Consider the following 57671-nt stretch of genomic DNA (forward strand, 5'->3'; position numbering starts at 1 on the left):
TTAAAAGGCACTCCAAGACTCGCTAGCAAGTGAATATCTGCTTTTCGCTCGGTCAATGTAAAGTTCAATGACTTTTGGCTGCTGTCAAAAGCGACCATTCATTTCGTGGGCCCCAAAAGTCGGCCAAGCGCCATTAGAGATTAGTAATGCTCTGCGCCGCGCTGCAACTTGCTGTCGCATTTGAGCCGTTAATTAGCCATGAGCTTTGGGTTTTTCCAACTTCGCCGAAACACAAATAGCGGGTTAATTGGAGGCATATTTTTGCTCTATCCAATGTATTGCAATAGCGAGAGGCTCTGCTTTGTTCGTATTGTGCCCAAGCGATGGAAATAAGACATAGTCAAAAGGCTTGCCTTGAGCTTTTAGTTCATTCAATTGCTCCACACACATTTTGACTGGGACCTGTATATCTTGCTCTCCAAAGAGCCAAAGCCCTGGTATTGATAGAGAGTCTAGATAAACTTTCGGATCCGTTGCGTTAAACTCATATTTATCAGGGTCGTTTAGGGTATGTTCACGGGCATCTTCATAGCTCTGTGTTTGCCAAAAATCTTCTCTTCCATTTGTGTAGAACTGGAACCTCAGTTGCTCCAAAGTCGTGATAGTTGGGCTACTAAAGAGAACCATAAACTCTACCGATTGATTATTGAGTGCGGCAATTGGAATAATCCAGCCAGCTTGGCTGGCACCTAGCAGGCCAATGGATAAACTATTGTCATATTCACGAACCACATCTACCGCAGCACTGGCATCTTTGGCAAGCAACGTTAAATTATCAACACTGATATTATTAGTTCCAACTTGAGGCCCAACGTAAACCCCACCAGACTCACCCACCCCACGCTTGTCATAGGTCAAAACCAACAAGTTATGCTTGGCCAATGACTCAGCTAGCTTTGACATACGTGGAACAGGGTCTGAGCCGTGTACTAGAACGACCGCTGCTTGTGGGTTTTTAGGAATAAATATGCTCCCTGATAGTGGCACCCCTTCGCTGTCAAACACGATCTCTTCAACAGTGATAAGGTCACGCGAGTGCGCGCTTTCTTCGCCAAGAGCATGGCTTAGATTTCTGCTGTTTGTTGCACAACCTGACGCAAAAATGAGTAAAACTACAAGATATCCAACGTTTTTCACTTTTTATCCTTAATGGAATTGAATCAATCTTTACAGAGCAAACTTGGTGCCAAATAAAAGTGATTTAATTTCAGATGGTTAAAAACTCTGTTCCCAGATGGATTAGTCTAAATGATCGCTAATTGGATGTTTTAACCATTTATTGACTACCCTCATGGATTACTCAATGCTGGAAAGTTCACCCGTTTTGAGTGTTTCTTTTCGCTGTGAGACTAGAAATGCGCGACGACACCTCAGTAAAGGCCTAAAAAAGGGCGCCATTTAGTAGCGCCCTTACTCACTCTTTATTCACTTATTCCACTTTAAATTTGGCAGTGGCGTCCAACAGGTTGTCAGATAGATAGTGTAGGTTTTTAGCGACATCGCGCACTTCACTGAGCGCTTGCATCGTATCTTCAAAGGAGCGGTGCATTGAGGTGACATTATCAACGACCATAGTGGCCACTGAGGTCTGCTCCTCGGTGGCGGCGGCAATTTGCCCATTCATGGTGTTAATAGATAAAATCTGTTCGGAGATTTGCTCAATCGATTGCCCTGTTTGCTCGGCGGCTTGAGCATTATTACTGGCCATATCCCGTGCTGAGGTCATTGCTTTAACGGCATCATTGGCTGCTTCAGTTAACACGGTAAGCAATTCGCGAATTTCATTGGTGGATTTGGCGGTACGTGAGGCCAGCTCTCGAACCTCATCGGCGACCACCGCAAAGCCTCGACCTTGCTCGCCAGCACGAGCGGCCTCGATTGCTGCGTTCAATGCCAATAAGTTAGTTTGCTCTGCAATTGAGGTAATCACATTGAGAATCTGGGTCACGTTTTGAGTATCATCCGCCAACTTGTTAATAGTGCCTGCGGCGCGATTGATTTCCTCACTCAAGGTTTGTGATTCACTCACGGATACGCGGATTTGGTCTTTGCTCTGTGCCACCTCTTGCTCGGCAAGTTGCGCTGCGTCGGATGCTTGCGAAGCAGAATGAGAAATATCGCCCACACTCTGGCGCATCTCTTCCATCGACTGGCGGACAATTTCTGCATCACTGGTTTGCTGGTTGGTCGCAGACTCTGCTTTTTCCATGCCTTGCACCAAGCGTGTAGAATTCTCCATCAGCGGTTCAACCACATTCATCACTTCAACCACCGCTTTTTTTAGCAGAGCTATAAACTCATTAAAATTGATGGAGACTTGGCCAATTTCATCATGAGAACGCACATTGAGCGTGGTCGACAACGACCCCTGCCCCTGTGCCAACAAATGCAAATTTTGCGCGGCATCTTTTGCCGAGTTACCTATACCTCGGGCGATCACCACCGCAAGTAGCACCACAAAAATCACAGAGACCACAGCGACAATTAACATGGTTGTCATTGCCGTGCCTGAGCGGCTTTCAGTTTCGTTTATCAGCTGTAAAAAGCGCGCATTGGCACGCTCTTCGGCGTTGTTAAAGTCAGTCGTGAGGGAATTGAAAATGTCGGTTTTCTGCTTTGCGTTTTGTTGAATTTTACTAAAGTCCGCCGTGCCATCGATCATCCCCTTGGCGATGCTAGCGGCTATGTTTTTATAATCTTGTAGCCGCTTAGTGGTGTTCGCAGGCATAAAACCGCTTTGGATGTTATTTAGCTTTTCTAAATTATCCGTGATGGTTTGATAGACTTCTTCGGCTTTATCCAGCAACTCTGCATCACCAAAGGTAACTGCCTGGGTATAAAGCTCATCAACGCTGTTCAGCGCAGTGGCATTTTCTGCGGTGATGTTGAGCAAGTTGTAGGTGGAAGTCTCAAGCTCGTTGAGTGACTGCTGATTTGAGCTCATGGCGGAATAGTTGACTAACACAATCACCACAAAAGCCACCACCGCAACGCAAGTAATCGCGTGGATTTTTTTAGTAATGCTTAGGTTTGCGAACGAGAAACCCGTATTCATAGTGTACACCTCAGAAAGTAATGCTTATTAGGTATCGGCCAGCTACCTCTAAGTGTTAACCAAATTTAAGAAAATTCTAACTTTTTTTGCTTTTTCTCTCATTTTTATTGGTTCATGCAAAAAACGCCACGGCGGTGGTTGCCTGCTGAATATACAACAAAAAATTTACAAACCTTATATTTGTCTATACTCAAGGAGCACTAAGCACACAACTTAGGAAACAGGTATGAAACTCAAACTATCGTTAATTGCAGTGGCGTTGTCGTTCAGCTCGCAAAGTTTTGCGGATGTCAACGTATCGGGCTTTGTCAGCATAAATGCTGGTAAAGTGCTCAGTGGTGATGGTGTTCCACAATATGGTGTAGAGCCGACTTTCTTAGCCGACTACCCCATTGTTAGTGCTTACACCGATGAAATATCTTTCGAACCCGAGTCGCTATTCGGCCTTCAAGTGAGCGCCGACTTGATGGATGGTCTTAGCGCAACAGGGCAAATAGTGGCTCGCGGTGCTAATGATTTTGACGCTGAGTTCGAGTGGGCCTACTTGTCTTATGAGCTCAATGAGAATTGGACTTTGCAAGGAGGTAAGAAACGCCTACCGCTATTCTACTACTCGGATTTCTATGATGTTGGCTATGCCTATGTTTGGATGCGCCCCCCCGCCGACAATTACACTTGGCAAATATTCAATTACAACGGCCTTAACTTGCTATACAACGGCTATGTTGGCGACTGGTCCATCAGCGGTAATATTTATGGCGGCCGTGAAGACGATGAGAGCAACAAGCTGCTCAGCGAATTTTTCTTCCAAGAGCCAACCAGAGAAATATGGAAAGATATCATTGGCGGCGTAATTCAAGCGAGTAACGACTGGTTTGAAATACGGGCTACACACATGCGTTATACCAATGAGCGTTATCGCAGTGGCAATATCGTTGTTTGGGAAGATGGGGATACCGAACGCGACGGTAAGTTCTATGGTCTCGCCTTGAACCTCGACTTTGGCGACGCCTTTGTATTAACAGAGCTTAACCGCCTCGATCTCGATGGCAACCTCGATACCTACATGGTCAGCGCGGGCTATCGCTTTGATGGCATCACACCCTATGTGAGTTACTCTGAATTTGATCAAGAAGGCGATGGCGATACCGAGCAGCACAACACCACATCGGTGGGTGTAAGGTGGGACTTCCACCCGTCCGCTGCATTTAAAGTGCAATTCGATAAAGTTGAAGATGATTCTTTTGACTTAGCGGTTGCGGGTGACAGTGAGTCGATCACCATCGGTGTTGACGCGGTATTCTAAATGAGGAGCACAATTATGTATAAGATCGCATTTTTGTTCACGCTATTGAGCTCATCAGTCGCTCTGGCTGATGTGGCCGTTATCGTTCACCCCAGTAATGGCAGTGATATCAATAAAGACACGGTGGAGCGTATCTTTATTGGCAAAGAGAAATCGTTCTCCAATGGCAATAAAGCAATTCCCATTAGCCAAGCCAGCGGAGCCACCGCCGATGAATTTAACCAAAAAGCACTGAATAAGTCCTCAGGACAACTCAAGGCTTATTGGTCAAAGCTCGTGTTTACAGGAAAGGGCACACCGCCTAAAGAGGTGGATAACGATGCTGAAGTGATTCAGTTAGTCAGCTCAAACCCCGATACCATCGGCTTTGTTGATGCTGGCAGCGTCACAGATGCTGTTAAAGTGGTCACCACTTTCTAACGAATATTCTAAGCGGTAGATATAACAACGGGGCGTTTTTCGCCCCGTTTTCATTGCTCATATTGTTACTTAGTCGTCTTCTATTTTATCCAACCCTTTGGTATCTTCTCGCGCTTTTAAATCGTGGTGAATAGCCGATTTGATAAGCATATAACCTGTGATGGGGGCGGTGATCAGCAAAAATATAGAAATAAGAATCTCTTTGATGTTTACTTCACCGTTGGTAACACTAAAGTAAACATTGGCGGCAATAAGTAGCGATGCCATCCCTAAGGTGGTGGCCTTCGTTGGGCCATGTAAACGCATAAAGAAATCCGGCATTTTTACCAGACCAATAGAACCAATTAAAATAAACGCGCCGCCTGCAAGTAAGAACGCGGCAATTATCCACTCAAACATACCCTCTCCTACTCAATGATATCGCCACGTAGTAAATATTTACATACTGCGACAGTGCTGACAAAACCAAGCATGGCAATAAGCAGCGCAGCTTCAAAGTAAATCTGTGTTTGCATACCGATACCATACAAAATAATCAACGCGATGGTATTAATGTACATAGTATCGAGTGCCAAGATACGATCTGGGATAGAAGGGCCGACAATTAAGCGCCACAAATTGAGCACCAGTGACACGCCAATCATCGCAAACACGATAAGTAAAACATGTTCTAACATTGAAAAATCTCCTTCAACGGCGCTTCGTAACGGCTTTTAATGGAGTTAATCAGCTCCTGTTCGTCTCCCATATCAAGCACATGGATCAGCAAGAAGCGTTGTTCAGGCTCTTGTCCTTGTGGCAGAGACTCTGGAATCGGATACACCTCAGCACTGACCGTGCCGGGAGTTAATGACACAGTGCTCGCAAGCATGGTGATAGGTAAATCATGTTTCAAATCTAACGGCACTTTAATAAACCCAGGACGCAAACGCTTGCTTGGCCCCAGTATTTTTATCGCTACTTCAACATTCGCAGTGATAATGTCCCACAGCACGATAAGCAGCTGCTTAAATGCCAAGCCGGGGCGCAATATTAACGGCTGAGGCTTGCGAAATGGCGCGATAGACAACGGAATAACAATAGCCAGTACCGCCCCTAAAATTAAATGGCCCGGCGATACGCTGTTGTTAAGCAACAGCCAAACCGCAAACAATAATATGGTGCGAAACGGGGTGGGTAACCACTTATATTTTGCTTGTAAACGCATTTATTGCCCCTTAGCCAACGCAAAAACAGTATCAACTGCGACTTGAGTATTATGCAATGTTGCTGCTGCATGCTGGCTCACTTCGGTCAGTGGTGCAGCGAACACTGTCATTAATACTGGCACTGCAAGCATCAATAGCACCGCGAAGCTTCGGCGTTTGCCAGCGTATACGGCATCTTCAAATTGTTCATCTTGCTGTGGGTTGTCATGCCAAAATAGGCTCGTTCCAGCTCGCGACAAAGCCACAAGGGTTGCCAAACTGACAATCAGGTATATGGGCCAGAACACCCAGGCAACTTTGCTTTCCCAAGCCGCATCCAGTAACCATAATTTAGCGATAAAGCCAGAAAGTGGTGGCAAACCGGCCAAGGCAATGGCGCACAGCACAAAGCAGATACCGAGTAGCTTAGGCTCGGCAACACTGCGGCTATTCACCAGCCTATCTTGCACTTTACCACGCTGTAAGCCAATCAAGTCCGCGACTAAGAACATTGCCGCACAGCCTACTGTTGAGTGCAATAAATAATAGATTGCCACAGCTGTGGCCTGCTCATTATTCAGAGCCACCATAGCCACTAAGGTGCCCACCGAAACAATGACTAAATTTGCCGTTAGCCGACGTAAATCTTCCGAAGCTAAAACGCCAACAGCCCCAACCACTAAGGTGACCAGCGCTAGAGGCCATAACCAAGTGGTGGCCATACCGCTGAGCTCGCCGGCATTATCACCGAAGATCATAGTAAACACGCGCATCATGGCGTAAATACCAACCTTGGTCATAACCGCAAATTGCGCTGCTACCGCAGGCATTGCACGGCTATAAGTTGCCGCTAACCACAAATGTAATGGCAATAAGGCGGCCTTTAGAGCGAAGACAATAAGCAGCAACAAACCACCTATTTTAGCCAAGTAAATATCATCGCCCTGTAGCTGAGCTACTTTAGTGGCTAGATCCGCCATATTCAGCGTACCGAGTACCCCATAAAGAATCCCTAAGGCAATGAGGAAGATACTCGAGCCCACCAAGTTAAGCACCACGTAGTGAAGCGCGGCTTTGGTGGTCTGTTTATCCGTTTTATGCATTAGCAATGCATAGGAAGCAATCAGTAGCACTTCAAAAAAGACGAACAGGTTAAATAAATCCCCGGTTAAGAAGGCACCATTCACACCCATAAGCAAGAAGTGTGTAAGGGGATGATAGAAGCTGCCTTTTTTGTCATCACCGCGACTGGCGTAAATGGTGGTAACCAAGGTTAGGAAGCTTGTTAGGATAGTCAGTAGCACCGCCAACGGATCGGCGTATAAAACGATACCAAAGGGTGGCTGCCAAGTACCAATAGCATACACAATCGGGCCGCCTTGCAGCAGTTGCTGCAATAACACCGTGCTCGCTATTAACGTAAGCAGTGCCATAAACATCGCCGTCCAGCGGCGAATAATGAGGTTTTTACCACAAGGCGGGAGCAGTAAAATGATCCCCGCAAGTAAAGGCAGTAGGATAGGTAAAGTGATCAAATGCTGCATCAACTATGACCCCTTTTTCGAGCGTGGTTGACCATCCACGTGGTCATTACCTAAATCCGCGCGACCACGAATAGCCAAGATCACCACAAACGCGGTCATCGCAAAACCAATCACTATGGCGGTCAATACTAACGCTTGGGGTAGCGGATCGGCATACCCTGCAGACTGACCCAACACCGGCGCCTTATTGATTTGTAGACGCCCTGAGGAGAACAAAAATAGGTTCACCGCGTAAGAGAGCATGGTAAGCCCGAGCACCACTGGGAAAGTGCGCGCTCGTAAAATAAGATACACTCCGCAGGCCACTAATAGACCTACACAGCTTGCATATAAGAGTTCCATTAGAGGTTGACCTTTTCTTTCGGTGTTTCTGCTGTCAATTTACCTAGGCTTGCCAAAATCATCAAAGTGGCACCTACCACAGTGAGATAGACCCCTAGGTCGAAAATCATTGCGCTGGCAAGCTCAGTTTTGCCCACCAACGGAATATCAAAATAATCAAACCAGCTAGTTAGGAAGTTACGCCCAAACAGCCAGCTTCCCATGCCTGTCAGTGTGGCAATGGCTAACCCGGAGGCAATCACCTTGCGGTAATTGATATCCATGCGCGCACGTATCCAATTCGAACCATTGGCCATGTACTGCAAGATAAAGGCGATAGAAGTGACCAAGCCGGCGATGAAGCCACCACCCGGTAAGTTGTGACCACGCAAGAAAATATACACGGACACCATAATGGCCAGCGGCAGCAAACTTTGCGAGATACTCGCCAGCAATAGCGGGTGACGTTCGCGAGCCCAAGGGCGCCCTTCACTGTCTGATGCCGGCATAAACAGTGGCAGATTAAGTAATAACTTGTAGATACCCAACGCTGCGATACCCAGTACAGTAATTTCACCAAGAGTATCAAAGCCACGGAAGTCTACGAGAATAACGTTTACAACGTTGGTACCGCCGCCACCGGTTTTGGCATTGGCAACAAAGAATTGCGAGATGCTCTCGTGGGGGCGTGTGAGCACCGCATAACAAATACTGCCGATAACGATACCAATGGCACTACTGATCCCTAAATCTCGCAAGATTCGAATTGAGCTTGATTCCTTTGGCGTACGTTGCGGTAAGAAAAATAGCGCTAACATCAATAGCATCACCGTGACTACTTCCACAGTAAGCTGAGTGAGCGCCAAGTCAGGCGCAGAAAAACGACTGAAGGCCACTGAGGTCATCAACCCCACCACCGAAATCATGATGAGGGCCACCATACGCGAGCGGTGCCATACCAAGGTGGCAAGCGCGCCAATCATGAGTAAGGCTGCGCCAATGGCATTATGAGCATCAATATCGCTCAGGCCTTTAGACCCAGCCAGCGTATGCATTTCAAATAATGGCAGACCGGCAAGAACCAGTGCCGAGAGCAATAAAATAAAGACATAGCGCTGCAAAGAGCCATTCTCTATACGCAGAACTTGCTCACGTGACCACGTCATCACCTGTTGGATACCGGCGTCGAATGCCCTTTTTGCATTAACACTGGGTAGCGAGGCTTGGAACTGGAATAAATATTTGCGTTGAGAATAGATAAACAAACCACCGGCTACTGCTACCGCACTCATAAATAGCGGTAGGTTGAAACCGTGCCAAATAGCCAGTTTGTAATCCGGTGCATCACCGGCTAAAACTGCATTGGAAGCGACCGATAAAATAGGGTCCACTACAAAGGCTGGGAACAAACCGACGAGCACACACATCGCAACCAACACTTCAATGGGCACGCGCATATAACGCGGCGCTTCATGGGGATCCTTTGGTAGGTCTTTGGGCTCACCATTGAAAAATACATCGTGAATAAAACGCGCCGAATAAGCCACTGACAACGCCCCGGCTACCGTCGCCAACACTGGAATTAACCATGACATAGACCCCAGCATTTGCTGGTGTAAGGTCTCAGCAAAGAACATCTCTTTTGATAAGAAGCCGTTCAGAAGCGGCACACCGGCCATGGACGCCGCCGCCACCATCGCTAAGGTCGCAGTATAGGGCATATAGCGCCACATACCGTTTAGTTTACGCATATCTCGGGTGCCGGTTTCATGATCGATAATCCCGGTGGCCATAAACAGTGATGCTTTAAAAATAGCATGATTAATAATGTGGAAAATCGCCGCAACTGTCGCCAGCTGCGTATCCAGGCCTAGGAGCAAGGTAATAAGGCCCAAATGACTGATGGTCGAGTATGCCAACAAGCCCTTCAAATCGTGTTTGAATAAAGCGATGTAAGCACCGACTAACAAGGTTGTCAGGCCGGTTACGCCAACAATAATGAACCATAGCTCGGTGCCTGCCAGTGCGGGATAAAAGCGGGCTAACAGGAAAATTCCGGCTTTAACCATCGTTGCCGAATGTAAGTAGGCGCTGACTGGCGTAGGTGCCGCCATCGCATGCGGCAACCAAAAGTGAAAGGGAAACTGCGCAGATTTGGTGAACGCCCCTAGCAACACCAACACCAAAATAACCGGATACCAAGACGATGACTTGATCACCTCGGCACTTTGTAGAATAACGTCAAGCTCGTAGCTGCCCACTAACTGGCCGATGAGCACTAAGCCCGCCAACAGGGCCAGACCGCCAGCGCCGGTAATAGCCAATGCCATACGTGCGCCTTTACGTGCTTCAGGTTTATGGGACCAGTAGCTGATCAATAAAAATGAGCTAATACTGGTGAGCTCCCAGAAGAACCACATTTGAATAATATTATTCGCCGTGACAATGCCTAGCATGGCTGTCATAAACAGCATTAAGTAGGCATAAAGCTTAGGCATGGAGTCATTCTCACTAAGGTAATAGCGAGCATAAAGAATAACCAGCAAACCGATACACAGGATCAGTAAGCAAAATAGCAGGGCTAACCCGTCCAGACGGAAAGACAAGTTCACGCCTAATTCAGGTATCCAGGGTAGGCTGGAATAGAGGGTCTCACCCGCCAGCACATCGGGGGCTAAACTCAGTACTAGGGCTAAGCCTAAAATGGGCATTATTGCGGTGATAATCGCACTTTGATTGCGCGATAATTTACCAGTAAAACTCGCAAGTAAACTGCCTATAAGGGATAACAGGGGTATCCACAGCAAAGTCATAGTTTGTGAACCTTTATTATGGTCGCTGAACCTTCAAACAACCTTCTTATAATCAACTCCAGCATCGGGTTTGCTTCCGTGTGCTAAGTTCCTCAACTAGGGTTAGTATAGCGCCAATTAAACATTAATAATTAGTCAGTTATACTGTTGTGCTCACTCTTTGTCTAGCCTAGATGCGGCTATTCGCCTAAAACTTGGGCTGAGATTAACACCTCACTAACCTTGCTTACAAATCTAGTTGTTAGCTTGGTCAATAGTTGTACGGCCTTCACCTGCTCCATGTGTAGCAAGTGGGTGGCGTTGTAGCCAGATTGGTAGCGCACTTAGGCGATGAAAGTAATCGTGATAGCGCAGTAATTCATCGCTGTGTTGGCGCAATTGTTTTACCCAAAGGCGACGATACAAAGGCGATAAGCCAACCTCTGAGTGTTGCATAATGCTGATTTGCTCAGTGGGTTTATAGCCACGCCCATTGTTGCAAAAATCGCTTTTATACCAACCAGAAGGCCTTGTATCATCGACATAAAGGTTAGCATAGATTTGCCCTTTGTCTGTGCATGCGTGTTGTTGTGCTTTAGGCCCCGGATATTCGTCCGTGAACCCGGCAAAGTGCATGAGTTCGTGTAAAAACACATGATAAGGTGCCTCTGTGCTTAATTGCATGACTCCTGCTTGGACATTGGCGCGCCCCTGCTTGGTCATCATAACAATGAAGTCAAACCCCGGGGGCAGTCGTGATGGCTGCTCTGCCAAAGGCTGCCAATTGCAGCGCGCATACTCCCCCCGACTCGACGTGCAAGCAAGCTGACTACCCATATAAACAGGCTTAGATAAACACATCAGTCCCGATTGTGGCTCTGCTTTTGCGAGGTATCGTTCACGCAATTGTTTTAACCTCTCGATGCCTTGCGCGTGATCTGCCAATAATAAAATATTGTAATCACATTGGCGTGCCTCAATTGCTCCTAAGCGCACTTCAAAATCATGATACAGCGCATAGTCAGTGGTAATTCGACTTGGCGGCACACCTTGGTGCATCAGTAGAGGCTGAGCAACCTCTTCACTAAGCGCACGGTGTTGTGAGATGGTCGTGAGCGAGTGCCATTGCTTATTAAGGAGTAGCCGCTTGGTAAGTTGCTGCCACTGCACAGCTTGGGTGTCGTTTTGATGTGATAACGCCGCCTGCCAATACGGCGTAGCATCCTCTATACGGTGGTCATTGAGTAACTTGACGGCTAGGGCCAGTTGCGCTGGCGCCACACTCTGCCCTGCCAACACTCGCAGCTGTGCCTGATTAAGTGATTGATAATCGATACTGTGTGGCTGATAGCGATGCCAATAACCAAGGTAACTGGCAGAGTTTGCCGCTAGATGGGAAGCTAAATGAGGGGAGAAACTGCTGCTGGCACAAAGTAGTAGTGCCAGCAGTATAATTACACTAGTGCGCACCCTCGCCTGCCATTAAGCTCAGCTCCAAACGGGCGTACTTATATTCAACAAACTCGTACACATTAGTCGATAACGCCAATTTAAAGTAGTCACTGGCCAAGGCTGTATTGCCTTCAGCTTGGTGACGCTTGGCGATATAGAAATACGCCTCACACAATCGCTCAGCATACTCTTGGTGCGACTCGACGCCCTCGCTCAAGGTGTTTAACAGAGCCTTTTCATCAATATCGCCATTGTAATAAGCGACCAACTGATAGGCCCAATTCTGTGGGTCTAACGCCTGCGCCATCTTAGCTAAATTGGCTTTTGCTTGTTGAGCGTCGTTGGCACTTTGCGCTAAATAAAGCCATAGCACACGGTAGGGATCGTCCGGTGCAAAATCTAAAAAGGCTTGTAAGTCGTCACTGGCCAGTTTAGGGCGCTCCCCATAATAAAGAGCGATGCCTCGGTTTAAGTATGCATATTCATGCTCAGCGTTAAGCTCCAACACCGAGTCGAACATTTCGTAAGCTTTGCCGTATTGCTGCATTAGGGTGTGATGAATGCCTAAAAAGTTATAGACCTCGGCTAAATCAGGCTTGAGTTTTACCGCGCGGTTAAAGTCAATGCGCGCCAAGGTACTAAGCCCTAAGCTATCAAACAGTACGCCTCGGTCATAATAAAGCTGCGCTTGTTGCTCATTAGGAAGTTCAGCTTGCTCAATGAGCTCGGTATAACGAGCAATGGCAATTTCGCTGCGAAAATCACTGGGCAGAGGCGCTGTAAATGGCACTGCAACTAAATACTGAGGCTCTTGGGAAGTGGATTGGCAACCAGCCAACACAGCGGCTAGTGCGCCTGCAATAATGAGCGAAATGGGTTTTCTCAACGTCCTGCACCTATATTCAACGGCTATAGATTTTCATTAAACCACAAAAAAGGGGGCTAAACAGCCCCCTTTTACATCAGATTAATGCTTATTCAGCGCTTTTTGACTCTTCTGCGTTTGCAGCTGGTTTTTCTTGCGCTTCTTTGATACTCAAGCGAACGCGGCCTTGGCGGTCTACTTCTAGTACCTTAACTTTAACTTCTTGACCAACGCTAAGGTGATCAGTCACGTTATTCACACGCTCTTCGCTGATTTGTGAAATGTGTACTAAACCATCTTTGCCTGGCAATACATTAACAAACGCACCGAAGTCTACGATACGAACTACTTTACCTTCGTAGATAGTGCCTACTTCAAGCTCTGCAGTTAACTGCTCTACGCGAGCGATTGCAGCGCGTGCGCTTTCGCCATCGGTGGCAGCGATCTTAACCGTACCGTCATCATCGATTTCGATAGTAGTGCCAGTTTCTTCAGTTAACGCACGGATTGTCGCACCGCCTTTACCAATTACGTCAGCAATTTTCTTCGGTGGAATGTTCACCGTGTAAATGCGTGGTGCGTAATCTGAAAGCTCAGCCGCTGGTGAAGAGATGGCTTCATCCATCACGCCAAGAATATGCAAACGGGCAGCTTGTGCTTGGTTAAGCGCAATTTGCATGATTTCTTTAGTGATACCTTCAATCTTGATATCCATTTGCAGCGCAGTGATACCTTCAGAAGTACCGGCTACTTTAAAGTCCATGTCGCCTAGGTGGTCTTCGTCACCTAAGATGTCAGAAAGAACAACAAAGTTGTCGCCTTCTTTAACAAGACCCATAGCAATACCCGCTACAGATGCCTTAGTTGGTACACCGGCATTCATCAGCGCCAGCGAAGTACCACATACCGAGGCCATTGAAGATGAACCGTTCGATTCAGTGATCTCTGATACCACACGGATTGAGTAAGGGAATTCTTCAAGCGTAGGAAGAACAGCCGCAATACCACGCTTAGCAAGGTTACCATGACCAATTTCACGACGCTTAGGTGAGCCTACAAAGCCTGTTTCGCCTACACAGAATGGAGGGAAGTTGTAGTGCAACATGAAGCGGTTAGTTGAGGTACCCGTAATGGCATCAATCATCTGTGCGTCACGTTCTGTACCCAGCGTTGCAGTAACAAGTGCCTGAGTTTCACCACGGGTGAAGATAGCACTACCGTGCGTACGTGCAAGCACACCGGTTTTAACATCTAGGGCACGGATCATCTCAGGAGTACGGCCATCAATACGTTTTTCACCGGCAATGATGCGACCACGTACAATTTTCTTCTCAAGTGAACCGAATACACCCGATACTTCTTGCTCATCTAAGCTTTCGTCTTCACCCAGCTCAGCGCTTAGCTTCTCGATTACTTGTGCTTTCGCTGCGCTTAGCGCATCTTTACGCGCTACCTTGTCAGTGATGTGATACGCTTCACCAATTTTCGCTTCCGCGATGGCAGCCACTTTTTCCGCTAGCGACTCGTCTTTCGCTGGTGCGGTCCAATCCCATACAGGCTTGCCTGCTTCGCTAGCAAATTCGTTAATTGCAGTAATAATGGCTTGTGACTGCTCATGACCGTAAACAACGGCGCCTAGCATCACGTCTTCTGGCAATGTTTCAGCTTCCGACTCAACCATCAGTACCGCATTGTCAGTACCAGCAACAACAAGGTCTAGCTTACTTTCGTTTAGCTCAGTAAGTGTTGGGTTAAGGACATATTGACCGTCGATAAAGCCTACACGAGACGCACCGATTGGACCATTGAATGGAATACCCGAAAGCGCAAGCGCCGCTGAAGTACCAATCAGCGCTACGATATCTGGTTGAATTTCAGGGTCTACTGACACAACGGTTGCGATAACTTGCACTTCGTTTACGAAGCCATCAGGGAACAGTGGACGGATTGGACGGTCAATCAAGCGCGCGATCAGTGTCTCGCCGTCTGATGGACGACCTTCACGCTTCAAGAAACCACCAGGGATACGACCCGCTGCGTACATTTTTTCAATGTAGTTAACAGTCAGAGGAAAGAAGTCTTGACCTGGGTTTGCTTCACGCTTACCAACCACAGTCACGAGTACCGAGGTATCGCCAATGCTAGCAAGTACGGCACCGTCTGCTTGACGTGCAATAGCACCCGTTTCTAGCGTTACAGTGTGTTCACCGTATTGAAATTCTTTAATAATTGGTTGCACTTAATTATTTCCTTTAAGTTGCATTTAGCCCTACTTAATCGTACTAAGCAGACTAAAGTTTGGTTTTCTCAAGCACCTTACCAATTACAGTAAATAACCACACTCACGCTGGAATGCCTTTATTTACTACAATTGGCAATATGGTGCCATCTTAGCCGACGGCCATACATTGCCCTACCGACTTAGACAGGGCCTAGTATACTCGCCAAAAGCACACAAAAAAAGGGGCTAGATAGCCCCTTTTTGTAAACTGATTTCAAAGAATTAGCGACGTAGGCCAAGTTCTTGAATTAGTGCAGTGTAACGCTCGATGCTTTTACCTTTTAGGTAGTTAAGCAAGTTACGGCGTTGGCTTACTTTACGCAGTAGACCACGACGTGAGTGGTTGTCTTGCTTGTGGTTAGCAAAGTGGCCTTGAAGCTTGTTGATATCGTGAGTTAGCAAAGCTACTTGTACTTCAGGTGAACCTGTGTCGCCTTCAGCGCGTGCGAATTTTGCGATGATATCTGCTTTTTCTTGGTTGCTTAGTGACATAAATAACTCCAAAAAATGAGTGTTTTAATACGGTAAGAGCCGATCACTAATCCAGCCCCACCAAATGAGCGCGCTATTTTAACAATTTACGCGAGAACTACAAGCGCTTTATAGGGTGCGCCGCTTCCCTAGCTGGTAATTGCCACAGCACGTTTGGCCTTTAAGTGGCCGTGTTGGTTACGCTCACCAACGCCTAGAAAGCGTGTTTTGCAGCGCACCGCACATACCGGCGCAACCTGCTCGCCGACAACCACAGTTTGCCCGTGGGCAAAGGCAGTGGCTTGTTGTTCGTCAAGCTCGATGCTTGGTAAATCTTGCACTGCAGTATCCATCGGCAACAGCAAGGGGTCGAGTACCTCTGCTGGGGCGATGTCTTTGGCTTTGGCATCATCGAGTAGCTGCTGCAACGTCTCTAACGTCACCATTTTTTCTGCCGGATAGTGACCTACTTTAGAACGGTGAAGCATAATCACATGGGCACCACATCCCAGTAGCTCACCTAAGTCATCAACAATCGTACGTATATAAGTGCCTTTGGATACGTGCGCGGTCATTTGTATCTCGTTGCGCTCGCTGTCGAACTCATCTAAGGTCAAACTGTAGACATGAATACGGCGGCATTTACGCGGTACTTCAATGCCTTCACGGGCATATTTATACAGGGGTTGGCCTTGGTATTTCAGTGCCGAGTACATCGACGGATACTGATCCGACTCCCCAATAAAGCTGGCAACCTGTTCACGTAAATCCGCTTCACAGACATCCACTGCTCGGGTTTGCACAATTTCACCATCGGCGTCAGAGGTGGTCGTGCGCTCGCCTAGTTTAGCCCGAACCACATAGGTTTTGTCGGTGTCGAGTAAAAACTGTGAAAACTTGGTCGCTTCACCGAAGCACACCGGTAACATCCCCGTAGCAAGAGGGTCTAACGCGCCGGTGTGGCCCGCCTTTTGCGCAAAGAAAATACCTTTTGCTTGTTGTAACGCACGGTTACTGGAGATCCCTTGCGGCTTATTAACCAATAGTACGCCATCGACCGGGCGGCCTTTTGTCCGTCTGGCCATCGCGCTTACTCTTCTTCGTCGCTGTTGTTGCGCTTATCCTGATCTTCACGCATTACGGTGTCGACCAAGTTAGAAATACGCATCCCCTCGAGCAGCGAGTTATCAATCACGAAACGCAACTCAGGGATAATGCGAGCACGAATACGCTTGCCTAATAAGGAGCGAATGTAGCCGCTGGCATCATTCAAAATACGCATGCTTTGTTTCGCTTTAGTGTCGTCATCTTGGTTAAAGACGGTGACAAAAATTTTGGCGTAGGACAAATCACGGGATACTTCCACCGCAGACACGGTCACCATGCCTAAACGCGGGTCTTTCACTTCGCGCTGGATGATCACCGCGATTTCTTTTTGGATTTGCTGCGCTACGCGCTCTGTGCGAGAAAATTCTCTCATTTCCACCACTTCTATTGATTACACAATGCACAAATGGGGGCACAAGGCCCCCATACTTTTTATGACTAACTGTGAGGTTTACAGCGAGCGTTGTACTTCAACGACTTCGAATACCTCAATTTGGTCACCGACCTTAACGTCATTATAGTTCTTAACGCCGATACCACATTCCATACCGTTACGAACTTCTTGAACGTCATCTCTGAATCGACGTAGCGACTCAAGCTCACCTTCATAGATAACGACGTTATCACGAAGAACGCGAATTGGGTTAGAACGTTTAACCACACCTTCGGTTACCATACAACCAGCGACAGAGCCAATCTTCGGTGCCTTAAATACATCACGTACTTCGGCAAGACCAATGATTTCCTGCTTGAATTCAGGCTGTAGCATACCGGTCATGGCTTGCTTCACTTCCTCAATCAGGTCATAGATAACGCTGTAGTAACGCAGGTCAATGCTTTCGCTTTCAATCACTTTACGTGCAGAAGCGTCGGCACGAACGTTGAAGCCAACGACAATCGCATTTGATGCGGCGGCAAGTGATGCATCAGTCTCGGTGATACCACCAACACCGCTACCCACGATTTTCACTTTAACTTCTTCAGTAGAAAGCTTAGTCAGTGAATCGGCAATCGCTTCGATAGAACCTTGAACGTCGGCCTTAAGGACAATGTTCACTTCGCTCACGTCACCTTCAGACATATTGCTAAACATGTTTTCCAGTTTCGCTTTTTGCTGACGAGCAAGCTTCACTTCGCGGAATTTGCCTTGACGATAAAGCGCTACTTCACGCGCTTTACGCTCATCGCGTACCACAGTGGCTTCGTCACCAGCTGCAGGCACACCAGAGAGACCTAAAATCTCGACTGGAATTGACGGGCCCGCTTCTTTGATTTCTTTACCATTCTCATCGCGCATTGCACGAACACGGCCATATTCAAGACCACAAAGAACGATATCGCCTTGCTTAAGCATACCTTCTTGAACAAGAACGGTTGCCACTGGACCACGGCCCTTATCTAGACGTGATTCAATCACCACACCCGAGGCCATGCCTTCAGGAATAGCGGTCAGTTCAAGGATTTCTGACTGCATCAAGACAGCTTCAAGAAGCTCATCAACACCTTCACCAGTTTTCGCTGAGATATGAACGAACTGCGTTTCTCCGCCCCATTCTTCTGGGATAACATCTAACGCTGCAAGTTCATTCTTAACGCGATCTGGGTCCGCGCCTTCTTTATCGATTTTGTTCACCGCAACAATCAACGGTACTTCTGCTGCTTTAGCGTGCTGTACTGCTTCTTTGGTTTGCGGCATTACACCATCGTCGGCAGCAACAACAAGGATAACGATATCCGTTGCTTTTGCACCCCGTGCACGCATTGAAGTAAAGGCCGCGTGTCCTGGTGTATCTAGGAAGGTGATCATGCCGTTGTCGGTGTCAACGTGGTAAGCACCAATGTGCTGGGTAATACCGCCAGCCTCACCCGATGCCACTTTGGCTTTACGGATGTAATCAAGCGTCGAGGTTTTACCATGGTCAACGTGACCCATTACAGTTACAACCGGTGCACGCGATTCAGCCTGACCGCCTTCAGAGCGATCGCTTAATACGCGCTCTTCAAGCTCGTTTTCTTTGGTGATCACTACTTTGTGACCCATTTCTTCGGCCACCAGTTGTGCTGTTTCCTGATCGATAACTTGGTTAATGGTTACCATGTCACCCATCTTCATCATGGTTTTCACCACTTCAGCGCCTTTCACCGCCATACGTGATGCTAACTCAGCAACGGTGATGGTTTCACCAATGCGTACTTCAGCTTTTTTATCCGCTACCGGCTTTTTAAAGCCATGCTGTAAAGACGTAGGCGCTTTCAGCTTACCTTTCTTGCCTTTAAGCTTAGCTGGAGCCTCGGTTTTACCCTTTGGCTTTTTCTTTTTACGACGTGCACTTTTCTCTTCGCGCGCGTCTGATTCGTCCTCTGCTTCACGGGCATAGGTCGAGGTTGTGAGGTGATGGTCCGCTGTTTCCTCGCGGCGCTTACGTTCCTCTTCTTCTTTCTTCCAACGCGCTTCGTTTTCTTCCGCTAGACGGCGGGCTTCTTCGGCTTGACGTTTCGCTTCTTCTTCGGCTTTCTTCAATGCTGCCTCTTCTGCTTCTTTCTGTAAGCGCTCAGCTTCTTCACGTTCTTTCTGAGTTTGCTCCTCGTCCTTTGCAGAATCATGACTGTCTTTGCGCTGTGCTTCAGCTTTACGCTTCGCTTCTTCTTTAGCCTTACGCTCTGCTTCTTGTTTCGCTTTGCGTTCAGCCTCTTCTTTTGCTTTGCGTTCGGCTTCTTCTTTGGCCTTACGCTCTGCTTCTTCTTTGGCCTGTGCCTCGGCCTCTTTACGCGCTTGCTCCTCTGCTTCTAAACGAGCTTGCTCCTGCTGCTCCTCTAGCGCGCTCTTTTTCACGTAGGTGCGCTTTTTGCGCACTTCTACTTGTACGGCTTTCGCCTTACCCGTTGAACCTGTCACGCTGAGCGTACTTTTCTTCTTACGCTGCAGGGTCATGCGCTCGGGGCCAGTTGAACCCGCACCGCCGTGTTGCTTCGACAAGTGATCGAGTAGTTGTGCTTTTTCTGACTCAGAGACATGGTCGTCAGCGCCTTTTTTAATACCGGCACTGTCTAATTGCTGGAGCAATTTATCAACAGTTGTACCAATGTCCTCGGCCAGTTTTGCTACACTTACTTCTGCCATATTCTTTGTTACCTCCGTTAATAAATTACTCGTCACCGAACCAGCAAACGTTACGCGCGGCCATAATCAGGTCGCCCGCTTCCTGCTCGGAAAGCTCGGTAATTTCAACTAGTTCATCAATGCCTTGCTCAGCTAAATCTTCTAAAGTAATCACCCCTTTACTTGCCATGACAAAGGCAAGGTGGCGATCAAGTCCTTCAAGATTCAATAAGTCTTCAGCTGGCTCAGCACCTTCTAGCGATTCTTCGTCTTTCAACGCTTTCGTTGTTAATGCATCTTTAGCGCGGTTACGTAGCTCTTCAACAGTCTCTTCATCAAGACCATCAATTTCTAGGAACTCGCTAGTAGGCACATAGGCCACTTCTTCAAGCGTTGAGAAGCCCTCGCCGATTAATAATTCAGCGAAGTCGTCATCAATATCCAACCCTTCAGTGAATAGGTTGATAAGTTTGTCTGATTCTTCACGGTTTTTAGATTCCATATCTTCAACCGTCATCACGTTCAGTTCCCAACCTGTAAGTTGGCTCGCTAAACGTACGTTTTGTCCGTTACGACCAATGGCTTGTGCCAGGTTATCAGCCTCAACAGCAATATCCATTGAGCGCGAATCTTCGTCCATAACAATGGATGCGACCTCAGCAGGTGCCATCGCATTAATAACGAATTGCGCTGGGTTATCATCGTATAACACGATGTCAACGCGCTCGCCGCCAAGCTCCGTAGAGACAGCTTGCACACGCGCTCCTCGCATACCTACACAGGCACCCACAGGGTCAATGCGCTTGTCATTCGATTTTACTGCGATTTTGGCACGTGAACCTGGGTCACGCGCTGCAGAGCGTAGCTCAATCATTTCTTCGCCAATCTCTGGCACCTCAATGCGGAATAGTTCCATCAGCATCTCAGGTTTAGAGCGAGTGACGAACAATTGCGCGCCGCGCGCTTCGGGGCGCACTGCATAGAGTAAACCACGAACACGGTCACCTGGGCGGAAGTTTTCGCGCGGTAACATATCTTCACGATAAATGACAGCTTCGGCATTGTTGCCTAAATCAAGCACGATGGCGTCGCGGCTGGCTTTTTTCACCACGCCAGTAACTAACTCACCTTCTTGATCTTTATACGCTTCAACCACTAAAGCGCGTTCTGCTTCACGCACTTTTTGGACGATAACTTGCTTCGCCATTTGCGTGGTAATACGGTCAAACTTAATAGATTCAATCTGTTCTTCAACAAAATCACCAAGCTGGATTTCAGGCTCTTCTACCTGCGCCGCTTCGAGGGTGATCTCGCGGTATGGGTGTTCTAGGCTGCCATCTTCTAGCGCCTCAGCCACCTGCCAACGACGGAACGTATCGTATTCACCGGTTTTGCGGTCGATAGATACACGCACATCGATATCACCGTCATGTTTTTTCTTTGTTGCGGTCGCTAGTGCGAACTCTAATGCTTCAAAAATTTTCTCTTTGGGGACCGCTTTTTCATTGGAAACGGCTTCCGCCACCAATAGGATTTCTTTTGCCATAGGTATTGCCTCGCTTGCCCTATTCCTTTCGCACTGAAATTAAAATTTGGCGATGATATTGGCACGCTCAACGTTGCTGATCATCAACATAAACTCTTGATTATCAACGTTGATAGTGACCATATCACCATTAACTGCTACTAAGTCGCCCTTAAAATTACGGCGACCATCTTGTGGAAGCTTGGTACGCAAGCGTACTTCTTCACCCACTGCTTGTTGGTAATGTTCTGGTTTGAACAGTGGACGATCAACGCCTGGCGATGACACTTCCAAGTCGTATTCGTTGGTAATGGGGTCTTCTACATCGAGAATCGCGCTCACCTGTCGACTTACATCTGCACAATTATCCACAGTAATGCCATCTGGATGGTCGATATACACACGTAATGTGGAATGGCGACCCGCTTGAATAAATTCAAGCCCCAGTAGCTCGAAGTCTAAGGCTTCAACTGCCGGTGTTAACATGTCAGTTAATGTTTGCTCGAGCTTTGTCACGAAACTCCTCCATAGAAACAAAAAAAGGGCTTAAGCCCCATTTTTCAAGTACAGATACAACAACGCCCCGAACCAAGCGGGGCGTCACACCGGAGATATTCGTAGTACGAAGATCTCCTGATCTTCTGAGCGGCCTAGGGCCAAGCTTGGCTGCGGGCTATATCTGCACGATAAAAACCGCTGCAAAGTTTAGCAAAGTTGCCTTGGCTAAACGCAAAACGCGCATTACTAAGAATGCGCGAACATCAAATAAAACAAAGCCAACGTAAAGAGAACCTTGTTTGAAAATCTGCTGCATGAGAGATACGGCTGCATCACCTCATTCGTGGCGACTATTATAGAGGTAAGGTTTATATTTAGCAACCACCTAGCATGACTAAAGGCCAGTATTAACAAGGCCTTTACAATAAAAAAGCCAAGCATCTGCTTGGCTTTTTTAATTTGGTGCCGTGGGCGGGACTTGAACCCGCACGAGCATAGCTCACCACCCCCTCAAGATGGCGTGTCTACCAATTCCACCACCACGGCTTAATTTTTTAGTTTGGCACGTCTGGATTCGTGCTCTTAGGCTCTTCTACTGGTACATCAGATGCATCTTCAGTCACCGTCTGTGCAGCAGGTGCTGATTCTAGGTTTTCCCACTCGTCGGTCTTTTTAATTTGACCCGCAGTTAGGTTACCCAGCACGATGCTTAGCACAAAGAAGATAGTTGCTAATACTGTGGTTGTCTTAGTCATAAAGTTACCAGCACCTGACGAACCAAAAACGGTTGCCGATGCACCTGCACCAAATGAAGACCCCATATCAGCGCCTTTACCTTGTTGAATTAGCACGAAACCAACCAGTGCAATTGCAACAATTAAATAAATTACTAATAGAATTTCGTACATTTAATATTATCCTTTTGCACTTTCACAGATGCTGACAAAAGCGCCTGTTTTTAGACTTGCACCGCCGATAAGGCCGCCGTCTATATCTTGTTGTGCAAATAACTCTTCACTATTCTTTTCGTTTACGCTGCCGCCATACAATATGCGTAAGCCTTGTGATAGACCCTGATCTTGCTGGGCAATTTTATCACGAATAAACTGGTGTATGTCTTGAGCTTGCTGTGGCGATGCAGTTTTACCTGTGCCTATAGCCCAAACCGGCTCGTATGCTATCACAGATTGTGATAATGCAGCCACACCTAATTTTTGGATTACCGCCTCAATTTGAGCACTAATCACTGATTCTGTTTCACCCTGTTCACGTTGCTGCTCGGTCTCTCCGACACACAGCACAGGGATAAGGCCCTGCTGTTGCGCCATAGCAAATTTATTTGCTACGTCTTCGTCAGACTCACCAAAAACATGGCGACGCTCAGAGTGCCCAACTAAGGTGTAAGTGACACCTAGCTGCTTAGCCAGCGCCGCTTGGGTCTCCCCGGTGTAAGCGCCCGCTTCATATTCAGACACAGTCTGCACACCCGTTTGCAAACCCAATTTTACAGCTTCTGCTGCTAATAAGGCAGGAACAAACAGTGCCACATCGACTTCTTGGCCATTAATATCTTCTAAAACATTAGCCATTTCATTGAGCAATGTTTGAGAACCATTTAACTTCCAATTACCAGCCACTAAAGGCTTACGTGATGCCATGTTTTACTCCATGTCTGAAAGCGGACGAGATAGTACCCCGAGTCATTTCAACTTACAAGTAGTTATTTATGCAAACTTGTTTAACTGCTCACACTTTCAACAACTTGCGCTATTTTACTACTCAAATCCAGCACTTGTTTTTCATGCTCGGCTTCAACCATCACCCGAACCACCGGCTCGGTACCCGATTTACGTAGCAGCACCCGCCCTTTACCGGCGAGCTCCTGTTCAACCTCGGCGACAACCTGTTGCACAGTGGGTGCTTGTGTTGGATCACTACCAGGGGCATAGCGCACGTTAATCATATTCATCGGGTATTTAACAAATCCTTGCCCTAAATCGCGCAATGTTTTGTTCGTCGTGACCATAGCGGCAAGTACTTGCAAGCTGGAAATAATACCGTCGCCAGTGCTGATTAAATCCAAGTTCAGCACATGCCCTGAACTTTCACCGCCGATTTTCCAGCCTTTTTGCTTTAATAGTTCCATCACATAACGGTCACCCACTTTCGAGCGAGCAAAGTCTATTCCTTTCTCTTTAAGGGCATTTTCAAGACCCATGTTGGACATCACCGTGCCTACCACGCCACCACCAAGCTCTCCTTGATGGTGCAGCGCGCTGGCAATGATGTAAACGATATCATCGCCATCAAACACTTGCCCTTTGTGGTCGACCATCATCACTCGATCGCCGTCACCGTCATAAGCAATCCCTACATCGGCCTGCTCTTCAAGCACTTTGCGTTTCAGTGCGGATACATCAGTGGCGCCACACTCAGCATTTATGTTCAAGCCATTAGGCTGACAGGCATAAGGGATCACCTCAGCACCCAGCTCTTGCATAACGGCGGGCGCAATGTGATAGGTTGCGCCATTGGCACAATCGAGGACAATTTTAAGCCCTTCCAAAGAATGCCCTTGCGGAAACTGACCTTTACAGAACTCAATATAGCGGCCATCTGCACTTACCAGACGTCGCGCTTTACCCAGCTTTTCAGAAGGCACACAGGTCATATCACTGTCGAGCATGGCTTCTATTTCAAGTTCAATATCGTCGGCTAATTTAAGGCCATCGCTGGAAAAAAACTTAATACCGTTATCGTGATAAGGGTTGTGTGAAGCACTTATCACAATGCCCGCTTCCGCTCTAAAGGTTTGCGTTAAATAAGCAACCGCTGGCGTTGGCATTGGACCAAGTAAGACAACATCAATGCCCGCTGCGATAAGCCCGGCCTCTAAAGAGGTCTCAAGTAAGTAACCGGAAATGCGGGTGTCTTTCCCGATAATAACCTTCCTTGTTCCTGTTTTGGATAGAACCTTACCAGCCGCCCAACCTAGCTTAAGAGCAAATTCTGGCGTTATCGGGTATTCACCAACCTGACCTCGCACGCCATCGGTGCCAAAATATTTACGTGTTGTACTCATGTTTTCTCCTAATCTTGTACTTGCAAAGGGGCCTGGGTGGCTTGGAAAACCTTTACAATATCCGTTGTTTCTTGCACATCATGCACGCGCACAATGCGCGCGCCCTTTTGCATACAGATTAATGCGCCAGCTAAGCTTGCGCTGAGACGCTGATCTGCATCTCGATTTAATAATTTTCCGAACATTGATTTGCGCGATAGACCAGTGAGTACTGGGTATCCTAGTCGCTGTAGTTGCTCAAGCTCACTCAACAGTTGATAGTTATGTTGCAGTGATTTACCAAAGCCAAAGCCGGGGTCGATAATAATGTTCGTTTTACTTATCCCAGCTTCGATACATTGCCGCGCTCGCTCATGTAAAAACGTGCCCACCTCTTTGGTGACATCAATGTAATCAGGGGCATTTTGCATAGAGCGTGGTTGCCCGCGCATGTGCATAATGCACACAGGAACCTGAGCGCTGGCTGCTGCGCTGAGTGCCCCAGGTTCTTGCAGCGCGCGCACATCGTTGATGATATCTGCACCGGCCTGAACCGCCGCTGTCATCACGCCGGCCTTACTGGTATCAATGGAGATGACGCAATCACTGCGCTCGCGAATGGCATTGATTACGGGGACCACCCGCTGCAACTCTTCTTGTTCAGCGACATCGTCTGCGCCTGGGCGTGTTGACTCGCCGCCCACATCAATAATAGTGGCGCCTTGATCTAACATCGTTAGGGCACGGTTGACAGCGTTGTCTAGGGTATTGTGTTGGCCGCCATCGGAGAAGGAGTCCGGCGTGACATTTAAAATCCCCATGACTTGGGGAGTACTGAGATCCAAATAACGATCTCGAGGAAGTGTTAACCTTGTCATTACTTACTCTGTCTATGAAGGTCTTCCAAGTACCGGTTAATCAATGGCTAACTTGGGGAAAGGAAAAGCCCCAAACTGTGTTGGGGCTATTGGTTTTTACTCTTTGTCGTCAGAGTTCGGCTTATCGACGTTATTATCGTCTTGTGCCGTTGCTTCATCGGCCAGCTCACCTTGCGATTTAGCTTTGGCATCTGCCGGAGGCTTCTGATCGTGGGCATCACGTGGTGGACGCACCTCGCGACGCTCCATCAAATCATCGATTTGCAGCGCATCAATGGTCTCATACTTCATCAATGCGTCTTTCATGGCATGCAGGATATCAATGTTATCACGCAAGATTTGCTCTGCACGCTCGTAGTTTCTATCTGAGATATCACGTACTTCTGAATCAATCAGTTTGGCTGTGTCATCAGACATGCTGGCACTGCGTGATGAGCCTCGGCCCATAAACACTTCGCCTTCTTCTTCAGCGTACAGTAGCGGGCCCATTTTCGCGCTTAAGCCCCACTGCGTCACCATCTTACGGGCAATTTCAGTGGCCCGCTCAATGTCGTTACTCGCACCTGTTGTCACTTTCTCATCGCCATAAATAATGGCTTCAGCAATACGGCCGCCGTACAAGCTAGAAATCATTGATTCCAAGTGCTCTTTCGAGTGGCTCACTCGGTCTTGCTCTGGCAAGTACATGGTGACACCTAAGGCACGACCACGTGGAATGATTGACACTTTGTACACTGGGTCGTGCTCTGGCACGATACGCCCAACAATAGCGTGACCGGCTTCGTGATACGCGGTCATCTCTTTTTCTTCCTCAGACATTACCATCGATTTGCGCTCTGCGCCCATCATGATTTTATCTTTGGCGGCATCAAATTCAGCCATGCTCACAACACGCTTGTTACCACGAGCAGCGAATAGTGCAGCTTCGTTCACAAGGTTGGCTAAGTCAGCACCAGAGAAACCAGGCGTTCCTCGAGCAATCACCGAAGCTTCAACATTATCGGCCAATGGCACTTTTCGCATGTGCACTTTTAAGATCTGCTCACGACCGCGAATATCTGGTAAACCAACGACCACCTGACGGTCAAAGCGACCTGGGCGAAGTAATGCAGGGTCCAGTACATCCGGACGGTTGGTTGCAGCAATAACGATAATACCCTCGTTACCTTCAAAACCATCCATTTCTACCAGCATTTGGTTCAAGGTTTGCTCACGTTCATCGTGACCACCACCCATACCAGCACCCCGTTGGCGACCTACGGCGTCAATCTCATCAATAAAGATGATGCAAGGAGCGGCTTTTTTCGCTTGCTCAAACATGTCGCGAACCCGGGATGCACCCACGCCCACGAACATTTCAACAAAGTCAGAACCTGAAATTGTAAAAAACGGCACTTTCGCTTCACCAGCAACAGCTTTAGCGAGCAAGGTTTTACCTGTACCAGGAGGGCCTACCATGAGTACGCCCTTAGGAATACTGCCGCCCAATTTTTGGAACTTGGATGGGTCGCGCAAGAAATCCACTAGCTCGGTAACGTCCTCTTTGGCTTCATCGCAACCAGCAACGTCAGCGAAAGTGGTCTTAACCTGGTCTTCGCTCATTAAACGAGCCTTACTTTTGCCAAAGGACATCGCGCCTTTGCCGCCACCACCTTGCATTTGTCGCATGAAGAATATCCATACGCCAATAAGCAGTAACATTGGGAACCAGGAAATGAAAATGCTTGCCAGTAAGGACTGCTCTTCAGGTTGAACACCTTTTACGTTGACATCATTTTTGAGTAAGTCATTGATAAGGTCTTCGTCATACATAGGCATGGTTGTTTGAAAACGCTCACCACTGGTTTTAACTCCAGTGATTGCGCCTGTTCCACGGTCTATCACGACTTCGCGCAACGAACCGCTGCGTACATCCTTGACGAATTGTGTGTAACTCGTTTGCCTGTCTAAATTGTCGGAGCCGTTAAAGCTTTGAAAAACCGACATCAAAACAACGGCAATAACCAGCCATAGTATTAAATTCTTTGCCATATCACTCAAGGTGTTAACCTCTTGTATCCAAATTAATTAAATTCAACTTTTCCCGACAACTGTACTACAGTTTGTAGCCCGTAGCTACTACATATACCTCACGGGAACGTGGGCGTGACGCATCGGGTTTACGTATTTTTACAGTGCGAAAGCTGTCACGAACGTCTTTTACAAACTGATCAAAGCCCTCGCCTTGGAACACTTTAACCGCAAAGGCGCCGTTTTTCTTTAGCACTTGGTGGCACATATCCAGTGCCAACTCTACCAGATACATGCTTCCCGCTTGGTCGGTACTCATATTACCACTCATATTCGGGGCCATATCCGAGAACACCACATCGACGTTCTGCCCATCTATACGCTCGAGCAACGCATTTAGCACAGCCTCTTCGCGAAAATCGCCTTGTAAAAAGTCGACCCCAGCCAAAGAGTCCATAGGCAGGATATCACAGGCGATAACCTGACCATTGTCGCCAACCTTCTGCGCCAAGTACTGTGACCAACTTCCTGGGGCCGCGCCTAAATCGACGACCGCCATGCCGGGTTTAAGTAATTTGTCTTTATTTTGGATTTCATCAAGTTTGAAAACCGCGCGCGACCGCCACCCTTGCTTTTGCGCTTCATGCACATAATGGTCGTCGAAATGCTCTTTCAACCATCGCTGGGAGCTCGCCGAGTGCTTCTTATTCGCCATAAATTAACACGCAACTAAAATAGTAATATCTGCTAGATGGCGTTAGAATACCGATAATTCAAGCTCGAATCAGCAAAATTTGAAAATCTATGAAACTATCGAATAAACAGAAGCAATACCTAAAAAGCCTCGCACACCCACTTAAGCCAGTGGTTTTGTTGGGTGCTAACGGCCTGACCGAAGGGGTGATTGCCGAAATCGACAGTGCTTTGGACATCCATGAGCTCATTAAGGTTAGAGTGCCAACCAGTGATAGAGAAACTAAAGCACTTATTTTTGATGCCATCATCCGTGAAACGGGTGCCTACAAAGTGCAAAGCATTGGTCATATTTTAACTATTTATCGCCAAAGCGAAGAGCGTAAAATTCAGCTACCTCGCGGGTAGTCACGAACGCTTGTAAAAAAGGTCGGCTCATGCCGACCTTTTTTAGTTTCAACGCCCACTTTTATGCCGGTTGTGACATCGCCAGCAACTGATCAATAAATTGCGTGGTCAACTCGTTAATTAAACCTGTTTCGGCATTCAGCAGCAGACTAAAACCGACATTTAAACGGGGGATGACAACGATATCGGTGCGATAACCCTGCACCCAACCGCTATGATAAAAGATGGTCTCATCATCATAATCATAGATACGCCAACCCAGGCCATAATGTGCCTCATTTACATGTTTTCGCCACACGCGACGATAGCGCTCCTTTTTGGTCACCGTGTAAGGACGCACTTGTGCCTGTAACGCCTCAGGCGGCAGCACACTGGGGTACATACCAAGCTGTGCTTTAAGCCACTGCACCATATCTGCGGCGCTGGCATTGACGCCTGCCGCTGGGGAGACCTTGTAGTAATTTTTCTTTAACCGCGCCGTATGCCAACGTTTTCGCCCGCGCACATGGGGATAAGCAAAGTTTTCATCCCGCACCATACCCTCATAACCAATACTGGCATGGCGCATACGTAACGGTTTAAATATAAACTCTTGCATCCATGTTTCGTACTCTAAGCCGCTGGCATTACGAATCACATCGCCGACCATAGCAAACATTACATTTTGATACCCGTAGCACTGCCCTGGTGTGCATAATGGCTCAACTTTCAATAACTTTGAGACGATATCCGGATAGTCCATGCGTGACTCAATAAGGTTATCATAGGCGTTAGGCACTAATCCGCTGGAGTGACTTAATAGATGCGCGACTTTTAAATTGTCCCTATAAACGGTATCATTAAACGCGGGTAAATATTTTTGCACTGGTGCATCTAGATTAAGTACACCTTGCGCCGCCAGCTTAGCAGCTAACGAACCGGTAAATGTTTTTGAGACCGAGGCAAGTCGAAAACGGGTATTTACGTCCACTTGTCGGCCTTTTCTTATTTTTGTTTTACCAAATCCTAAGGCGATGGAAGGAAAGTCAGGGTGAACAATAGAAAGCGCGGCCCCGGGCACTTTTTTTTGCTCCAGTTGACGCTCTAAGCTCGCCACATAATTATCAACAAACCGGTGCCATTGTTTAGCATCGGTTGCCTCGGTGAACGGTGGCTGTTGTTCAGCATAAGAAAATGCACTAAACGCAGCAACAAAGAGAATAACTAAGAACTTCATTTTCATTATTATAGTTATGGCAATGCTGAATCATAATCGCAGAATAATATCATGAAGTTTACAGTAAACTCACGTACAATGCTGCGGTTCAACTTGCTGGGATATGAGTGAATGAGTGTAATTGAGAGTTATGGCACTATGAACAAGCATTTATTAGTAACTGCCTTTAGCGCGTCAGTGCTATTGGCCAGTGGTTGCACCACTATGGAAACGACCTTGGCACCGGCCCCTGAAAAAGTACGGATGCCAATTAAACCAAGCCTAAGTGAGCGCACCTACATACTCGAGTATCAATACGCGCACCAAGCGCCGCGTGTAAAATCAGTGCAATTGCCCGCACACCCTATTACACGAGGCCAAAGTGTGGTCATCGAAAGTGAACAGGTGGCATTAACTGAGCGCCTGCGTAACCGCCTAGTGGCTATTTTAAATGATAAGCAACTAACGGTGATCAGTGACCGCAAGCAAGCCGATTATGTATTAAGCATAAACCAGCTAGACATCAGTGAAACCGAAAGTATCGAATATCAACTTGCTAACGCCACCGTATTTGGCGAAAGTGATTTGGCGCAGCAGTTTACCACCAAACAGTGCAGCAATATTCTTGGCTCTGTGAGCATGAAGCTTTCCCATCAAAGCTCTCAAGATGTTGTATGGTTTGCTAAATCGTCAATAGACACCGCTAGCTTCCAACGTAACCCCCTGCGCTATAAGCTGGTAATGTCTGATCACATAGAAAACCTTGAGCAAGTGCAACAGTTTGTAAATACTCACAATGCACCCGATGCGATGCAAAAACGAGGGGCTCAGCCAGCACCGCAAGCACCTCAATACATAGTACGCACTAAAAGTTCAGGCTTAAGTAAAATAGCAGGAGCCTGTGAGCAAGCTGAAGTCAGTGCTTTAGTCCCTGATTTACATTACTATTTAAGTGGTATTTTGCTAGAGAAGATCAACGTAAACTAGTCTCCTTTGGTCACGCATGGCACCTTGCTGCCATGCTACATTTTCTTACAGACTTGGCCGCTGGGGATCGGTACACTGGAAAATAAAAAACCATTACCACTATGCGCGCCTTAATCTCCCTCATTATTTTACTTGTTAGTTTTGCTGTCTCTGCGAGTAACCGCTATTACTCAGATAATCGTCTTGAACCACAACAGGGTTTTAACTGGGACTGGAGCGTAGGTCTGGGCTACTACGTCGAGGACTCGTACCTTATCGGCTTGGACTCTTATGATGATGGCCTTGAACCCAATATTAACTTAGTGCTCAGCTACGATAAGTTTTACCTCGACGTCGACAATAGCCAACTCAGTGGTGGCATGGTCATTGGCTATTCACTCATCGATAAATATGACTGGGGCTTGGATATTCTTGGCACCAATGTGCAATCCGGTTTTGATGAAACAGGCTTAAAGTTATACGACCGAGATGTGATAGATGCCCTCGCGGGTATCGACCGACGTCACTATGATTTTGACATGGGTATTAGACTATCGCGGCGCTTTGAGAGCAGCCAATTATCTTTTGAGTTACTTCATGATGTTACTGATACCCACAACGACTGGGTATTTACCACGTTTCTATCGAGCATTCAGCAGTATCGCAACTGGGAGTTTCGAGGCGGTTTAGGGTTTAACGTGTATGGTCGTGAGTTTAGCGATTATTACTTTGGTATCGATGAGCATGAAAGCACCGAATCTCGACCTTATTATAAGCCAGATATCGCCTATGCGGTCATGCTAGAGCTTCATGCTGAGCACCCACTATCACGGAATTGGGTATTCCTTGCAGGCTGGTTATCAACCTATTTCTCGGGTGAGATCAGTGACAGCCCTATCATTTCTCAATCATATCAGCATAAAGCCAAGGTAGGCGTGCGTTATGTGTTTTAGATTAGCCCTCGCCCTTGTCGGCACAACCGTGTTCCCGAGTGCGTCCTTAGCACAGCAAACCACGGTGCCAACGCACGCTTTATTGGCAACGCCCAATACTTGTGTTGCGCTGCGTCAAGGCCGCACCTGTTATTCTGATATCGAGTTGCAATGGCAAGTAGCCAATGACGCAGCTTACTGCATCCGTGAACAAACCAAACAGCAGCCTCTGCATTGCTGGCAAGGACAGCGTCAAGGCTATATTATCGTCGATTTTGCCAGCCCTAAAGCCGTGCGCTTCGAACTCTTTCCAAGAGCATCAGGCGAGACCATTGCTGACACCGAAGTGCGAGTGCAGTGGGTTTATACCAATGGACAGAAAAAACGTCGCTGGAGATTATTTTAGATGCAGCAATCACCCCATATTCTTGTTGTTGAAGACGACCTTTCTCTGAGCGAGTGGATGCAAGACTTCCTAAGCCAAAATGGCTATCAGGTTGGCTGCTGTGGTAACGGCAAGGAAGTAGAAGGCTATGTACAAAGTCATCACCCTGATTTGGTGTTACTCGATGTCATGCTTCCAGGAATGGATGGCATAAGTGTCTGTACACGCTTACGGCAATTTTATCAGCAGCCGATTATTATGTTGACTGCGCGCGATAATGAATTAGATGAAGTCATCGGCCTTGAGGTGGGTGCTAGCGACTATATCGCCAAGCCGGTACGCCCTCGAGTTCTGCTCGCTCGAATTAAAGCGGCGTTACGCCCAGGCAGCGACGAACAACCGCCCAAAAAAGAACGCGAGAGCATTCAAGTGGGCGGTCTGAGAATCGATACTGAAGCGCGACGCGTCAGTTTTAACAATAACGAGGTGGCACTGTCGAATGCCGAATTTGCCTTGCTCTGTTACCTTGCCCAGCATGCCGGTGAAGTGGTAGACAGAGATTCCGTGTTTCGTGCCGTTAAGGGACGAGAATACGATGGCCTTGACCGCAGTATTGATGTGGTGGTCTCGGCGCTGCGCAAACACTTTAATGACAATGGCAACAAGCCGCAGCGTATTAAAACCATATGGGGCAAAGGGTACTTGTTAGTGAAGGATGCGTGGAGTTAGCTCCTAATCATGCGTTTATATGAAAAAACTGTACTTATCTTTGTTGTGCACAGCGTTAATTTCTGTGGTGTTGCTAAGCTGGCTTATCGACAGCTTCGCTAGTGGCCCAACGCAACAGGATGACTTCACACAACAACGAAAAGTGCTTGCTGGAATGGTCTCTTACCTTAGTGAGTACAAGGCGAAAAATCAGCAACAAGGATTGGATACGCTAAACCAACACTTCAAACTCGATATCGGTCTTGAGAATAACGCCACGTTAGCCCTTCCCCCTTCTTTAATCACCCAGCTGTATAGTAATTCTGGATTGGTACTTGCGGATAACCAGGGCCTTTATTTAGTGCGCGCTGCCGACAGCTTGCATGGGAAGCACCTCACCATGCGCCTACCCAAACCCAAAGCAGCGGATCATGACTTGCTACTCACAGTGTTATTCTACACCGGGGTCAGTTTGTGTATGTGGCTCCCTCTTATCCCCCTCACCCGCCGTATTAGTGTGCTCTCTAATGTAACCCAGCAGTTTGCTGACGGTCATTTAGAAAAACGTATTAGCGCCAGCCGCTGGAGCTATACCACACAATTAGAACGACGCTTTAATGCCATGGCGGAGCAAATTAATGCGTTACTGGATGAGAATAAACTGATGGCGTCGAGCCTCTCTCATGACATTCGTACACCCATTGCCTGCCTGCGCTTTGGCTTGGATGCGGCAATTGAAAGTGACGAGAAAGGCGCGCAACAGCGCTACCTCCAGCGTATGGAAAAAGATTTAGACACCATGGAGTCGATGCTAAACAGCTACCTGAGCTACGCGGCTCTGCAACAGCAAACTCAACAATTAACCTATAGCCAAACAAGCGCGTCGCTCTACTTGTACGATATTTGCGAGCAATTACAAGCGCAAGCGAAGGCCAATGGGCAACATATTGAGGTACGCTGCTCAAATGCATTAAAAATAAACGCCGATCTGCACTGGCTAGCGCGAGCATTAATTAATATTTTGAGTAATGCCCTTCGCTATGCACACCAATCAGTAACCGTTTGTGCAAATATTGACGGTCACTTTCTAGCGATTACGATTGAAGATGATGGCCCCGGGATCCCTCAGGCAGAACGTGCGGCGATATTAAAACCTTTCTATCAAAGCGCCAAACACCGCTCTGCGCAGGGTTATGGATTAGGCTTGGCCATATGTCAAAAAGTCATGGTCTGGCATCACGGCTACTTAGAAGTGAGTGAATCAAATTCTTTAGGTGGGGCGAAATTCACCCTTAAATTACCTCTGTAACCTTCAATTTACATTCCCTACACTGAATCACACTTGGTCGCAAATAAGCTCAAACAGCGAGATTACGGCCCTTTATGATAGGCGACCTTTTTTCTATGTACAGCGCGCTTTACCCTGCTATACGGGCAATAAATGCCCCCGTGAGCTTTTTATTTCATGGAAATTACAGTAGATTGGGAGCGCCGTTCACCTACAGAGAAATATAATAATATGAGTGCGTCGCGTGGGGAGTTTAGCTCCCGTTTTGGTTTTATAATGGCCGCTGCTGGCTCAGCGGTCGGACTCGGTAATATTTGGGGCTTCCCCACCCAAACAGCCTCCAATGGCGGGGCTGCTTTTGTATTGGCTTATTTAGTATTGGCGTTTTGCTTAGCCTATCCCGCACTGATGGCGGAATTGGTCGTTGGTCGCTATGGTCAGGCCAATGCGGTGGCGTCGCTTAAGAAAGTGTCGAACCATCGCTGGCAACATCCCTTGGCCTTTATTGTTGGCTTTGGTGGCATCATTTGTGCGGGGTTAATTTTAAGCTTTTACGCCATAGTGGCGGGTTGGATGATCAGCTTCACTGCTGAGCCGGTAGCGCAACTAGCCGGGCAGAGCGAGGCTGCCAATTGGCTGACTAGCCAGTCACTGTCACGCAACTTACTCTTTGCAGGCGGCTTTATTCTACTGACCGTGATGATCATTAGTAAGGGCGTTGAAAATGGCATTGAAAAGTGGTCAAAACGATTGATGCCAGCGTTACTAGCGATTTTATTCGCTCTGATCGCCTACGTAATGAGCCAAGAAGGCGCGACACAAGGATTAAAGAACTACTTGCTGCCTGACTTTTCTGCGCTATTTGAACCGGCGCTGTTAGTCAGTGCTTTAGGCCAAGCATTCTTCTCACTGTCGTTGGGCACCAGTGTGATGATCATTTATGGCTCTTATATCTCTAAAAGCGAAAACCTCGTTACCCTAGGTGCATCGGTTACCTTAATTGACGTGTTTATTGCCTTTGTCGCTGGCCTTTTGATAATCCCGGCGATGTACGTAGCACAAGCCCAAGGTGTTGAAATATTTGATGCCTCTGGCAAGTTACTTTCTGAAGACACACTGGTTTTTCAAGTGTTACCGGCACTTTTTGATTCCATGGGAAGTGCGGGGCTGTATGTGGGTTTTGCCTTTTTCGCCTTGATGAGTATCGCCGCGCTAACCTCGTCTATTTCTATGCTTGAAGCACCTGTGTCTTATACCGTTGAGAAGTTTGGCCTTAACCGCCGTCCAGCAACCTGGGTGATCGGCGTACTGATTTGTTTAGTGAGCTTCACCATCATTTTCAACTTCGAGCAACTATTTGGCTTCGTGATTGCGCTAACAACGCGCTTCGGACAGCCTCTACTTGGACTTATGTGTTGTGTTTTTGTGGGATGGATTTGGCATCGAGCCTCGCTGCTCAAAGAAATTCAGTCTGGTTGCCCTGAGGCAGCGAATAGCTGGTTTTGGAAAATCTGGCCTTGGTATATCAAGTTCGTTTGCCCCATTTGTATTTCCTTGGTGTTTATCAACTCGCTGCGCTAAAAGCCTAGCTGGTCAGCCGCAATAAGTTACTGCGGCTGACTCCTCTTCTCAACAGTACATATCGCTTTATTTCGTCCTTGTGCTTTTGCTTGGTATAGGTTTTCATCTGCTTGTTTAATCATGCTGCGCCAGTCCTCAGGTGCAAATCCACAGGTGATGCCGCCAACAGAGACACTAACACGGTGATAGTCCGAGTGTTTATGAGGTAAGGCTAACGCCCTGACACCGGTGAGTACCCGCTCTGCGATAAGTTGTGCTCCGCTTGCATCGGTATGCGGCAAAATAACCGCGAACTCCTCCCCTCCTAAGCGGGTTACAAAGTCTGTCGAGCGCATTAAGCTGCGCGTGAGTACTTCAGCAATCTGTACCAACGCCGCATCCCCGGCGAGGTGGCCGTAGCTGTCGTTGTACTTTTTGAACCAGTCCACATCAATCAGCAAGGCCGATATTTCCGGTGTTTCATGGCGACTGGATAATTGCAGCATGGTGGACTCAAGGTAGCGGCGATTAAACACTTTTGTGAGTGAATCAACCATGGCCGCTTCTTTGTATTCATCGAGCATTTTCTTGTATTTTAAATGGTGCATTACTCGCTTGTACAAGGTCGTTAAGCTGTAGGGCTTACGCACAAAGTCACTGCACCCAGCATCCCAAAAATCAACTTCGCGCTGGGCATGCTCCTCACTGCTTACCATTAATACCGGAATATCATCAAAACGGCTGTGCTCTCGAATTCGCTGACATAAAACAATACCGTCCATGCCTTGCAAATTAAATTCGGTGATCACGATATGCGGGGCAATGTCCATAAGTAAGCCGCAGCGCAGCTTCACCATCACGGCAGCGCTTAACATTGAAATGAGGGGATAACACCTCCCGCAGTAAATCAAAGTCGGCATCGTTGTCTTCGACTATTAAGACAGTGCTATCGTCGATAGCTTCTCTTAGGTGTTCTTCGACCTCTTCAGTATCCGGTTCCATCGGGGTGTTTGTTGCACTCAAGTCGCCCTCCATTGAGTCACTGGCGTTGTAATGCCCAGCCGGTGGCTTGTCATCTGCTAGTTACTTTTATTCCCTAAAGGTAGGTGATATGAGCCATTAAGCAACTTTAGCGGGCGCTACCTAAAAGTGGCGGGGTTAGCGCTTATACAAATACATATCCTGATGCTCAATGCCGTCTTCCAGATAAGGCGACCCACGCGTCACAAACCCCAATTGCTGATAAAAGCCAAGTAAATAGGTCTGCGCACTTAACATCACCGGACGTTCACTAAAAAACTGCTCACACACGCCTAAAGCATGCTCCATTAAACGCTGGGCTACCCCTTGTCCTCGTGCATGGGGCAGCACGAGTACGCGTCCGATAGCGACACTTTCTGACTTGTCGATACAACGCGCATAAGCACACAACTGATTGTTCTGATACCCTAAAATATGTTTGCTCTTGGCATCAATATCGCCATCGTCTAGCTCTGGGTAGGGGCAGTTCTGCTCGACGACAAAAACATCAACACGAGCACGCATCAAAGTAAATAATTCGGTGGTTGTCAGCTCATCAAAGCCTTTACATAGCCAGTGTATCGTCATACTCATATCCCATTAAAAAAGCCCAGCGGTGCTGGGCTTAACGCTTTGTTGTTCTGCTAACTTAGTGAATTAAGCGCTCTAATTGGTCGCAGATCTGCGATAAATTCACGTGATCGTGCTCGATGGTCAAATCAATGTACCCGTCGGAGCGAAACGCGCGATCTAGCTCAATTAAAACATGCGTTTTATGTGCTTCGGGGACAAACGATAACTCCACCTCTTGAATGCCAAACATGCCGCCGCTTTGCGGTCGATACTCAAGTTCTTGATAGCATCCCGAGGTAGAATGGAAGCTCGGTGCGCGCAAATAGCCTTTTTCAACATCGGCTTTCATTAACCTAAAGCCCAGCCTATCCATTGCCTGCATACAGGCTTTAACAGCTTCGTTAGGGTAAATATGCAACGGATCGCGATCGCTGGCGTCAATGGCCAAATCGATATTTAAACCTGTTTGAATCCATACATGGGTTTGGTTGTAACCGGCGATAAATTCGGTGATCGGAGTTTCAGAATGCAATCGTGCTTCAAACGGAATACGTTTTTCTTCACCAGGTTGTAAGGTCAGCTTCTCGCCCACACGCCACTTTTCAATAATATGATTCGTAAAGTAATCGCCATCATCTGACTCTACTTTTACGCGGGTCATCAAGGCCAATTCCAAACCAGAAATATCTTGTTCTACATCACCCCCTTTTATAATGATTTCGGCATGAAACTTTTGCCCGGGGTGTAAATGCTCAGTTTGTAGTACCGTATCGACTTTGGCGGCACCAATTCCTACAGAGGCCAGGATTTTTTTAAACATCACTTCTCCTGTTAATGAATCCTTTATTGCATCTTAACCACAATTGCGCACCCTTGTCAGTGAAAACTTATGCAAACCATAAAAAAACTTCAATCAGGGTTAAAGCGAGAGGAAATGGGCCCTGGCATACATAGTATTTTCAATAACTTCTACAATTAGTTACACTGATTACACCTGCACTAAGATAACACTTTTATGGAACTGATCTTTTTTGCCGTTGCCTTTGTTTGTGGTTTTGCCGCCTATCAAGTAAAACTTCCTCCCATGGTCGGCTTTTTGGTAGCCGGATTTGTCTTACATATGGCTGGCTATAAAACCACTGCATTATTGGATCAAATCGCCGCGCTGGGGATCACCCTATTGTTGTTTAGCATAGGCTTGAAGCTCAAAGTGTCGAGCCTGATGAAAGTACAAGTGTGGCTCCCCGCCAGTGCCCACATTATTATTAGTACCGCATTGTTTTGTGGCTTTTTGCTACTACTCGGGGTGTTCGCCCTGCCCCTCTTTATCGACCTGAACTGGCAAACCGCATTATTGCTTGGCTTTGCGTTTAGTTTCTCCAGTACCGTTTTTGCCGTTAAAGTGCTTGAAGATCGCGGTGAGATGTCGAGCCTCCATGGTAAAATATCCATCGGCATCTTGGTCATGCAAGACATCTTCGCGGTGCTATTTTTAGTAGCCAGTACTGGCAAATTACCCAATTACTGGGCGATTGCCCTGGTGGTATTGTTGCCACTGATGCGCCCAGTCATGTTTTGGATATTGAACCGCTCCAAACACGGCGAACTACTGCCCCTATTTGGCTTCTTTTTCGCACTTGTCGCCGGTTATCAAGCTTTTGAATTTGCAGGCATCAAAGGCGATTTAGGCGCCCTAATCTTAGGAATGATGTTTGCCAGCCACAAAAAAGCGGGGGAACTCGCTAAGTCATTACTGAGCTTTAAAGATATTCTTCTGGTTGGTTTTTTCTTGACCATAGGCCTTAATGCCGAGCTTACCGCCAGTGCATTGGTTGCAGCTATCTTGGTGGTCTCTGTGCTGGTCTTTAAAGTCGCGCTTTATTACGTGCTGACTAACGCTGTGCGCCTCCGTGCGCGTACTTCCCTTTTGAGTGCTTTTACGCTTGCCAACTACAGTGAGTTTGGCCTTATTGTCTGTGCGCTAGCCGCAAGCAGTGGTTGGCTGTCGTCACAATGGCTGGCCGTGGTTGCCACAGCAGTCGCCATTACCTTCGTGATTGCTTCACCGTTAAATGCCAGAGCCAATGATATCTATGTAAAAATAGAGCGTTGGCTACTGCCTTTTGAAAGTGACTCGCGGCTGCCAGAAGAGCTACCTGTGAATCTACACAATACCCGCATCGCTATTTTTGGCATGGGCCGCATAGGCACCGGTGCCTATGAGACTATAGCCCAGAGCTTCCCACAAGCGGTGGCGGGGATCGATATTAAACCCGAAGTGGTGGCTCGTCATGTCAAGCGCGGGCGTCGAGTGGTCACTGCCGATGCCACCGATCCTGATTTTTGGCAACGATTGAACCATGCGAAGGTGGAAATGGTGATGTTAGCCATGCCCAAGCACAATCAAAATATCTTCGCCTTAGAACAGTTACAAGCTTCGGGGTATGAGGGGCAAGTGACCGCCATTGCAAATTACCCAGATCAGCAAAAAGAGCTCGAGGAATTGGGCGTAAACTCTACTTACAACTTCTACCTTGAGGCCGGTAGTGGTTTCGCTGAGCATGTCAAAGAGAAAATTTCACTTTCTTAAATAATCCCGCTTTTAGGTAAGTGATAACGCGTTTTATTTAGTTATCACTTACTTATCAATTTTGTACCTTGTCACCAAGCTTGGAACGTTCCGAATACAGGTGTGGCGCTATTTACAAAGCTTTACACGGTTGTTGGTAATAACCGTAAAAAAAGGAGTAAACTAAGTCTATACAGTGATGTAAGTCACTATTTTTAACACAGAATTTAGCAAAGGCAACCAGATTACATTCGTTAATATGCAATTGCCGATGTGTGTAGGAGGTTGATTATGACCATCGACAATAAGCAAGCAACGCACAGCAAACTTGATAAGCAGCAAATGCGTGAATTGCAGTCGCAGCTCGACGATATTCAAGACTCAGGTGTGACTCCGGAATTTTTACGTTACGTACTATTCCAAAAAATGCTCGATGTCTATCAAGTGCCAAAAGATCATGCCCTGCGCGGTGACAGCACCCCAGAGCGCTTAGACGACCCGGCCTTGATCAATCATCTACATCAGTTAGGTTTTGCCAAGCGCAGCGCCTACCACTAACTACTTTCTGAGGGCCTACTCCCTCATTTAATAGGCTGGCAATGCCCGTCGCCAGCCTATTCCTCTACCTTACTTTTTATGCCACTGGCTTTTTCATCGCACCCGCTTTGCGCTTAGGTTTTAGGCTTGCGAAAGAATCGCGCACCGGCTTGGTGTAAATAGCCCAGATAGAATCATGCCCGGCATCGTATTGACCGACCCCTATAGTTACCTTGCCCACTTCATCGGCGCGAATGAGGGTACCAAATAACCGGTCCCATATGGCTAAGGCCGACCCTAGGTTAGTGTCGAAATGTTGCGGATTGTCGCTGTGATGAATCTGATGTTGCGCGGGACTAATCAACCATTTTTCAACATGGCGCCCCCAACTCAGCCACACATGCGAATGCCGCAAGTTTGACCCCATGGCATTAAAAGCGAACACAAAAATGTTAGCACCGAGAATGTCCACCATGGATAACTTAGTCCCGAATAGGTAGTAGCATACACCGACCACCATCCCTTGTGAGAGCGCCATACGGCAGGCATAAAGGTAACTCTCTAGCGGGTGAGAGCGATAAATGGTGAAAGGGGTCAGCACTTTAGCAGAATGGTGTACCTTGTGGTAATGCCACAAAAAAGGCACCTTGTGTAGTGCGTAATGCAGTAAAAACCGTGAAAAGTCATCGGCTAAAAACAGCAATACGGTAAAAATGATGACCACGCTGGTTTCACTCAACGGCATCGGCGCCCGTAAACCAAACGCGCCCTCTAATAACTCCGTTGTCGCCAGCGCCACTGGCACCATGGTCAAAATAATAGGCGTAAACAACAGCGCCTTAAGCACACGGTTGTAAATCCATAACTGATAGTCTTGGCGGGCACTGGGTGCCCACCAGATTTTTTTTGCGAACACATAGCGAAAAAAGCCACGTGTTGATTTCTTGCTCTTACGCAAGCCATAAGCAAGCGCAGCTAAGATAAGGGCCATGATGCTGTAACCAATAAAAATACGCTTATTGGCGTCAAATAGATAATCCGGCGTTTGCGCGATGCTTTGCCAAATAGTCTCTAGCATGGCCCGTCCCTCTTAGAACTGGTATTTATAACCAAGCGACAGCGTCCGTGGTTTACCCGGTCGCGCCCCATAAGGACGACGGCTGACGATGTTGTCTTGGTCAAACAGGTTATCGACCTTGGCATACACGCGGCCATATTGGCCAAGCTCATAATGAGCCGCGATATCAACCACGGTGGTTGCCGGCACTTCTTGACCCGCTAAGGCGACATCAAAGCCCTCGTAACCGACGCCTGCCGTTTCTGGCATATCGCTGACATACTTAATGAGCATATCAACCGCCCAATCTTTATGTGCCAACCCGATACTGAGCGTCGCTTGGTGCGTTGGCAAATAAGGCAGTCTATCGCCAGGGCGAATGTAACCCCACTGCACAAATTCAGAGAACAACGCTTGTTTGAACTCGCTTTGCGTATAGGTATAAGTCAAACTCATAGGAATATCGAGTTGCAGATTTAACGGATAGGTTTGAGCTATTTGCGACTCGACTCCCCACACATCCACCTCGCCACCGCTGAATTCTTGATCAAGCTGACCTTGGCTGCCGCAATTTGACTGGCCACAGCTTTCAATCAGGTTGGCGTAATCATTGAAGAAGCCGACCATTTCAAATTGGGTGATGCCGTCGTTATAACGACCACCAAATTCATAGTTCACGCTTTTTTCAAACTCGTCTTCGCCATCACGCACTGGCGCTGACGGGCTAGCAGGAACAAAGCCTTGGTGAACACCAAACAGCAAGCCGCTGTTATCATCTAACTGATAAAAGCCGCTGATCCCTGGCAACCATACACGGGTGGTTTTTTGTTGCCAATCATCAGCAAAACCCGACTTATCATTTTGATAGGTCATGTCCATCAACTCGCCGCGCACGCCAACACCTAAAGTTAGCTTATCGATGGTCACCTGATCTTCTATATACACCGACCAGGCATCGGTGCTTTCTGTGTTCTCGGTGGTGAACCGACGGGTCTCGGCGATGGCAGTATTAATGCCGTCAACCATGGCATAGGTGTCTTCATAGTGATTACGCTCAATCTCATCTTGGTGGAAACGAACCCCAAACGAGACTGTGTGCTGCAAGCCAAACAGCGGTACTTGCCAATCACCATCGAGCTGAATGCCTTGTGAGTAGTATTCACGGTCATTAGTGCCCATATTTAAAAAGTAATTGGTTTCACCAGCGAGCACAGAATCACGCTGGCCACTTAACACCTGATATTGACCAGCGAACTGCTCAGGGTTAGCCAAAATATCAGATAAGTTAGCATTGCTGTTAGACAGGCTATTTAGCTTTAACCAGGCGCGCTCATAATCGTTACGGTAAACCCGCGTTGTTAGGTTTACATCTTCAGCGCTTAACTGATAGGTAAACATCACTTGCGTATGCTTAGTATCCATTTGTGCCGGCTGAGATGCGGCATAACGGCGATAAGGGTTAGCCTTATAATCGGCGTCGGTCAGGCCTAAATAGGTCTCATCGGAGAGCTCATCGGCGTAAGAAAGCTTGACCTCAAAACGCTGGTCGAAACGCTGACCATCCAGCTGATAATCCACTTTGACCAGTAAATCGTCTTTATCAAAGCCGGTATCACCGCCGCCATCGAGCTCTTTAAAGCCATCGCTTTGTAAGTGCACCCCTTCGACTAAAAAGCCAAGGTTGCCTTGGCGGTCGCCATAATAAGCATGGGCTTTTTTGTAGCCATCTCCACCGGCAGATAAATCGACGCCACCAATACGATAATCTGGCACTTGGCGGCTAACCATATTCAGTGTTCCGGCCACAGTTTGTGGGCCGTATTTTATCGCCGCTGGCCCTTTAAAGACCTCCACCGCCGTCATCCGCGTGGTTAACGGGAAGTAGTAAGCGGCGGGCGCAGAATAAGGAGCCGGGCCAATCAACACCCCGTCTTCTAAAATGGTGATCTTCTTACTACGCTCTGGCGTCACCCCACGAAAGCCGATATTCGGGCGCAAACCATAGCCGTCTTCTTCGCGTATGTTGACTCCGGGTACCTGTGATAGCACGCGGTGAATATCGTCAAATTCAAACTCTTCAAGCTGCGCTTCACCTATTAAGGTGGCCGAGCCTGCTTCGGTGCGCAGTTTGTCGTGGTGGCTAATAATTTGTATATGCTCGAGCTCTTTATCCGCAGCAAAAGCATTCAATCCAAATGCCGCAATACTCACGGCTAAGGCAAGTTTACTGTGTTTCATCATGATCCTTAATCGTTATCACCCGCCGAAGTGGTCGGCAACTCAAGTGCCAGCTCATTGATAAAGTCGTTCTTCAACTCATCGGTAATGGCTTTAACTTGGGTGTGCACTTCACGTACCTGCTCTTCGTTATCAAGTAATGCAGTGGCCAAATTACTTTCAATTGCCGCAATCGCCGCTTTAGTGTCACTGATCCCTTGTAGCATACGCTCCTTAGTGGCGCTTGCTTGCTCATCATCAAGGTAATCGTCGAAACCCACTAACGCGGGATCGCCCTGGCGTTGACCCACGACTAGGGCTTCAAAGGCGAGCAAGTTGGCCTTGATATTCGCCAATGAACTTTTTGCATCGAGGCTCTCTACATCCTGTGGGCACGCAGACGTACCACAGGAGTTAGGTAAAATCCCTATGGGCTCCGCCAACTTTTTATCTTTGACCACTTCGGTTAAATAAAACATTGCATCAGAGATGTGATTCAGGGCGCTATGGGCAGATTCAAACTGCGACCCGCTTTGCCCCGCTGATTTGAGCTCAGCAGCAAAGCCATTGTCGCCCTGCCATTTTTCCAACAGTTCAGTGCTGGAATTGTGCACATCCATCGCTGCGGTGACAGCATATTCACAGCGCGCCACTTTACGCGCCAGCACAGTGCGGCTATTCCAATCCGCTAAGGCATCATTGGCAACGCTACAATGGTGATCATACTGCTCATTAAAGAGCACATGTTGCAACGCAAAAAGACCCCGCCGTGTGGCGGTACGGGCACTGATATCGTATGGTCGCTCAGGGTCGTTATTAATGACGCCGTCTTGGTGGTACACCACATCTTGGTCAATGCCACAGCGACTAATTGCAGGCCACGAATAAATACGGTTACGCAGCTCGCCGTTGTTGGTCAAAAGCGGTCCCATTTGCATCATTTCCACCTGCTGCCAAGCGCCCATCGCATCTAACCATGCATCTTGGGCTTCAAGCATGGCCGTTTGCGCTTGCTCCGAGCTACTTTGTACGCTGGCTTTTTCTAACTCACAATAACTGGCAATCGCACTTTGCTGCGCTTGTGCTTGCTGATGAAATAAAGTAAACGCCGGGGTGATCACGTTATCAACTAAACTTGCCACCAGCGCCGCTTCATCAAAGCTGGTCGGCTCGGTCGGTGAGGTTGGCTCACCGCTGCCACTGTCATTAAAACCGGCGCCTTGCGAGCTTGAGGTGCTCTCACCACAGCCGCCTAGAGCGAATGCCACAGCGAGGGCCAGAGCGCCCTGCTTGAGGATTGCTTTTTTCATTCTACCTTCCCACTTGCTAGGTATCCCACTAGGGGATTTAAACGACAAAAAGGCTAGCATTAAGCCGAGGCCTAAAAGCTAACCTTTTATAATCTTTATGCTGGCCTTAGGCCATGCTGCTGAGCCTTACCAGTTGGCAACATTCTCAGCGTTGAAACCGTACACTTGTTGCATCAAGTCACGAGCTGTTTCTAGGTCAGCCTTGTATGCGGCAATGGCATCGGCGTCGCCTGTTACTGGTGCGTCACCAAATAGCGCATGTAATTCGGCGAACTTACCGGCATTGGCATCGTCATTAAAAGGAGAGAATGGGCTGAACTGGAAGTTCAAGGCAAAGCCTTTCATCTCACCAAAGTGCTTAGCTAAGTCGGCAAAGTTGTCGGCACTGTAGTCACCATCGCTAATTTCATCTAAATCAGCCATCGTATCGTTGATGTAGTGCACAACCGTAGCCGCAACCGCCTTTTCCCAATTGGCAACGGCGATATCACGGTGCGCCAATAACTCATCCATTTGCGCGTCGCTAAGCTCGCTGCCGACATTATCGTTGATGATTTTACGTCCACCGATAAAGGCGTTCATCGCTGCTGCGGTGAAATCCGTGGTCACTGTCGCGCCACGGTCACGCTTAGCGGCGTTCGTTGAGTTACCCCAGTTATACTCTGCAGCTAGGTCAATCTGACCATTGCTGTCGTAATCATTGTAACCATTAGCAAAACCATCACGGCCGCCCTTACCGGCGATTTCATCGTCGCTGTACTCTAGGTAGTTGCGCGCTGCACCGAAATAACCAAACCCTTCATCAAACTGGTGCTCAAGCGTGGTGTATAAACCACCGTCTTTTTGCGCCACGATGTTATCGGTGGTCAGACCCTCATCAAGGTAGTCATCAGTGCCTTGAGAGAACATCAATGCGCCTAGGGTATGCTTTTGAATAAGCTGATTGAGGTCAAGACCAGTTTCGGTAATGTACAACTTAGTGATTTGATTGCCCGCTGGGTCAACCAACAGCTCGCCTGCATTATATTTATCAATGTTTGCCGCTAGCAGGTCGAAATAATGAAACACTAACCCTTCAGGTGTTGCGGCCTGAGCACCAAATTCGCTCCATCCCACAAAGCTGCCGGCTGCAAGCCAGTCTTTATGCATTTTCGCTGCGTCTGCACCAGCGACTTTGCCGCTAAGCTCTTTACCTGATGAAGAGATTTGAGCAAAAGAGTTTTGCTCTGTCTCAATGCCATCAGCGAAGTTAAGGCTGCCGTCTTTGATGGCTTCATAGTCTCCCCACAATGCCATCAACTGCGCTTTTACTGCATCGCCGGTCAAGCTGTTAGTGGTTACAAAGTCACCAGTTAGTTGGCCAATGTAGTTTTTGATTTCTGCGCTTAAGGCATGGCGAGCGATCTGTCCGGTGTAGCTCACTGAAGAACCGCTTCCTAGTTTAGAATCGAACTCATAAAGGTTAACACCTGCTTCAGGGGCCACATCGGCAACCGTTACGGTTAATTCTTTTGCAAAGCTTAAACCACCCGCATCGGTCACTGTGACGCTTACGCTAACCTCAGTTTGCTGCTCGTAGTTCAGAGCAATACCGTCTTTAAGCTTGAGGGTATTACCGTCAACAATTTCAAAACGCGCTTCATCAGCGCTCAGCGTATAGGTAAAACCAGAATCAGCGTCATCAGTGGCACTCAACGCGCCTACTTCAGCGCCCACCAAATCGTCATTTACCGACGAGCTAGCCAAGCTGATGTCGGTAGGAGCTGTATTTGTTGGTTGTTCTGGGGTGGTGTTATCTGATGAATCTGATGAACCACCGCAGCCAGTTAAACCTAGGGTGGCAGCTAGCACGGCACTAGCAACTAGAGATTTACGCAATGTCATGTTGTTATCCCACTAAAGATGTGAATCATTCTCATTTTAATTGCTGTCATTATAGGGATACTCAAATAACAATCAATGGTATTTATAAGTTTTTTTAAAATCACAAATTAAAATAAATTAAACAGGTACGTAAGAAACCCGCTGAGGGCTCACACTGTTCACATCACCGATGTGAGCATACTTAATTAAGACGCGAATAAGCGCTGCGCGCACGAGCAATCGTATATAAAGGATAACAATCGGCGGATAAATTAGGATGAGCTGGCTATAGACATAAGCCGAAATGCTGGCTCAGCGCCAAGGGCGCCAAGCCATGTATGTCAGTGCTGCGCTGTTACACCACCTCCAGCGTGTCTGGTTTCTTACTAAAAAATAGCGTTAGCACAATAAGTGCCATTGGGAATAGCAGCAAATTCACGTAGGCAAACACCATCGTCAGCTGCAAAGTAGCAATAATGAGTAGCATGATTGCGAAGACTTTTAGCAAAACTTGATCACGAGCTGTCTCAACCAGCAAGATAAGCGCCAAGGCAATAGCGAAAACGCTGTACAGTAACAAGCAACCACCGGCAATAAATAGGGCAACAACCGCACTATTTGAAAACGTATCAGGCTGCATCTCTTGGCCTGTTATCGCAAAGAACAGATCAAAGAGTATGGTGGCGTGAAATATAGCGACAATACACGCCAAGATGATGAGCATTGTCCGCGCCAAGCGCAAACTCAAATGATTTTTTAATACTCTCGCCAGGGTCCAATAAATATAGATCTCAAGCGCACCAATCACCATAAACAAGGCATCGGACCAAGACAGACTATAAAGGTCTTGTTGAAATGCGGTGTCAAAGCCATCAAACGCGTGGCCATATAGGTTGCTCCAATATATTGGAAATAGAATCGCTAGCAATACCGTAGCGATAGCCGGGATAACGAGATCACGGTTTAACATATCTGCTCCTGAGATTTTATTTATCATTATCTAAGTAATCAGCATCACGCTCGTAGACCAAAATATCACCGGGCTGACAGTGCAATACATCACAGATCGCAGCCAAGGTGCTAAAGCGAATCGCCTTTACTTTGCCATTTTTGAGTAAAGATAAGTTGGTCATCGAAATGCCTATTCTTTGCGACAATTCAGTGAGTGACATCTTTTTCTTTGCTAACTCAACATCAAGGTTTATGCGTATTTTCATGCTGACTAAATTACGACCAAAAACAATGTTTGTCAAAATATATTTTACGATAAACATAAAATATTTAGATTTGGGCTGATTGAGGATGGTTCATTTTCAATGGCAGAAGCGTGGTTCAGCAGTGGTCATACACACCCACTCAGTGTTAGCATTAAAGGAACAGGGAAGTATTAGGAATGTCGAATGCAGCAGCGTTTTCATTATATTGATAATCTACGGGGCTTAGCGTTATTACTTGGCGTCGTATTCCACGCCGCCTTGGCCTATGGCCCTTACTTTCACAATATGTGGCTGAGTGTCGACACCAACAAACATGTACTGTTTGATTATCTCGCCATGTGGACACACCTATTTCGCATGCCACTGTTTTTTGTTATCGCTGGGTTCTGCGCCGCTATTTTAGTGACCAAACGCGGTAACGGTCATTTTATTCGCAACCGCTGCAAGCGTGTGCTGCTGCCCTTTGTTATTTTTTTACCACTGACGCTGCTGGTGCTATTTCAACTAATGGTATGGGGAGTAGAGTTCAGTGATCATCCCCCACCGTTAGTAAATCTGCTTATGGCCGTGAAAGAGCCGCAGATCAACACTATGCATCTATGGTTTTTATGGTATTTGATGCAATTCTGTGCACTGTTTTGGTTGCTGAATAAAAATCAGCGGTTAATAAGCAAGTTGCTTGAGGTGGCTGTTAATCCGGTATTTATAGTGGTTGCGTTACCCGTTGTAATAAGTGCTGGGATGGCTCACTTAGTCGTGCCCTTCCCTGCACCCCACACCTTACAGCCGCAACTTTGGGCTTATTGCACCTATGGGCTTTTGTTTATGCTAGGTGCAAGTTTATACCATCACCACAATACCGTATTAGCAGCGCTGCGTTATTTTAAGCCGCTCGTGCTCGTTGCCTGTTTAACCGTGGGCGCGTATTTTTACCTATTACCTGAAGCACCGAGCCTTCAGCAAGTCAGGGTTGCCGTAAATACCGGTGAAACTCGCGTAGCGCATATCAACCTGTTGTTAGTTGTAGTACAAACCCTCGCCATATTAAGCTGCACCGCTGTGGCATATTTAGCGGGCTATCGCTGGCTGAACCAATACAATGAGTATAGCCGCTACATCTCCGACGCTTCCTATTGGATTTATCTTATGCACATTCCAGTATTAATGTGCGTGCAAATACCGCTCAGCAATACCCTGCTGCCAGCCTTCGCCAAGTTTACTATTTCACTTAGTACCACGTTGTTGATAGGTTTTATCAGCTACCATTTCGGCGTGAGATATACCGTGCTGGGGATGTTGTTAAATGGCACCAAGGCAACGCCTATGCAAGGCAAGGCGATGGATTCACCGCGCTAAGAGGTATCTGCCGTCGTTCTTGTTGTGCTAATACCGCAAGGCGAGTAAGGCAAGGTCTGTTTTTGGCTAGTCTAAGCCAAGAGTTTTGCCTTTGATAAACGGTAATGTGATGGTAAAGCGTGCACCGCCGAGTGGACTGTCGTCGACACTGATCTCGCCTTGGTGCCAATGAACAATTTTGCCACATATAGCCAAACCAAGGCCGTAGCCCCCAGTGCGTTTATCACGGCTTTTATCCAAGCGAATGAATGGTTTAAAGATATCTGCTCGTTTACTATCAGGGATCCCCTCGCCATCATCTTCGACACTGATGATACATTGCTCCTCGCTGGCTTGGAGGCGCACTTCTATACGACTGTGGGCATGTTTAATGGCATTGCCCAAAATATTTTGAAATGCACGGCTGATAAAGTGTGGATCGCAACGATACAAATTAGGCTGCTCATAAATTACTGAGATTGCAATTGCGCTGTCAAAATTGAGCTTGTCTACCAGTGATTCCATCAGTTCATTCAAATCCACTAAATGAGATTCTAAACTCGGACTTTGCGCGTCCAAGCGCGCGTAATGCAGCATTTCACTGACTAAATTTTCCAGCTCGGTAACATCACCGGTCATCGACTGCACATACTTGCGCTGTTTTTCATCGGCGCCCTGCTCAACCATTGCCAAGGCAAATTTAAGACGCGCTAGAGGGGTGCGAAACTCATGGGATACGGAGGAAGTCAGTTCACGTTGTGCGTCTAGCAAGCTGTGAATACGTCGCTGCATCACTTGCAGCGCATCGGTAATGGGCAATAAAAACGAGCGGCCAATGTCACTGACCTGAAACTCGCGACGGCCATCCACTTCGGCACAGGCTTCGCTGAGCTTATTAAAATCCCGCCACAACATGAAGCTCCACAGCCCCACCGGCGCACCAACGACCAAGAGCACTAACAGATACGGCCAAAAGAAGGCTTCTTTTTCAGGCTTTTCCAAGCGTACGGGGCCCACTTGTAAAAGCTGTAAATCGCCTACAGGGACATACCAAATAAGATGCTCATTGGCGTCATACACATGCACAGCTTCTTTATTATCGATCCGTGTTTGTAGCTCAACAGGCAAGGCAATGGCACCACTGTCGATGGTGCGCATAGGATAGTGACTTTGGATATATTGACGCCCTAATGGGCTTTGTGCCAGCGCTTTGAAGTTATGGCCTAACTCCAACGCTAACGGAGTCGATTGTTCATCAACGGGCCACAGGCGCTCGATTACGCCGGTCACCAACACTAAGGATACAATGATATATAGATAAAGGCTGACGAACAGTTTGCCCAAATTAGTTATTCACTCCACGCATCGCTTACAAACAGGTACCCCTGACCCCATACTGTTTTTATTCTATAGGGTTTATCACTATTATCACCTAGTTTTTTGCGTAATCGTGAAATTCGTACATCAACAGTTCTATCTAAACCATCGTACTGACGGCCAATCATTTGTTCGTGTACATATTCGCGGCTCAGTACATCACCAGCATTGCTTGCCAGTAACCACAATAGCTCGAACTCATGAGAGGTCAGCGATACTTCCTGCCCTTTCAACGTCACAATACGGCTATTTTTATCAATTTTAAGCTCGCCAAAGGTGACACTTTGCACGCTTTTATCTTGCTCTTGGGTGCGTCTTAACAATGCGGTAATACGCGCCAGCAGCACCCGAGGCTCAGCAGGTTTTATCACATAGTCATCTGCACCTAGCTCAAGACCGATGACCTGGTCAAAATCTTCGCCTTTGGCGGTCAACATTAAGATGGGTAGCGCGTACTTATCACGTACTTCGCGGCACACAGTGAAGCCATCCTTGCCTGGCAGCATGACATCTAAAATCATTAAATCCACTTTGTGTTTACTAAGGTAGTCCATCACCTCGTCACCGCGAGACAGCACTGCGACATGTAAATTATTCTGTTGCAGATAGTCTCGGGTTAGCTCTTGTAGAGCCAAATCGTCCTCAACTAAGAGTATGTTCGCCATGTGCCAACTCCTGAATTAAAAAAAACTCCACACCGAACGTAAGCGCCGACGCGAGCTTTGCATCGTTTGCAGTTCCAGTTGGGTATCTACGACTAATTCGCCGGTTTGTGCATGGGTAAGTGAGTATATGGCCGGTAACTGAACCTTGGCTTTATACTGCCACTGCCCTTGCCGTTGGTCTTGCCAGCATTGCAAGGTTCGCTCGTTCTCGCGCAAGCACACCGGCATCGCTTGCGGTAGTTGCCAGCGGATATGCATGGCCGTTTCGCACGCCTGCCCCTTTTCGGCAACCACACAGTATTGCGGAGCAATCACCAATGCCGTATCACTTAGCGTAAGCGTACTACTAAGTTGCATGGCATTAACTAAGGTCGCTGCAAAAACGGCACTGATCATATTAAAACACGTGCTTGAGGCCAATAAAGGCCGTTACTGCGCTCGACTCCTCAAACAAGGGACTATCATTGGCTAGGCTATGGTAGTCAATATAACCCACATGAAAGCGCAGCGCATTGCGCTTATTCAATATAAAGCTGACATCAATGTTGGCATAGGGCTGTAAAGTGCTGCCTAGGCTCAACGCATCTAGCCCGGTCACCTCTTGCTGTTGTAGGCCATAAAAGTAGGTATTCATTTCTGCATTAGCGTACTTGATACCCACCGTCGGTTCGACGATCCACCGCTGCATACGATAACTGTTACGCCAACTAATATCCGCGCGCCAACCGTTATAGACACTGGTGGTATCCGCCAGCGCATTAACGGTGACTTGCCCGGCGCTGGAAAAGTAATGGTACTCCAAGCCTACATCTAATGCCCACTGACGCTTTCGTACATCGTGAATATCAACGACCCGTGGGCCATCCATCTCCATACTAGCGAAAGAATTCCCTTGTAAAGCGAAGACGCGGCTCGGGTGCCAATCAACAAAAAAACGGGTTTCAGGGTTAAATTCAGTGACGACACTAAGCACATGTTCGGAGTGTTCAACAAAGGTGTAGCCTAGTTGCGCATTGTCAAAATACCAAGACTCGCCATAGTATGCGATATCGGGGATAAGTATTAATGGCAGATTATCACCACCATGAAGTGGATTGGTCATGCTGCCGTAGCCGATGTTAGCGCCGACATGCCACTGATTTAGCGCGACTTCCTCACCTTGTGCCGACGGCGCGCTAAACACCGCAGCGATCAGAAACATAGCCAATAGTCGACTGTGCGTGCCAAGCATAGATCACCCCTAAATTAAACGTCTCGACATGCTAGCAACACCCTTTTAACAGATCAGCAATAATTACAATCATTCACAAATTGCGTCCTTTTGATCACGCTTATAGAACCGATAGTGAATGCACTTAGGCATTATTTCAGTTGCGCCGCCAATTGCCAACATGCACCTAGTACTGATTCACTTAAACGGCGCTGTTGCGCGACTAAACCTATTTCAAAGGGCGGTGGCGCATCGTCCACATTTAAGATCTGCACGCTCTGTGCAAATGGACTATTTTCTAACACCACCTGAGGAATTAGAGCAACACCCAACCCCAAAGATACCATAGAGACCAATGCCTCGTGACCGCTGACTTGCGCATAAATAGGCGGTTGTATACGCCGCTTTCGCCACCAGCTGATTAGTCGGGTACGGTTCTCCCCTTGCTCAGGAATAATAAAAGGCAGCTGCTGCCAAGGAATGGAAGGTGAGTTAGCCACTTGGCGACTAATATCGCACGGTGTTTTAGGAGCAATAAATACTAATTGCGACCATCCTAGGCGGCGAAAGGCAATTTGCGCGGGTAACTTCGCTGGTTTAGCGGCGATAGCCACATCTTCATGGTGATCCAACACCCGTTCTAGCGCATAGGCAGGGTCGCCGGTATGCAGCTTTACTTCGACGCCGCAATAACGTTCGCGCACAGCACTTAATAACGGGTGTAAAAAACTATACGCGGCACTGACAGAGCAATAAATACTCAGCGCTCCTTGAAGCTCCTTCGCACCATGTAAACTAGCCTTTAGCTGTTGCCACTGCATCAACGTATTTTTCGCGTAGGTGATGAAATGCTCACCAGCATCGCTCAGCGCCACTTGACGATTGTCTCTAATAAATAACTTGGCATCTAACAGCTGCTCTAACTGCTTTATATTACGACTCAGCGTCGGTGCACTGATATAGCAGCGTTCACTGGCACGGCCAAAATGCAAGGTCTCCGCCAAGGCTAAAAAATATTCCAACTGTTTATGATGCATAACACTTTCCAGCATTTCATATTATGAAACACAGTAATACAAATATATCATTTTACGCAATATAAAAAGTGGCCTACATTCTCTAGCAATGACTTTTCAAAGTGCAGCAATTTTTTATTCAAGGATTTAACCATGGCAAACTATTTCAATACCCTGTCTCTGCGAGAGCAATTGGCTCAGTTAGGTCAATGCGAATTTATGGACAGCAGTGAGTTCAGCGACGGTGTGGATGCATTAGTAGGTAAGAAGCTCGTGATTGTCGGTTGTGGTGCGCAGGGACTCAACCAAGGCCTTAATCTCCGTGACTCAGGTTTGAACGTAAGCTATGCACTGCGTGATTCTGCTATTGAACAACAACGTCAATCATTTTTAAATGCCAGTGAAAACGGCTTTATCGTCGGGACTTACGAGGAACTGATCCCAGACGCTGATTTAGTGCTTAACCTAACGCCAGATAAGCAACATAGCAACGTCGTGGAAAAGGTCATGCCACTGATGAAACAAGGCGCAACTTTGGCCTATTCTCATGGCTTTAATATCGTTGAGGAAGGTCAACAAATTCGCGATGACATCACCGTGATCATGGTGGCACCGAAATGCCCAGGCTCTGAGGTACGAGAGGAATACAAACGTGGTTTTGGTGTACCTACACTCATTGCTGTGCACCCAGAAAATGACCCTGAAGGGAAAGGTTTAACACAAGCGAAGGCCTATGCGGCAGGCACCGGAGGCGATCGCGCTGGGGTGCTGCTGTCTTCTTTTGTCGCTGAGGTAAAATCCGACTTAATGGGCGAGCAAACTATTTTGTGTGGCATGTTACAAACCGGTTCACTATTGTGCTTTGATAAAATGGTCGAAAAAGGCATTGACGCTGGTTACGCATCCAAGCTCATCCAATATGGCTGGGAAGTGATCACCGAAGCCCTCAAACATGGTGGCGTTACCAACATGCTCGACCGCTTAAGTAACCCTGCCAAGCTGAAAGCCTTTGCTCTAAGCGAGGAGCTAAAAACGATTATGCGCCCGCTTTATAACAAGCACATGGATGACATTATCAGCGGCGAATTTTCCAAAGGCATGATGGCCGATTGGGCCGAAGACGACACTAAACTACTTAATTGGCGCGAGCAAACAGCGCAATCCGCCTTTGAAAAACAACAAAATAGTGACGTGGAAATAGCTGAACAAGAGTTTTTCGACAACGGGATTTTAATGGTCGCCATGGTGAAAGCCGGCGTTGAGCTGGCGTTCGAAACGATGACTGCAGCGGGTATCAAAGCAGAGTCTGCGTATTATGAGTCACTGCATGAAACACCATTGATAGCCAATACCATTGCACGGAAAAAACTCTACGAAATGAACCGCACTATCTCTGATACGGCAGAGTATGGCTGCTACCTATACAACCATGCTTGCTTGCCATTACTGCAACCCTTTATGGCTAATATTGACACCGACGTCATCGGTCGAGGCCTAGATAGCCAAGATTTAGGCGTTGATAACCAAGCGCTGATCCAAGTGAATGATGCACTGCGCGCTCACCCGGTCGAGCAAGTGGGTGGTGTACTGCGAGGCTATATGTCGGCCATGAAGAAAATTGTATAACCCTTTCGCTTGTTAGAAGCCAAGCCCAGCTGCTTTGCACTGGGCTTTTTTTATTGCAGCGGGTAGAATTATCTTAACCTACTTATTGTTGCCCTAAAGTTGTATGAAGCTAGCTCAACTCACAATTCGCCAAAAAGTCACGCTACTGGCCTCGTTTATTGCCATCGTAGTGGCGGCTATTATTGGCTCCATTTCACTGTATAGTGCTAAACAGGCTATTGCCGAGCGCATGCTCCACTCCGAGTTACCCGCTAAAGTAGAAGCCATTAATAACCATATCAGTAACGAGATTAACACCCTGATCAATGCCAGTGAGCAGCTAGCTAGCAGCGCTATGGTGGCGCGTTGGGCGCAAACCCAAGGACGCGCCGATGACGCCCTGCTAATTCAGCAGTTGCAACAAGTCGCACAACAATATGATTTAGCCACTGCCTCTTGGGCTAACCGCAATAGCGGCGAATATTGGAATCAAGACGGTTTTTTACGAGTCCTCACTGCTGAGCAAGACGGCTGGTTTTTCGCTTTTAAAGACAGTGCACAGCCCCGCTCTATCAGCATTTATCAAGAAGCCCCAGGGGACGTGAAAATGTTCGTCAATTACCAGCAAGTGGGCGGACTTGGACTGTCTGGCCTGGCGAAAAGTATTGATGACATGCAGCAGATGCTCGAGCGCTTTACAATCGAAAAGTCTGGCTTTGTGTATGTAGTTAACAGCCAAGGCTTAGTGCAGCTGCACCCTGACGCAGCACTGGTCGCCAAAGCCACGCTAGAAGATATTTATCAACAACCGGTAGGCACAGCGCTACTGGGCAATGAGTTTGCGATCACTGAACTCAACCTGCACCAAAGTGACTACTTTGTTGCCGCCAGCCCTATCACTAATACCGATTTGTACGTTATTGCCCAAGTCCCTACAGATGAAGTCTTTGCCAGTGTCAATGCGCTAATGTGGCAGATTGTTATGATTTCCATCGTCGTTGCAGCGTTAATGTGTGTGGCTGGGTTTGTATTAGCAACGAATATTACTGCCCCTATTAAAGACATCGCTCGACGCTTTATTGAGCTTGGGCAAGGGCAAGCACGCTTAGATCATCGTTTTGATACCCTGCGTCAACCCGAGCTGCGCGAGCTCACCAGCGGATTTAATGAGTTTTTATCGAAAATAGACAATGCGATTAAAGCGGTCGCACAGCAAAGCCAACAGGTCGGCCACAGCGCTAGCGAGCTGCGCCAGCAAGCCGGTGCTCAAGCCAGTTCGCTAGAGGAACAAAAGCAGCAAACAATCAGTGTAGCAACGGCTGCAAACCAAATGGAAGCCACGGTTGCAGAAATAGCCAACAACGCCGCTAGTGCAGCCTCGCTCACTGCCGAAGGGCAACAGCATAATGAGTTTAATCGCACTCAAGTAGCCGATGCACTGGCGCAAATAAACAGTCTCGCCCAAGGCGTAGAACAAATGAGCGAAGAGTTGCAAGAGTTAGTCGCCAAAACCTCAGAAATATCCGATGTGGTCAGTGCCATAACGGGAATATCCGAGCAAACTAACTTACTGGCGCTAAACGCAGCGATTGAGTCTGCCCGCGCTGGTGAACACGGCCGAGGCTTTGCCGTTGTCGCTGATGAAGTACGCGCGTTAGCAAGTAGAACGTCAAGCTCCACGGCACAGATTCAACGCACTATCGATAGCCTTAACGATTCGGCCAACAATATGGTGGCGCGAATGGAACAAGCCCGTTCAGGCGCGCTGCGTAGTGTTGAAATTATGGAGCAAAGCAGCACCCTACTAAATGATAACGCCAAAGCTAGCGAACAAATTAACGACATTACCACGATTATTGCCACCGCGACCGAAGAGCAAAGCTCGGTAATGAGTGATGTAAGCCGACAAGTTGAAATGATCAGCAGTGCCAGTGACGCTATCGCCATGCAAAGCGCCGATGTCAAAGCCACAGTCACGACCTTGCACGAATGTGCAGAGCAGCTTGATGCATTAGTGGCAAGCTTTGATAAGCGCTAACACTCATCATTTGTAACAATTTAGCGCCCTAATACTTGCCTCTCGGTCTATAAT

The 57671-nt window shown here is 47.5% G+C and carries 53 protein-coding genes and 1 tRNA gene; 14 read left to right on the forward strand and 40 right to left on the reverse strand.

Translation table 11 applies throughout. The annotated features are described in order from the left end of the window. Positions 1-243 precede the first annotated feature (243 nt). The gene (locus tag MHM95_RS11225) at positions 244-1137 is read right to left on the reverse strand and encodes an alpha/beta hydrolase (protein ID WP_239385306.1); all 894 of its coding nucleotides are present in this window, start codon (positions 1135-1137) and stop codon (positions 244-246) included. 292 nt (positions 1138-1429) lie between these two features. Further along, positions 1430-3055: a HAMP domain-containing methyl-accepting chemotaxis protein gene (locus tag MHM95_RS11230; protein ID WP_045978155.1), complete on the reverse strand. Its 1626-nt coding sequence runs from the start codon at positions 3053-3055 to the stop codon at positions 1430-1432. 226 nt (positions 3056-3281) lie between these two features. On the opposite strand from MHM95_RS11230, the gene MHM95_RS11235 reads away from it, so the two are divergent. After that, on the forward strand, positions 3282-4361 hold the full coding sequence (locus MHM95_RS11235; RefSeq protein ID WP_022945684.1) for a porin: 1080 nt from the start codon (positions 3282-3284) through the stop codon (positions 4359-4361). A gap of 15 nt (positions 4362-4376) precedes the next feature. Beyond that, a complete protein-coding gene (locus MHM95_RS11240; protein ID WP_022945685.1) occupies positions 4377-4781 on the forward strand; it encodes a phosphate ABC transporter substrate-binding protein in 405 nt (134 codons plus the stop codon). 69 nt (positions 4782-4850) lie between these two features. Here MHM95_RS11240 and MHM95_RS11245 read toward each other — a convergent pair whose 3' ends face one another. The 22 genes from MHM95_RS11245 to rlmE form a co-directional block, all read right to left on the reverse strand. Further along, positions 4851-5180, reverse strand: a complete 330-nt coding sequence (locus tag MHM95_RS11245; RefSeq protein ID WP_022945686.1) for a Na+/H+ antiporter subunit G — start codon at positions 5178-5180, stop codon at positions 4851-4853. A gap of 8 nt (positions 5181-5188) precedes the next feature. After that, positions 5189-5458: a K+/H+ antiporter subunit F gene (locus tag MHM95_RS11250; RefSeq protein WP_022945687.1), complete on the reverse strand. Its 270-nt coding sequence runs from the start codon at positions 5456-5458 to the stop codon at positions 5189-5191. Further along, positions 5452-5988 carry a Na+/H+ antiporter subunit E gene (locus tag MHM95_RS11255; RefSeq protein WP_022945688.1) on the reverse strand — a complete coding sequence of 179 codons (537 nt, stop codon included), beginning with the start codon at positions 5986-5988 and terminating at the stop codon, positions 5452-5454. The genes MHM95_RS11250 and MHM95_RS11255 overlap by 7 nt, the downstream gene beginning before the upstream one ends. Beyond that, complete coding sequence (locus MHM95_RS11260) at positions 5989-7515, reverse strand: monovalent cation/H+ antiporter subunit D (protein ID WP_022945689.1); 1527 nt, start codon at positions 7513-7515, stop codon at positions 5989-5991. It abuts the gene before it with no gap. Next, positions 7516-7854 carry a Na+/H+ antiporter subunit C gene (locus MHM95_RS11265; RefSeq protein WP_022945690.1) on the reverse strand — a complete coding sequence of 113 codons (339 nt, stop codon included), beginning with the start codon at positions 7852-7854 and terminating at the stop codon, positions 7516-7518. It lies immediately after the preceding gene. Then, positions 7854-10646 (reverse strand): monovalent cation/H+ antiporter subunit A, encoded by a 2793-nt coding sequence (locus tag MHM95_RS11270; RefSeq protein ID WP_022945691.1) that lies wholly within the window; start codon positions 10644-10646, stop codon positions 7854-7856. Before MHM95_RS11270 ends, MHM95_RS11265 begins: the two co-directional genes overlap by 1 nt. A gap of 234 nt (positions 10647-10880) precedes the next feature. After that, positions 10881-12095 carry a hypothetical protein gene (locus MHM95_RS11275; RefSeq protein ID WP_239385307.1) on the reverse strand — a complete coding sequence of 405 codons (1215 nt, stop codon included), beginning with the start codon at positions 12093-12095 and terminating at the stop codon, positions 10881-10883. Further along, positions 12085-12963 (reverse strand): lipoprotein NlpI, encoded by an 879-nt coding sequence (nlpI, locus tag MHM95_RS11280; RefSeq protein WP_022945693.1) that lies wholly within the window; start codon positions 12961-12963, stop codon positions 12085-12087. Before nlpI ends, MHM95_RS11275 begins: the two co-directional genes overlap by 11 nt. A gap of 88 nt (positions 12964-13051) precedes the next feature. Beyond that, the gene (gene pnp, locus MHM95_RS11285) at positions 13052-15181 is read right to left on the reverse strand and encodes a polyribonucleotide nucleotidyltransferase (RefSeq protein ID WP_022945694.1); all 2130 of its coding nucleotides are present in this window, start codon (positions 15179-15181) and stop codon (positions 13052-13054) included. 264 nt (positions 15182-15445) lie between these two features. Next, positions 15446-15715 carry a 30S ribosomal protein S15 gene (gene rpsO / locus MHM95_RS11290; RefSeq protein ID WP_026111212.1) on the reverse strand — a complete coding sequence of 90 codons (270 nt, stop codon included), beginning with the start codon at positions 15713-15715 and terminating at the stop codon, positions 15446-15448. A gap of 128 nt (positions 15716-15843) precedes the next feature. Beyond that, on the reverse strand, positions 15844-16779 hold the full coding sequence (gene truB / locus MHM95_RS11295) for a tRNA pseudouridine(55) synthase TruB (RefSeq protein ID WP_239385308.1): 936 nt from the start codon (positions 16777-16779) through the stop codon (positions 15844-15846). Positions 16780-16784: 5 nt separating this feature from the next. Then, the gene (gene rbfA / locus MHM95_RS11300; RefSeq protein WP_022945696.1) at positions 16785-17174 is read right to left on the reverse strand and encodes a 30S ribosome-binding factor RbfA; all 390 of its coding nucleotides are present in this window, start codon (positions 17172-17174) and stop codon (positions 16785-16787) included. 78 nt (positions 17175-17252) lie between these two features. After that, positions 17253-19922, reverse strand: a complete 2670-nt coding sequence (gene infB / locus MHM95_RS11305) for a translation initiation factor IF-2 (protein WP_022945697.1) — start codon at positions 19920-19922, stop codon at positions 17253-17255. A gap of 25 nt (positions 19923-19947) precedes the next feature. After that, complete coding sequence (gene nusA, locus MHM95_RS11310) at positions 19948-21447, reverse strand: transcription termination factor NusA (RefSeq protein ID WP_022945698.1); 1500 nt, start codon at positions 21445-21447, stop codon at positions 19948-19950. Positions 21448-21486: 39 nt separating this feature from the next. After that, positions 21487-21942: a ribosome maturation factor RimP gene (rimP, locus tag MHM95_RS11315; protein ID WP_022945699.1), complete on the reverse strand. Its 456-nt coding sequence runs from the start codon at positions 21940-21942 to the stop codon at positions 21487-21489. Between the two features lie 442 nt (positions 21943-22384). Next, a tRNA-Leu gene (locus MHM95_RS11320) sits at positions 22385-22470 on the reverse strand. An 8-nt stretch (positions 22471-22478) separates the two neighbouring features. Next, positions 22479-22832 (reverse strand): preprotein translocase subunit SecG, encoded by a 354-nt coding sequence (secG, locus tag MHM95_RS11325; protein WP_022945701.1) that lies wholly within the window; start codon positions 22830-22832, stop codon positions 22479-22481. A gap of 6 nt (positions 22833-22838) precedes the next feature. Continuing rightward, complete coding sequence (gene tpiA / locus MHM95_RS11330; protein WP_022945702.1) at positions 22839-23582, reverse strand: triose-phosphate isomerase; 744 nt, start codon at positions 23580-23582, stop codon at positions 22839-22841. An 80-nt stretch (positions 23583-23662) separates the two neighbouring features. After that, positions 23663-25006, reverse strand: coding sequence for a phosphoglucosamine mutase (gene glmM / locus MHM95_RS11335; RefSeq protein ID WP_022945703.1), 1344 nt, complete (start codon positions 25004-25006; stop codon positions 23663-23665). A gap of 8 nt (positions 25007-25014) precedes the next feature. Beyond that, the gene (gene folP / locus MHM95_RS11340) at positions 25015-25863 is read right to left on the reverse strand and encodes a dihydropteroate synthase (RefSeq protein WP_239385309.1); all 849 of its coding nucleotides are present in this window, start codon (positions 25861-25863) and stop codon (positions 25015-25017) included. A 96-nt stretch (positions 25864-25959) separates the two neighbouring features. Next, complete coding sequence (ftsH, locus tag MHM95_RS11345) at positions 25960-27894, reverse strand: ATP-dependent zinc metalloprotease FtsH (RefSeq protein WP_022945705.1); 1935 nt, start codon at positions 27892-27894, stop codon at positions 25960-25962. A gap of 64 nt (positions 27895-27958) precedes the next feature. Next, positions 27959-28588, reverse strand: a complete 630-nt coding sequence (gene rlmE / locus MHM95_RS11350; RefSeq protein ID WP_022945706.1) for a 23S rRNA (uridine(2552)-2'-O)-methyltransferase RlmE — start codon at positions 28586-28588, stop codon at positions 27959-27961. Positions 28589-28677: 89 nt separating this feature from the next. Between rlmE and yhbY the strand changes: the two genes are divergently transcribed. Then, on the forward strand, positions 28678-28974 hold the full coding sequence (gene yhbY, locus MHM95_RS11355; RefSeq protein ID WP_022945707.1) for a ribosome assembly RNA-binding protein YhbY: 297 nt from the start codon (positions 28678-28680) through the stop codon (positions 28972-28974). 61 nt (positions 28975-29035) lie between these two features. Here yhbY and MHM95_RS11360 read toward each other — a convergent pair whose 3' ends face one another. Then, positions 29036-30190: a serine hydrolase domain-containing protein gene (locus MHM95_RS11360; protein ID WP_239385310.1), complete on the reverse strand. Its 1155-nt coding sequence runs from the start codon at positions 30188-30190 to the stop codon at positions 29036-29038. A 111-nt stretch (positions 30191-30301) separates the two neighbouring features. On the opposite strand from MHM95_RS11360, the gene MHM95_RS11365 reads away from it, so the two are divergent. The 6 genes from MHM95_RS11365 (at position 30302) to MHM95_RS11390 (ending at position 36029) form a co-directional block, all read left to right on the forward strand. Further along, the gene (locus MHM95_RS11365) at positions 30302-31156 is read left to right on the forward strand and encodes a hypothetical protein (protein ID WP_138508823.1); all 855 of its coding nucleotides are present in this window, start codon (positions 30302-30304) and stop codon (positions 31154-31156) included. 101 nt (positions 31157-31257) lie between these two features. Beyond that, positions 31258-32088 carry a MipA/OmpV family protein gene (locus MHM95_RS11370; protein ID WP_239385311.1) on the forward strand — a complete coding sequence of 277 codons (831 nt, stop codon included), beginning with the start codon at positions 31258-31260 and terminating at the stop codon, positions 32086-32088. After that, positions 32078-32473 (forward strand): DUF3019 domain-containing protein, encoded by a 396-nt coding sequence (locus tag MHM95_RS11375; protein ID WP_239385312.1) that lies wholly within the window; start codon positions 32078-32080, stop codon positions 32471-32473. The genes MHM95_RS11370 and MHM95_RS11375 overlap by 11 nt, the downstream gene beginning before the upstream one ends. Continuing rightward, positions 32474-33181 (forward strand): response regulator transcription factor, encoded by a 708-nt coding sequence (locus MHM95_RS11380; RefSeq protein WP_239385313.1) that lies wholly within the window; start codon positions 32474-32476, stop codon positions 33179-33181. Between the two features lie 19 nt (positions 33182-33200). Next, positions 33201-34469 carry an ATP-binding protein gene (locus MHM95_RS11385; RefSeq protein ID WP_239385314.1) on the forward strand — a complete coding sequence of 423 codons (1269 nt, stop codon included), beginning with the start codon at positions 33201-33203 and terminating at the stop codon, positions 34467-34469. A gap of 210 nt (positions 34470-34679) precedes the next feature. Then, a complete protein-coding gene (locus tag MHM95_RS11390; RefSeq protein ID WP_151172990.1) occupies positions 34680-36029 on the forward strand; it encodes a sodium-dependent transporter in 1350 nt (449 codons plus the stop codon). 26 nt (positions 36030-36055) lie between these two features. Here the strand turns inward: MHM95_RS11390 and MHM95_RS11395 are convergent, their stop codons facing one another. The 4 genes from MHM95_RS11395 to MHM95_RS11410 all read right to left on the reverse strand — a co-directional run bounded on the left by MHM95_RS11395 (position 36056) and on the right by MHM95_RS11410 (position 38421). Then, entirely contained in the window at positions 36056-36838 is a 783-nt protein-coding gene (locus MHM95_RS11395; RefSeq protein ID WP_239385315.1) for a diguanylate cyclase, read from the reverse strand. Then, positions 36801-37031 (reverse strand): hypothetical protein, encoded by a 231-nt coding sequence (locus tag MHM95_RS11400; protein WP_239385316.1) that lies wholly within the window; start codon positions 37029-37031, stop codon positions 36801-36803. Before MHM95_RS11400 ends, MHM95_RS11395 begins: the two co-directional genes overlap by 38 nt. A gap of 135 nt (positions 37032-37166) precedes the next feature. After that, positions 37167-37610 (reverse strand): GNAT family N-acetyltransferase, encoded by a 444-nt coding sequence (locus tag MHM95_RS11405; RefSeq protein ID WP_239385452.1) that lies wholly within the window; start codon positions 37608-37610, stop codon positions 37167-37169. A 67-nt stretch (positions 37611-37677) separates the two neighbouring features. After that, the gene (locus MHM95_RS11410; protein WP_022945717.1) at positions 37678-38421 is read right to left on the reverse strand and encodes a sporulation protein; all 744 of its coding nucleotides are present in this window, start codon (positions 38419-38421) and stop codon (positions 37678-37680) included. A 195-nt stretch (positions 38422-38616) separates the two neighbouring features. Between MHM95_RS11410 and MHM95_RS11415 the strand changes: the two genes are divergently transcribed. Both MHM95_RS11415 and MHM95_RS11420 read left to right on the forward strand, forming a co-directional pair. Then, a complete protein-coding gene (locus MHM95_RS11415; protein WP_045978168.1) occupies positions 38617-40191 on the forward strand; it encodes a cation:proton antiporter family protein in 1575 nt (524 codons plus the stop codon). 270 nt (positions 40192-40461) lie between these two features. Beyond that, positions 40462-40728: a hypothetical protein gene (locus tag MHM95_RS11420; protein ID WP_022945719.1), complete on the forward strand. Its 267-nt coding sequence runs from the start codon at positions 40462-40464 to the stop codon at positions 40726-40728. 76 nt (positions 40729-40804) lie between these two features. On the opposite strand, the gene MHM95_RS11425 is transcribed toward MHM95_RS11420, so the two are convergent. From MHM95_RS11425 to MHM95_RS11450, 6 genes are all read right to left on the reverse strand, one after another. Continuing rightward, positions 40805-41785 (reverse strand): sterol desaturase family protein, encoded by a 981-nt coding sequence (locus MHM95_RS11425; RefSeq protein WP_239385317.1) that lies wholly within the window; start codon positions 41783-41785, stop codon positions 40805-40807. A 12-nt stretch (positions 41786-41797) separates the two neighbouring features. Beyond that, positions 41798-44002: a TonB-dependent receptor gene (locus MHM95_RS11430; protein WP_239385318.1), complete on the reverse strand. Its 2205-nt coding sequence runs from the start codon at positions 44000-44002 to the stop codon at positions 41798-41800. An 8-nt stretch (positions 44003-44010) separates the two neighbouring features. Next, on the reverse strand, positions 44011-45291 hold the full coding sequence (locus tag MHM95_RS11435) for an imelysin family protein (protein ID WP_239385319.1): 1281 nt from the start codon (positions 45289-45291) through the stop codon (positions 44011-44013). 126 nt (positions 45292-45417) lie between these two features. Next, on the reverse strand, positions 45418-47175 hold the full coding sequence (locus tag MHM95_RS11440) for a DUF4856 domain-containing protein (protein WP_239385320.1): 1758 nt from the start codon (positions 47173-47175) through the stop codon (positions 45418-45420). 334 nt (positions 47176-47509) lie between these two features. Beyond that, positions 47510-48124 carry a hypothetical protein gene (locus MHM95_RS11445; RefSeq protein WP_239385321.1) on the reverse strand — a complete coding sequence of 205 codons (615 nt, stop codon included), beginning with the start codon at positions 48122-48124 and terminating at the stop codon, positions 47510-47512. 16 nt (positions 48125-48140) lie between these two features. Beyond that, positions 48141-48371 (reverse strand): helix-turn-helix transcriptional regulator, encoded by a 231-nt coding sequence (locus tag MHM95_RS11450; RefSeq protein WP_045978285.1) that lies wholly within the window; start codon positions 48369-48371, stop codon positions 48141-48143. Between the two features lie 183 nt (positions 48372-48554). Between MHM95_RS11450 and MHM95_RS11455 the strand changes: the two genes are divergently transcribed. Further along, positions 48555-49727 (forward strand): acyltransferase family protein, encoded by a 1173-nt coding sequence (locus MHM95_RS11455; protein ID WP_239385322.1) that lies wholly within the window; start codon positions 48555-48557, stop codon positions 49725-49727. A 66-nt stretch (positions 49728-49793) separates the two neighbouring features. On the opposite strand, the gene MHM95_RS11460 is transcribed toward MHM95_RS11455, so the two are convergent. From MHM95_RS11460 to ilvY, 5 genes are all read right to left on the reverse strand, one after another. Next, positions 49794-51050 (reverse strand): ATP-binding protein, encoded by a 1257-nt coding sequence (locus MHM95_RS11460; RefSeq protein WP_239385323.1) that lies wholly within the window; start codon positions 51048-51050, stop codon positions 49794-49796. 5 nt (positions 51051-51055) lie between these two features. Beyond that, on the reverse strand, positions 51056-51748 hold the full coding sequence (locus MHM95_RS11465) for a response regulator (RefSeq protein WP_022945728.1): 693 nt from the start codon (positions 51746-51748) through the stop codon (positions 51056-51058). Positions 51749-51763: 15 nt separating this feature from the next. Then, positions 51764-52144: a DUF3019 domain-containing protein gene (locus MHM95_RS11470; protein ID WP_022945729.1), complete on the reverse strand. Its 381-nt coding sequence runs from the start codon at positions 52142-52144 to the stop codon at positions 51764-51766. A gap of 1 nt (position 52145) precedes the next feature. After that, positions 52146-52979: a MipA/OmpV family protein gene (locus tag MHM95_RS11475; protein ID WP_022945730.1), complete on the reverse strand. Its 834-nt coding sequence runs from the start codon at positions 52977-52979 to the stop codon at positions 52146-52148. 131 nt (positions 52980-53110) lie between these two features. Beyond that, entirely contained in the window at positions 53111-53995 is an 885-nt protein-coding gene (gene ilvY / locus MHM95_RS11480) for an HTH-type transcriptional activator IlvY (RefSeq protein ID WP_239385324.1), read from the reverse strand. Between the two features lie 132 nt (positions 53996-54127). Between ilvY and ilvC the strand changes: the two genes are divergently transcribed. Together ilvC and MHM95_RS11490 are read left to right on the forward strand one after the other, a co-directional pair. Further along, positions 54128-55600, forward strand: coding sequence for a ketol-acid reductoisomerase (gene ilvC, locus MHM95_RS11485; RefSeq protein ID WP_130147365.1), 1473 nt, complete (start codon positions 54128-54130; stop codon positions 55598-55600). Between the two features lie 103 nt (positions 55601-55703). Next, positions 55704-57617, forward strand: coding sequence for a methyl-accepting chemotaxis protein (locus MHM95_RS11490; protein WP_239385325.1), 1914 nt, complete (start codon positions 55704-55706; stop codon positions 57615-57617). The last annotated feature ends 54 nt before the right edge of the window (positions 57618-57671 follow it).

Source organism: Pseudoalteromonas sp. CnMc7-15 (assembly GCF_022347925.1).
GTDB classification, from domain to species: Bacteria; Pseudomonadota; Gammaproteobacteria; order Enterobacterales; family Alteromonadaceae; genus Pseudoalteromonas; species Pseudoalteromonas ruthenica.

Bases quoted from the DNA above. Each gene is read 5' to 3' on its own strand.
- MHM95_RS11230 (WP_045978155.1), bottom strand. From the start codon at position 3,055: ATGAATACGGGTTTCTCGTTCGCAAACCTAAGCATTACTAAAAAAATC.
- MHM95_RS11235 (WP_022945684.1), top strand. From the start codon at position 3,282: ATGAAACTCAAACTATCGTTAATTGCAGTGGCGTTGTCGTTCAGCTCG.
- MHM95_RS11240 (WP_022945685.1), top strand. From the start codon at position 4,377: ATGTATAAGATCGCATTTTTGTTCACGCTATTGAGCTCATCAGTCGCT.
- MHM95_RS11245 (WP_022945686.1), bottom strand. From the start codon at position 5,180: ATGTTTGAGTGGATAATTGCCGCGTTCTTACTTGCAGGCGGCGCGTTT.
- MHM95_RS11250 (WP_022945687.1), bottom strand. From the start codon at position 5,458: ATGTTAGAACATGTTTTACTTATCGTGTTTGCGATGATTGGCGTGTCA.
- MHM95_RS11255 (WP_022945688.1), bottom strand. From the start codon at position 5,988: ATGCGTTTACAAGCAAAATATAAGTGGTTACCCACCCCGTTTCGCACC.
- MHM95_RS11265 (WP_022945690.1), bottom strand. From the start codon at position 7,854: ATGGAACTCTTATATGCAAGCTGTGTAGGTCTATTAGTGGCCTGCGGA.
- MHM95_RS11270 (WP_022945691.1), bottom strand. From the start codon at position 10,646: ATGACTTTGCTGTGGATACCCCTGTTATCCCTTATAGGCAGTTTACTT.
- rpsO (WP_026111212.1), bottom strand. From the start codon at position 15,715: ATGTCACTAAGCAACCAAGAAAAAGCAGATATCATCGCAAAATTCGCA.
- truB (WP_239385308.1), bottom strand. From the start codon at position 16,779: ATGGCCAGACGGACAAAAGGCCGCCCGGTCGATGGCGTACTATTGGTT.
- rbfA (WP_022945696.1), bottom strand. From the start codon at position 17,174: ATGAGAGAATTTTCTCGCACAGAGCGCGTAGCGCAGCAAATCCAAAAA.
- infB (WP_022945697.1), bottom strand. From the start codon at position 19,922: ATGGCAGAAGTAAGTGTAGCAAAACTGGCCGAGGACATTGGTACAACT.
- nusA (WP_022945698.1), bottom strand. From the start codon at position 21,447: ATGGCAAAAGAAATCCTATTGGTGGCGGAAGCCGTTTCCAATGAAAAA.
- secG (WP_022945701.1), bottom strand. From the start codon at position 22,832: ATGTACGAAATTCTATTAGTAATTTATTTAATTGTTGCAATTGCACTG.
- tpiA (WP_022945702.1), bottom strand. From the start codon at position 23,582: ATGGCATCACGTAAGCCTTTAGTGGCTGGTAATTGGAAGTTAAATGGT.
- glmM (WP_022945703.1), bottom strand. From the start codon at position 25,006: ATGAGTACAACACGTAAATATTTTGGCACCGATGGCGTGCGAGGTCAG.
- folP (WP_239385309.1), bottom strand. From the start codon at position 25,863: ATGACAAGGTTAACACTTCCTCGAGATCGTTATTTGGATCTCAGTACT.
- ftsH (WP_022945705.1), bottom strand. From the start codon at position 27,894: ATGGCAAAGAATTTAATACTATGGCTGGTTATTGCCGTTGTTTTGATG.
- rlmE (WP_022945706.1), bottom strand. From the start codon at position 28,588: ATGGCGAATAAGAAGCACTCGGCGAGCTCCCAGCGATGGTTGAAAGAG.
- yhbY (WP_022945707.1), top strand. From the start codon at position 28,678: ATGAAACTATCGAATAAACAGAAGCAATACCTAAAAAGCCTCGCACAC.
- MHM95_RS11360 (WP_239385310.1), bottom strand. From the start codon at position 30,190: ATGAAGTTCTTAGTTATTCTCTTTGTTGCTGCGTTTAGTGCATTTTCT.
- MHM95_RS11365 (WP_138508823.1), top strand. From the start codon at position 30,302: ATGAGTGTAATTGAGAGTTATGGCACTATGAACAAGCATTTATTAGTA.
- MHM95_RS11370 (WP_239385311.1), top strand. From the start codon at position 31,258: ATGCGCGCCTTAATCTCCCTCATTATTTTACTTGTTAGTTTTGCTGTC.
- MHM95_RS11375 (WP_239385312.1), top strand. From the start codon at position 32,078: ATGTGTTTTAGATTAGCCCTCGCCCTTGTCGGCACAACCGTGTTCCCG.
- MHM95_RS11380 (WP_239385313.1), top strand. From the start codon at position 32,474: ATGCAGCAATCACCCCATATTCTTGTTGTTGAAGACGACCTTTCTCTG.
- MHM95_RS11385 (WP_239385314.1), top strand. From the start codon at position 33,201: ATGAAAAAACTGTACTTATCTTTGTTGTGCACAGCGTTAATTTCTGTG.
- MHM95_RS11390 (WP_151172990.1), top strand. From the start codon at position 34,680: ATGAGTGCGTCGCGTGGGGAGTTTAGCTCCCGTTTTGGTTTTATAATG.
- MHM95_RS11395 (WP_239385315.1), bottom strand. From the start codon at position 36,838: ATGGACATTGCCCCGCATATCGTGATCACCGAATTTAATTTGCAAGGC.
- MHM95_RS11410 (WP_022945717.1), bottom strand. From the start codon at position 38,421: ATGTTTAAAAAAATCCTGGCCTCTGTAGGAATTGGTGCCGCCAAAGTC.
- MHM95_RS11415 (WP_045978168.1), top strand. From the start codon at position 38,617: ATGGAACTGATCTTTTTTGCCGTTGCCTTTGTTTGTGGTTTTGCCGCC.
- MHM95_RS11420 (WP_022945719.1), top strand. From the start codon at position 40,462: ATGACCATCGACAATAAGCAAGCAACGCACAGCAAACTTGATAAGCAG.
- MHM95_RS11425 (WP_239385317.1), bottom strand. From the start codon at position 41,785: ATGCTAGAGACTATTTGGCAAAGCATCGCGCAAACGCCGGATTATCTA.
- MHM95_RS11430 (WP_239385318.1), bottom strand. From the start codon at position 44,002: ATGAAACACAGTAAACTTGCCTTAGCCGTGAGTATTGCGGCATTTGGA.
- MHM95_RS11435 (WP_239385319.1), bottom strand. From the start codon at position 45,291: ATGAAAAAAGCAATCCTCAAGCAGGGCGCTCTGGCCCTCGCTGTGGCA.
- MHM95_RS11440 (WP_239385320.1), bottom strand. From the start codon at position 47,175: ATGACATTGCGTAAATCTCTAGTTGCTAGTGCCGTGCTAGCTGCCACC.
- MHM95_RS11445 (WP_239385321.1), bottom strand. From the start codon at position 48,124: ATGTTAAACCGTGATCTCGTTATCCCGGCTATCGCTACGGTATTGCTA.
- MHM95_RS11450 (WP_045978285.1), bottom strand. From the start codon at position 48,371: ATGAAAATACGCATAAACCTTGATGTTGAGTTAGCAAAGAAAAAGATG.
- MHM95_RS11455 (WP_239385322.1), top strand. From the start codon at position 48,555: ATGCAGCAGCGTTTTCATTATATTGATAATCTACGGGGCTTAGCGTTA.
- MHM95_RS11465 (WP_022945728.1), bottom strand. From the start codon at position 51,748: ATGGCGAACATACTCTTAGTTGAGGACGATTTGGCTCTACAAGAGCTA.
- MHM95_RS11470 (WP_022945729.1), bottom strand. From the start codon at position 52,144: ATGATCAGTGCCGTTTTTGCAGCGACCTTAGTTAATGCCATGCAACTT.
- MHM95_RS11475 (WP_022945730.1), bottom strand. From the start codon at position 52,979: ATGCTTGGCACGCACAGTCGACTATTGGCTATGTTTCTGATCGCTGCG.
- ilvY (WP_239385324.1), bottom strand. From the start codon at position 53,995: ATGCATCATAAACAGTTGGAATATTTTTTAGCCTTGGCGGAGACCTTG.
- ilvC (WP_130147365.1), top strand. From the start codon at position 54,128: ATGGCAAACTATTTCAATACCCTGTCTCTGCGAGAGCAATTGGCTCAG.
- MHM95_RS11490 (WP_239385325.1), top strand. From the start codon at position 55,704: ATGAAGCTAGCTCAACTCACAATTCGCCAAAAAGTCACGCTACTGGCC.